This is a genomic window from Williamsia deligens (assembly GCF_024171765.1).
Taxonomy (GTDB): Bacteria; Actinomycetota; Actinomycetes; order Mycobacteriales; family Mycobacteriaceae; genus Williamsia_A; species Williamsia_A deligens.
Genome location: NZ_JAMTCI010000005.1, coordinates 1 through 57,671 on the forward strand (window position 1 = coordinate 1; position 57,671 = coordinate 57,671).

Here is a 57,671-nt window from a genome sequence, read left to right on the forward strand (position 1 = left end):
CGATCTCGGTGGTTGTGGTGGGTGATTGAGCGGTGGGTTAGCCGATGCGGTTGAGTGCGTCGTTGACCGCGTCGGCGGTGATGTCGACGGGTGCGTCTAGTTCCGCGATGCGACGCCACGCGTCGATGGCGTGGCTGGTGAACTCGACGAACGCGGCGGACCGGGCGGCGGACCAGGCGGCGGACCGGGCGGCGGACCGGGCAGCGGACCGGGCAGCGGACGCCTCCCATGCGAACGGCACCTCACCGATCGCCGACTGCCGATGCAGATCGGCGATCCGCTCGATCGCCACCCGACCGTCCGCATCGGCGTACTGCACGACACCCCACTCGGGGTTCGTCAACACCCCCGCGATCCACAGGGCGTGCACCGCGTCCGAAACGCCCGCCGTACCAACCGTGCGCCACCCCAGGTTCAGCACCAGCACCGAATTGTCCGGCGACAGGAACCCGTCTGCGTCGGCGAGGTAGTCGTTGCAGCCCTGCACCAGCGACGCCAGTGGGCGGGCGGAGCACTCGGGGTAGTCGGTGATCTGCGTGTCGCCGTTGATGTAGCTGACGACGTTCATCGCGCAGCCCTTCCCGCTGCCGGGTTGGTGTGACCCCTTCGCAAGACGCAGGGGGTGGGTGATGCGGTCCAGGTCGAGCGTCATGGCGTGTCCTTCGGTTGGGTCTCGATGTGGTGGTGGGTGATGGCCCGCCGCCCCGAACGGGGGACGAGGCGGCGGGCCGTGCCCGGGACACGGGTCTCGGGCGCTCCGCCCCGCGGGCGGCTTCCTCCATCCGCCCGCGGGGGAGAGTCAGGGGCCGAGACGGTCCGCGTGGTCGGCGACGGCAGTGAACGCGGCAGCGATCGCGCGCGCCTCGGCCGCGGTGAAGAGGTAGGTGGTGCGCGCCAGCGCGCGGGTGTTGAAGCGCACCCGGTGAGGGGCCGCAACGTCAGCGACCTCCAGCGAGTTCTGAATCGATTGCGCGGCGGCGAAGTCGAGGGTGTTCACGACACGTCACCGCGGGCGTTAACCGGCCGGACCCACACGCGACGCAGCAACGCGGCCTGCTTCTCGGTGAGGGGAGGCGCGGTCGCGGCCATCTCCCTCGCGATGCGCTGCACCTCGCGGCGGCGCTCGTCGTCGTTCCGGCAGATGGTCATGCGGGCACCTGTTCGGCGGTGGCCGTGGCATTCGGGTTCGCCAGAAGCGCTCGGTAGTCGACGATCTGCAACTGCGCGAGAAGCGCTGAGTAGAACTCAGCGCTGACGCGGCGCGAGTGCCCTGTCTCGATCTTCGTGATGTACGACCGGTCGACGCCCAGAGCGTCCGCCAACTCCGCCGTCTTGCGTCCCCGCGCTTCGCGGATGACGCGGCAGGCGAACCCCTGGATCTCGACAGCGGAGGCGCGCCCCGTTCGTGCTGTGGTCATGTTGTCAAAGATAGTCACAGCTAGTCACACACGTCAACAGGTGTGCCTAGGAACATCTAAAGGTATGGCTAGCTGTGCTTATGCGCGCAACGTTGGTGGTAGAAGCCACGAGTTACACGCGTGTAAGTGACTAGGCCGGACTAGATGTTCCTGGTGATGACTGACAAGCTTTCGACGTGACTAACGCGGAGGACAGCGACGAGCGGTGGCGGGAGCGAGTGGCGACCGCCGTCGTGCGTCGTCGCCTGGAGAAGGGCCTGAGCAAAGAGGCCGCGGCTACCGCGGCTGGCATCAGCTCGATCACGTGGAAGCGCGTGGAGGACGCTCTACCCGTCCGCGACATCAAGCTGCGCAGTGTCGAAGAGGCCCTCGGCTGGCAGCAAGGGACCGTCGAGCGAATCGGTGATGGACTCGCAGATGCGCGTGGCGAGAGCTTGGGCCACGACACCGCCTATCAGTGGCAGGAACGGCTACAAGAGGACGCGTACGACGACGCGATGTCAGACCATGCGGGCGAATCGTCTGACGTGATCCGTGCGCGTGTTGCCAGTTTGGTTGCGGCCACAGTCAAGGCAGCTGGACCTGCCGTCGCGGATGACGCGTTCGTCGACGCCGTCACAGCCCAGGTCCTGCGACACGAAAAGCTCTGGATCGGCAACCGGGTGTCGGACCTACCGTTCGACGCATGCCTTCAGGTTGCCGACTTCGTGCTGAAGTTCGAGTCCGAACCGCGCGATGATGCGGTCGCAGCCCCTGGCGACCGGCAGTCCGACTACGACCTCGCCAACCGAGTGGGACCCGGCAAGTCACAAGGCGCACAGCTGCGCGACGCCCAGGACGCGGACGCGGAAGGCCCACAGGACGACGGGTCCTGATCGAATTACAGTCATGTAATTGCTGGTCACGGGCATTTGGTGTCGGTGGGCACACCTACCGTCGGACCCATGTACCACCCATGGCGCGCGGCCCGCGACCGCGCACATCTCACCATCGCGTTCCGCGGCGACACCGACTGCCGGCGCGGGCGCATCGAGGGCGACACCATCGAGATCGCCGACCGCCAGTTGCAGGCGGAACGGCGCTGCACGCTGACCCACGAGCTGGTGCACGACGAGCGCCGTGTGTTCCCTCGCGATTCAGTGCTCCGTGCACGCGAGGAGGTGACGGTCGAGCGGATCGCGGCCCGCCGCCTGGTCGCGCTCGAGCAACTCGTCGACGTACTGCGGTGGACACGGGACACCGCGGAGGCCGCGGACGAGCTGTGGGTCGACATGCCCATGTTCCTCGCACTGGTGGCATCACTGAGCGACGACGAGCGGGCGTGGATCGACGAGCAGCTCGAGGGGGATGCAGCGTGACCGACGAGGACCGCCGCATTCTGGAGTTCGAGCGGCTGTGGTGGCGGACGCCGGGGGCCAAAGAAAACGCGATCCGAGAACAGTTCGGTTTGTCACCAACGCGGTATTACCAGCGTCTGAACCACCTTCTGTCGACCCACGAAGCATTACAGTTCGACCCAATACAGACAAACCGGCTGCGACGCATCCGCTCTGCACGCCAGGACGCATCAGACAGGACCTCAGTTCAGTGACACAGCCTGATCCCGCGAAGCGCAGCATCTTCGGCCAAGCCCGCGACAACGCGCGCGACAACACCCGTTCGATCAAGACCGTCATGAAGCGTCCCGGGTCTGGGGCGTTCCTTCTGACGGTCGTCTTCCTCCTCGCCACATTCGTCGTCGCAGTTCTCATCCCGATCAGCTACAACGGCGTGGACTGCGGGCCATGGATTGCCAACGACAACAGCTCTGCAGATGTAGTGGACGCCAACCAAAACCTTCGAGCCGCTCAAAACGATTTGGGTTATGCCCTCTCGTCCAGCTCGGATTACTTCCCGTCGTCGTCCCCGAACACCACATACGCAGCAGATGGATGCATCTCCGCACGGCACAACTACACCCCCGCAATCGCGGTGCTCGCCGTATTGACGGTCATCTGCTTCGCGATCGGAGTCCTGAAGCGGTATCAACCGCGTCGCGACGGGCCGTCCGACGCGGCTGCGGCAGGGCAGTAGGCCCTCACTGCACCCATTCGATCGACACGTCGTCGGGCTCGAAGACGCCGGGCCCGACTGCTTTCGTGGGGTTGATCGTGACGGTGGCGACTGCTCGGATGAGCGCGCGGCGGTCCACGAGCGGCATCACGGACCACTGTTCGCGCGCTTGCGGGCCCGCGACCGCGGCGACGATGGGGTGGCGGTGGCCGGCGGATGCGCGACGCTGCGCCGCAGCGATCTGCGGCAACAGTCGGGCCTCAACCCGGGCGAGCGCGGCCGCCGACAGCGACCCGTCCGCCGCCTGGTCGACGAAGGCGTCCAGGCGTTCGCGCAGCGATCGCGCCTCCGCGAGCGCTTCGGTAACCACCGGGTCGGTCGGTGCCACCGCGGCGGGATCGAGTGTCTCGAGGCGAGCGAGGACCACCTCGACGACGAGCTCGTCCACCCACTCCGACCGCCGAGACACACAGCTATGCGCCTCGCACATGTATCGCGGTGTGGGGCGCGACGGTGCGGCGGTGAACCGCATGACGGCACCACATACCCCGCAGCAGGCGATCCCCGTCAGCAGGTGTCGCGCGGTCGGGTCGTTGCACGTCGACCGGGCAGGGTCGGTAAGGATCGCGCGCAGCCGCTCGTGGTGCTCGATGCTGATCAGCGGCTCCCAGTTGCCATCACCCACCACCTGGCCCTGATGCTGGCGCTTCCCGGCGTACGACGGCGACAGCAGCATGACGCGCATCCGCTGCGGCACCCACGGCGCCGGGACGGGGGGCCCCGATCGGTGGGGCCGCGGGATACCGCGGGCGGTGAAGTCGCGGCTGATCGACCACAACGATTCGCCGTCGAACACCCGCCGGATCGCCTCGAGGACCAGTGGCGCGTACTGCGGGTGCGGCTCCCACGTGACGGTCCGGCCGGTGTCGGGGTCACGCTGCACGCGGTAGCCGAACGGAGGGCGTCCCGCAGGTCGGCCGGCGGCGGCGGCCGCCCGCTTCCCGCGGAGTACTCGAGTCCGGATCTGCTCTGCCTCCTTCTCCGCGAGGAGGGCGTCGAGTCCGGTTCCGAACCGGTCGTCGCCGTCGGCGAGGTCGTACAGGCGGCCGGAGTAGCACCAGTGGACGCCCCGCACGGTGCACAGGTCGCGCAGCTGCACGTAGGCGGCGAGGTCGCGCTGCGCGCGCGAGGCCTCCCAAGTGACGAGGACGTCGCCGGCGGTGAGTACCTCGGCGAGCCGTTGGTACGCGGGCCGGTCCTTCCCGGACCAACGCGACGCGCCGATGTCGTTGTCGCACAACACCTCGGCCACATCCCACCCGCGTTGTTCGCAGATGGCGCGGCACTCACGCTCCTGGTCGTCGGTGGAGGTGGACCGGCCGGACTGGTCGTTGGACACCCGGGTGTAGATGATCGCGCGCATGTCACGAGTGTAGGTACCCCTTCTGACAATTGTCTTCGATCATCTGGCCGTTGCCGACGATCATCGCCACGTGGCCGGACCACACAGCCAGGTCGCCCGGGAGCAGCTCGCCCCGGTCGACCCGGAAACCGGCCGTGTCCTGGTCCTGGGCGAGGCGGGGGAGCTCCACCCCGGCCTGGCGGTACGCGTACTGGGTCAGCGCACTGCAGTCGAGTCCCTGGCCCGGGGTGGTGCCGCCCCACGCGTACGGCACGCCGCGTTGCGAGAGTGCGGCGCGGACCGCGGTCGCGGCGCGTTCGTTCGGCGCGTAGGCCACCGACCCGTCGGGCAACGTGATGGGGACGCGCCCGCCGGGATGTGCGCCGTCGTGGGTTCCCGCCGGCGATGTCGTCGCGCCCGCCGTGCCGTGGTCACCCCCGCCGGGACGGTGCTCACCCACGGCCCGGCCTCTCGTGGGGTGCGCGCCGCCAGTCCGTGGCGAGGCGGCGGGACGGCGGAGTCGTCCCGGATCCGGTACGGCGGGGGTGCGGCGCCGCGCCATCGACTGGAGCCGTTGGGTCAGGGCGGTCAGCCTGGCCTGCGCCTGACCGATCACGGTGAGCGCCCGTTGAAGGTGTGCGACACCGATCGACACCAGTGCGGGCAGACCCGCGGGCGTGGTCGCGGCCGGACCGAGCGCGTCGGCCGCCGCGACGAACGAGTCGAGGACTGTCCGCAGGGACCGCGCGGCCTCGGCGACCACCCTGCCCGCCTCGTCGCCGATGTCGGCCACCGCGCGGACGTCGTCGGCCAGTCCACCCACGTGCCGGCGGTGCTCTCCCACGGTGCGCACCGCGGCGTCCGCGCCGCTGGAGTCCCAGATCGCCGGCACCGCGGAGGTCGCGCGGTCGAGGTCGGTGCCGGCGCGGTCCAATGCGTCCGCGGCGCACCGCAACTGTGCGATCGGACCGTCGGCCGGGAGGTGCCCGGTCCCCACGGCGTCGAGCAGGGCGCGCAGGGGCGCGGCCAGCGCGGCCACCGGGCCGATCACGCCGCGGCCCCGGCCGTGCGGAGCGCGTCCGCACCGGACCGGTCCTGCGCGGCATACGCCTGGCGGCTCGCGGCGGTCGCGGCGCCGATCTGCCGTATCGCGCCGGCGGCGTCGGCGACATCGCGGTGCTGCTCGACGGCGGCGGAGAGCAGGGCCGTGACGAACTGGGCCGCGACGAGTCCGAGAGCGACCGCCAGCGCGCCCACCGCCTCCTCACCGCCCGACGGCAGCGACGCCAGCGACTCGCCGACGGTGTCGAGCGCGCGGGCGAGGTGGTCGAGCGCGATCGTCTCGACCGAGACGCCCCCGGAGGCGGGTACCGCGGGCGCGACGGTCTCCGTGACCGGGGTGGGGGAGATGCGGTCGATCACTGAGGGCGACGGGCCGACGGCGGCGGGCGACGGGCCGACGGCGGCGGGCGCGTCGAGCGGGAGCGGGGTGCTGTCCATGTCCGTTGGACGCAGACCGCCCCCGCCGGGTTCCGTCGACCCGGTTCCGTCGACGCGCTCGGCGGCCCCGGAGCCGCCTAGGATCCCTTCGCATGGACGACCTCACTGACGCAGACCGTGAAACCGGGACTCCGGTGACCGGGAGTCCGTCGAGCGGGGGATCGACGCCCGGGGCCCCCGCGATCGACGTCACGGTGGTCGACCACCCCCTCGCCCATGCGCGGCTGACGACACTGCGGGACCGACGGACCGACAACGCCGCCTTCCGCGGCGCGCTCGCCGACCTCACACAGATGCTCGTCTACGAGGCGCTGACGGACGCGCCCGAGGCGGACGTCGACATCGAGACCCCGGTCACCGCGACCACCGGGTCGAGGTTGGCGTCCCCGCCGTTGCTGGTGCCGGTGTTGCGCGCCGGCCTCGGCATGGTGGAGCAGGCCCACGCGATGATCCCCGAGGCGAACGTCGGTTTCGTCGGCATCGCCCGCGACGAGGCCACCCACCAGCCGGTGCCCTACCTCGAGTCGCTGCCCGAGGACCTGTCCCGCACACCGGTCTTCGTGCTCGACCCGATGCTCGCGACCGGCGGCTCGATGGTCCACACGATCGGTTTGCTGGCAGGTCGTGGCGCCCGGGACGTCACCGCGGTGTGCGTGGTGGCCGCGCCCGAGGGCATCGCCGCGCTGGCGCAGTGTTCGCCGCCGGTACGACTGGTGACCGCGGCGGTGGACGACGGACTCAACGACGACGCCTACATCGTCCCCGGCCTCGGTGACGCGGGGGATCGGCAGTTCGGGCCGCGATGACCGACTCCGGCGACGTGTCCCCGGTGATGGGGGAAGGGACGTTCGGTGTGCGGGCGGCCGCGGTGGTGCGGTCGGGCGACGCCGTGCTGACGTGCGCGCACCGCACGCTGTCGCACGAGTTCCTCCCCGGCGGCCGTGTCCGGCTCGCCGAGAGCGCCTTCCACGCCTGTGAACGGGAACTGCTCGAGGAGATCGGGGTCCCGCTGCCCGTCGGGCCGATGCGTCTGATGGTCGAGAACTTCTTCGCGGCGGCGGGTCGGCGGGTGCACGAGTTGCTGTTCTGCTTCGACGTCGACGGGAGCGACCTCGACCTCGAGGACGCCCGGGGGTGGGAGGTCGACCACACGTTCCGCTGGCGGACCCGTGACGACCTGGGCGCGGGGAACTTCGAGCCACACCCCGTGGTGCCGTTCATGTTCGACACCGGACCGGTCGTGCGGACCCTGGTGCTGCGCGACGGTGAGCTCGTCAGCGCCTAACCGCCACGGACGTCGGCGGGGTCCCGCCGTGTGGTCGCCGACCACCGACCGTGGGTCCGGTCGAGCTGGACGGGGTGGTCGAAGCAGGCGCTGACCGTCGACGACGTCAGAGCGCGGTCGACGGGACCCTGTGCGACGCCGCGACCGTCGCGGAGGAGCAACGCATGGGACGTGCTGACAGGCAGGTCCTCGAGATGGTGGGTGACCATGATGCTCGCCAGATCCGGTACCTGGGAACGCAGTTCGTCGATGCCGATCAGCAGCTGCTCGCGGGCCGCGAGATCGAGACCGGTGGCCGGCTCGTCCATCAGCAGCAGCGATGGCCGCCCGATCAGGGCACGGGCGACCAGTGTGCGGCCGCGTTCGCCCTGACTCATGGTGGTCCAGCGCAGGTCCCGGCGCGCACCCATCCCGAGGATGTCGAGCAGTTCGTCGGCGTGGCGGTGTTCGGCGTCGTCGATGACACGCCGTCGGTCGAGTTCGGGGGTGTTGGTGAGTCCGGTGAGGACGACGTCGTGGGCGGTGAGGGGGAGGTCGAGTCGGTGGCGGGGATCGACGTGGCCGATGTGTGTGCGCAGTTCCCGCATGTCGACGCGACCGAGGCGAGCGCCGAGCACGTCGACGGTCCCGTGCGTCGGGTGACCGAACGCGCCGAGGATGTGCAGCAGGGTGGACTTGCCGGCGCCGTTGGGTCCGAGCAGTGCCCAGTGCTCCCCGGGCCGCACGCGGATGGTGATGTCCGAGAGCAGGTACCGGCCGCCCCGGACGACGTCGACACCGTCCGTGGCGACGACGGGGGTGGCCGCGTCGACCGGGCTCACGGCGCGGTCCCGGCGACGAGACTTCTCGCCGCTGATCGGAGACGATCCAGGAGAGCGTCCGCGCGCACGCGGGCGGCGGCCCGGTCGGGGTCGGGTGCCAGCGCGACCTCCAGGTACGCCTTCACCTTCGGCTCGGTGCCCGACGGCCGCACGATGATCCGCAGCCGGGTGTCGTCGTCCCCGGCGGAGATCGACACCGCGTCGGTACGCAGTCCGTCGTCGCGGGTGGCGAAGTCGTCGACCGTGGCGTGATGGTCCAGCAGGGTCTCGGGCGGTGTGGTCCGCAGACGGGTCATCGCCGCCGTGATGGACGACAGGTCCTCCGTGCGGTGGGCCACCTGGCCGGTGAGGTGGACGCCGTGGCGGTCGGTGAGGTCGTCGAGGGCGCCGGCGAGATCGGAACCGGCCAGGAGTCGTCGGTGGACGAGATCGGTGACGGCCACCGCGGTCGCGATGCCGTCCTTGTCCCGTACGGCGTCGGGGTCGACGCAGTGCCCGATGGCCTCCTCGTAGGCATAGAGCAGGCCCCCGCCCGCGCGGACCAGCCACTTGAAACCGGTCAGGGTGCGGGCGAAGCGTGCGCCCCGGTGGGCACACACCTTCTCAACCAGCGACCCGGAGACGATGGTCGACGCGACCAACGGGACGGCGGCGGCACCATGGGTGGAGGCCGGGTCGCGGTCGGCGTCGACACGGTCGGTCAGGAGGTGATCGGCCAGGAGGGCGCCGGTCTCGTCGCCGGTGAGCATGCGCCACCGTCCGTCGACGAGACAGCCCACCGCGCACCGGTCGGCGTCGGGGTCGAGTGCGATGGCCACGTCGGCGCCGCCGGCGCGGGCGAGGTCGAGCAGCATGTCGGCGGCGCCGGGCTCCTCCGGGTTCGGGAACGCGACGGTGGGGAAGTCGGGGTCGGGGTCGAATTGCTCGGCGACGACGGCGATGTCGGTCACCCCTGCAGTCCGCAGCGCCTGCACCGCGATCGCGCCGCCCACGCCGTGCATCGCGGTCAGGGCGACGCGCACCGGCCGTGGCCCGGTCCCGAACCGCTCGACGAGACGTGCGAGGTACGCCTCGACAGCCGCGGCCGCACGCGGGTCGGTGTCGGAGACCGGTGAGACCCGTTGGGCGACAGCGGGGTGGGGATCGCTCGTCATGAGGTGCTCGATCGCCGCGTCGGCGGGAGGGACGAGCTGCGCTCCCCGCGTCAGGTCGTCGCCGCCGAGGTAGACCTTGTACCCGTTGTCGGCGGGCGGGTTGTGCGACGCGGTGACCATGATCCCGGCCGCCGCATGCAGGGCACGGGTGGTGTGGGCGAGGACCGGCGTGGGCACGGTCCCGGTCAGCGCGACGACGTCGAATCCCCACTGCCGCATCACCTCGACGGCCTCCGCGGCGAACTCGGCCGAGCCGTGGCGGGCGTCGCACCCGACCACGACGGTCTCCGTCTCGCCGGGATGCTGCCGCAGCCAGGCGGCGAGTGCCCGCGTGGCACGGCGTACGACGAGCCGGTTCATCCCCGCGGGACCGGCGCGGACCGGTCCCCGCAGGCCGGCGGTGCCGAATCGCAGGGGCGCCGCGAAGCGCTCGGCGAGGGCGTGGTCGTCGAGATCGACGAGTTCCGCCCGCGCCGCCGGATCGGGATCAGCGGCGAGCCACGCGTACACCGAGTCGGCGAGCGTCTCGGCGCCGGTCACAGGGCGCCGATCACACGATCCAACAGACCGCCGAGTGCCGGTGCCGACGCCCGTCCCGCGTCGAGCACCTCGGCGTGATCCAGCGGCGCGCCGGTGATCCCGGCGGCGAGGTTGGTCACCAGCGAGATCCCCAGGACGTCGAGGCCGGCGGCGCGCGCGGCGATCGTCTCGTGCACCGTCGACATCCCGACGAGATCGGCACCGAGGGTCGCGAGCATGCGGATCTCGGCCGGGGTCTCGTAGTGGGGTCCCGGCAGACCGGCGTACACCCCGTCGGTCAGCGACGGCTCCACCGAGCGGGCCACCTCGCGCAGCCGGGGTGAGTAGGCGTCGACCATGTCGACGAAGTGGGCACCACGCAACGGTGAGCGTGCGGTGAGGTTGAGGTGGTCGGAGATCAGCACCGGCTCGCCGACCGCCATGCCGTCGCGGATTCCGCCCGCGGCGTTGGTGAGCACGATGGTGTGCACCCCGGCGGCGGCCGCGGTGCGGACACCGTGCACCACGTACTCCAGTGGATGGCCCTCGTAGGCGTGCGTCCGTCCGAGCAGCACGAGGACGCGTCGACCGCCGACCTCCGTCGACATCACCGTCCCGGCGTGCCCGGCCGCGCGCGGAGCCGTGAAGCCGGGGATGTCGGCCATCGGCATGCTCGCCCGCGCGGTCCCGATGCTCTCGGCGGCCGGTGACCACCCGGACCCGAGCACCACCGCCACGTCGTGCGCAGGGGAGCCGAGACGCTCCGCCAGCACCGCGGCCGCCTGTGCGGCAGCACCCTCCGGATCGAGGGCGGGGTCGACGACGGGACCGGGATCACTCATGGGCCGAGCCTAAAGCCGTTCGGTGTGCGCCGGGTCGACGGCACGACGGGCGACGCCCACCCCCGCGATAAGGTCGTGCGATGCCGTATCTGAACCGCTCCGGAGACCTCTGGGAGCTGTACCTGGGTACCGAGGGACACGACCTCGACCCCGACAACCCCGAGAACCGCTTCGCGTCGTCCTGGCTCACGGCGGTCGAGGACGCGCTCACCGAGGTCGAGTCACAGGCGACCGGCGCGCTGGTGATCACCGCCACGGGCAAGTTCTTCAGCAACGGCCTCGAGCTGGCGGAACTCGCCGATCCGTCGGGACTCGACGCCTACATCGACCGCGTACACGACGTCTACGCCCGCGTGCTGACGCTGCCGGTGGCCACGGTCGCCGCGATCAACGGCCACGCGTTCGGCGCCGGCGCCATGCTCGCGCTGTGTGCCGACCACCGCATCATGCGCACCGAGCGGGGGTTCTGGTCCCTGCCCGAGGTCGCACTGGGCATGCCGTTCCCCGACGGCATGGCCTCCCTGCTCGCCGAGCGACTGCCCGAGAGCACCCGCACCGAGGCGATGACCACCAGCCGTCGCTACGGCGGCGCCGACGCGGCCGCGGCGGGGATCGTCGAGGAGGCCGTCGCGATCGACGGACTGCTCGAGCGTGCCCGCGCGGTGGCGCAGGACCGCGTCGGCGTCGCCGGCGCGAACCTCGCCGGCGTGAAGCGGTCGATGCGCCGCGGCGTTCTCGCCGACCTGGCGCCGACCGCCTCCCGATGACCGGCGCCCCAGGAGGGTCCGGAACAGGAGGGTCCGGCACGGCAAGACCCGGCCCGGACGTCGCCGCGGTCTGGCTCGACGCGCACCGGGACACCATGATCGGTTGGCGCCGTGACCTGCACGCCCATCCCGAGCTGTCGCGGCAGGAGCAGCGCACCACCGACGTGGTGATGGCTCATCTGCAGTCGCTCGGCCTGTCGCCGCAGCGCCTGCCGCTCGGCACCGGCGTGGTCTGTGACCTCGGTCCGTCCGAGCCCCGGATCGCCCTGCGCGCCGACATGGATGCGCTCCCGATCGCCGAGCGCACCGGTCTGCCGTTCTCGTCGACGGTCGACGGGGTGTCCCACTCGTGCGGCCACGACGCGCACACCGCTGTCCTCATGGCCGTCGCGGGCGTGCTCGCCGAGGTCCGCGACCTCCCGGTCGGTGTGCGGCTGGTGTTCCAGGCGGCCGAGGAGGTCATGCCGGGTGGTGCCCTGGACGCGGTCGATGCCGGTGTGACTCAGGGCATCTCGCGGATCTTCGCGCTCCACTGCGATCCGAAGCTCGCCGTCGGTCACGTCGGTCTCCGTGAGGGTGCCATCACCTCCGCGGCCGATCACATCGAGGTGGTGCTCCACTCACCCGGCGGGCACACGTCGCGCCCCCACCTCACCGGCGACCTCGTCCACGCGATGGGCACCGTCATCACCGGCCTCCCCGCCGTGCTGTCCCGGCGTATCGACCCGCGCACCGGGACGGTCATGGTGTGGGGGGCGGCGCACGCGGGGAACGCCCCCAACGCCATCCCGCAGGAGGGCAGGCTGCGGGGGACCGTGCGCACCGGTGACCACGCCACCTGGGCCCTGCTGGAGCCGCTGGTGCACGACGCCGTCGAAGGATTGCTGCGACCGCTGGGTGTCGCCCACGAACTGCACTACCGCCGCGGTGTCCCGCCGGTCGTCAACGACCCCGTCGCCACCGAGATGATCCGCCGGGCCGCGGAGTCCGTGGCGCCCGGGACGGTGGCCGACACACCGCAGTCCGGCGGCGGCGAGGACTTCTCGTGGTATCTCGAGCACGTGCCGGGCGCGATGGCACGTCTGGGCGTGTGGGACGGCGTCGGCGACCCCGTCGACCTCCATCAGCCCAACTTCGACCTCGACGAACGCGCACTCGACGTCGGCGTCCGGACCCTCGTGGGGATCGTCCTGGGCGGCGCCGCGCTCTAGGCGGACGGCTCAGAGGTCGGGATCGGCCGCGCCCGGGCCGGGGCCCACGTTGCGGGCGTCGCGCACCCGAAGAGCGTGCACGTACTCCGCAGGCGCGCCGGCGATCTCGGCCGCCTCGGCCATGACGCCGAGGTACCGGGCGGAGGGGAGTCCGCCCTCGAACGCGTCGAGGACGTAGAGCCACGCGAGGACGGGTCCGCCGTCGGTGTCGACGCGGGCGCGGATCTTGCGGTGGATGCCGAGCTCGGAGCCCTCCCAGGAGTCGAGCAGCGACTCGTCCTCCTCGGTCACGTCGTAGAGGACGACGAAGACCTTCGCCTCCGGATTCGACCGGTCCTCGGTGACGGTCGCGAGAGCGCCCTCCCAGCCGATGTCGCCGCCGCCGAACGTCAGGCGCCAGCCCGTCAGCCATCCCGTGCCGGCCATCGGGGAGTGCGGCGCACGCTCGGACATCTGATCCGGGTGCATGTTCGACCCGTAGGCGGCGTAGATCGGCACGGCGTGAGCCTAGATGGTCGTCGGCGGTCGCGATACGGGGCGGTCGGCGGCGGGAGTCCGGATCGACTAGTTTCGATCACGACGGGGGCAACCCGGGGGCGTGCGAGGACGGAGTGGATCACAGGTGACGGTGAGGTACGCGTGACGAGGATCGTGATCATCGGAGGCGGCCCCGCCGGCTACGAGGCAGCCCTGGCAGGAGCGGCCTACGGGGCCGATGTCACCGTCGTCGACTCCGACGGTGTCGGCGGTGCGTGCGTCCTCTGGGACTGTGTCCCGTCGAAGACCTTCATCGCCTCGACCGGGATCCGCACCGAGGTGCGGCGCGCCGTGGACCTGGGGATCAACCTCCGCCACGACGACGCGTCGGTGTCGCTGCCGCAGATCCACCAGCGTGTCCGCGACCTGGCGTTCGCGCAGTCCGCCGACATCCGGTCACGGCTGGTCAGCGAGGGTGTCAGCATCGTCGCGGGCCGCGGTCGCCTCGCCGACGCGGAGACCGGACTGTCGACCCACAGCGTGATCGTGTCGCCGACCGACGCCCGGGGTCAGGTCATCGCCGACGCCCCGGAGGAGACCCTGCTCGCGGACGTGGTCCTCATCGCCACCGGCGCGTCGCCCCGGGTGCTGCCCTCGGCGCAGCCCGACGGCGAACGCATCCTCACCTGGCGGCAGCTCTACGACCTCGACGACCTGCCCGAGCATCTCGTGGTGATCGGGTCGGGTGTCACCGGCGCGGAGTTCGTCCACGCCTACACCGAGCTCGGTGTGCAGGTGACGTTGGTGTCCAGCCGCGACCGCGTGTTGCCCGGGGAGGACGAGGACGCCGCCCTGGTCCTCGAGGAGGTGCTCGCGGAACGCGGCGTCGAGCTGGTCAAGCACGCCCGCGCGGACGCCGTGAAGCGCGTCTCGGGCCCCGACGGCGAGGGCATCGAGGTGCATCTGTCCGACGGCCGTGTGGTCACCGGTTCGCACGCACTCATGACTGTGGGGTCGGTGCCGAACACGTCGCACCTGGATCTGGACAAGGTCGGCATCGAGTTGTCGCCGGGCGGCTACATCTCCGTCGACCGCGTCTCCCGCACGTCGGCGCCGGGCGTCTACGCAGCCGGCGACTGCACCGGACTGCTGCCGCTGGCCTCGGTCGCGGCCATGCAGGGTCGCATCGCGATGTACCACTCGCTCGGTGAGGGTGTCGCGCCGATCAAGTTGAAGACGGTCGCCTCGGCCATCTTCACGCGGCCCGAGATCGCGACCGTCGGTGTCAGCCAGCAGGCCATCGACGACGGCGAGTACCCGGCGCGCACGGTCATGCTGCCGTTGGCGACCAACCCGCGCGCCAAGATGAGCGGGTTGCGACGCGGCTTCGTGAAGATCTTCTGCCGTCCCGCCACCGGCGTGGTCATCGGCGGTGTGGTCGTCGCGCCCAACGCCTCCGAGCTGATCCTGCCGATCGCGCTGGCCGTGCAGAACAAGCTGCCGGTGAACGATCTCGCGCAGACCTTCTCGGTCTACCCGTCACTCACCGGGTCGGTCACCGAGGCCGCCCGTCAGCTCATCCGGCACGACGACCTCGACTGATCGCAACCGCCCGGCCCAACCGTGACGCGGCGATCCGCAGGTCGTCGGGGCGCAGCGTCGCGTAGCTGACACGCAGGCAGTCCGACAGGTCGCGCTCGACGGCGAACGCCGGTCCGGGGACGAAGGCGACGCCCTCCCGCGCCGCGACGGTCAGGCAGGCGGTCGCGTCCAGACCGGGCACGCGAACCCAGCTGAACATCCCGCCGTCGGGGCGTGTGATCTCGGCATCGTCGGGCAGTTCGGTCCGCAGTGCGCCGACAAGGGCCTCGGCGCGGTCACCGTATGCGCGGCACAGCCCGTCGACGTGGGCGTCGAGCCATGCGGTGTCGTCGAGCAGCGCGGCGGTCACGGACTGGGTCAGCGAGGACCCGCACAGGTCGGCGGACTGTCGCACCCGTTCCACCGTCGCGACCACCTCCGGGGGCGCGAGCAACCAGCCGACACGCAGGGCCGGGGCGAGGATCTTCGACGCCGAGCCGAGAGAGATGACGCGGCCGCCGTGTCGCCGGATCGGGCCGGGATCGGTACCGCGGAAGCGGAGACGGCCGTAGGGGTTGTCGTCGACGACCCAGAAGCCGTAGGTGTCGGCGAGCCGGGCCAGATGCGATCGCCGGTCGTCGTCGGCGGTGACGCCGCCGGGGTTGTGGAAGGTCGCCACCGTGTGGACGACCCGCGGGCGCAGACCGTCGCGACACCACCGCTCGAGCAGTTCGGTGTCGATGCCGCCCGGGGTCAGGGGGAGGCCTCGGATGTCGGCGCGGACGGCCTCGAAGGCCTGTCGGGCACCGACGTAGACGGGATCGTCGACGACGACCACGTCGCCGGGATCGACGAGAGCGGTGGCCAGCAACGACAGGGCCTGCTGCGACCCGTGCGTGACCAGCACGTCGTCCGGCGCGACGCCCTCGTAGGCGGCCACCGCGGTCCGGGCGCCCACCGTCCCCGCGCTCAGCGTGTACTGCAACGTCTCGGGATCGCCGAGCGCGGCGGCGACCTCCCGCGCTATCCGCTCGGCGGGGATGAGTTCGGTGGCGGGGAGCCCGCCGGCGAGGCCGAGGATGTCCGGGCGAGCGGTGACGGCGAGGAGATCGCGGATCGCCGAACTGCGGATGGACCGCGCGGCAGCCGAGGGGACCGGGGTGAGGGGGACGGTGGACGAGGTGTGGGGCATGAGGACTCCCGAGGTGTCGGTGCGGTGATGCTGGTGGTCACCGAGGACAGCGGGGGTCGCCCGTGGGATGGAGCCTAACCGCCGTTCCCACCCAACGAAACTGCGGTCCCATCAAATAGGACAACGTCGTGACCCACTCGGAGCGCCGGGCAGCGCGAGTGTGGCCGTCGGCCGGCTACCGGCGGGTAACATCGGGTGCCTGACCCACCGTCTCGTGTGAGGATCCCCGCGATCATGACCGACCTCCCCTCCACCGCCTCCGCAGCCGGGGACCGCCCCGCCGATCTGACTCCCGGCCAGCGCGACGATGCGTGGCGGCGCCTCACGGAGGAGAAGTTCGACGTCGTCGTCGTGGGCGCGGGGGTCGTCGGGGCGGGCGCAGCGCTCGACGCCGCCACCCGCGGTCTGCGCGTCGCGCTGGTGGAGGCCCGCGACATCGCGTCGGGCACGTCGAGTCGGTCGTCGAAGATGTTCCACGGCGGCCTGCGCTACCTCGAACAGCTGGAGTTCGGGCTCGTCCGCGAGGCCCTGCACGAACGTGAGCTGTCGCTGCGGACGCTCGCGCCCCATCTCGTCAAGCCGCTGCCGTTCCTGTACCCCCTGACCCATCGCGTGTGGGAACGCCCCTACGTCGCCGCCGGACTCTTCCTCTACGACACCCTCGGCGGTGCACGCAGCCTGCCCGGGCAGCACCACGTCACACGCTCAGGTGCGCTGCGCGTGGCACCGGCGTTGAAGCGGTCGGCACTGACCGGGGGCATCCGCTACTACGACACCGTGGTCGACGACGCCCGCCACAGCCTCACGGTCGCCCGCACGGCGGCGAACTACGGTGCAGTGGTACGACTCTCGACGCAGGTCGTCTCGTTCCTGCGCGAGGCCGACCGGGTGAGCGGCGTCCGCGTCCGGGACACCGAGAACGGTGCCGAGACCGAGATCCGCGCGCACTGCGTGATCAACGCGGCCGGCGTGTGGACCGACGAGGTGCAGGCGCTGTCCAAGGAGCGCGGGCGGTTCCGTGTCCGCGCGTCGAAGGGCGTGCACATCGTGGTTCCCCGCGACCGCATCGTCAGCGAGACGGCGATCATCCTGCGCACTCCGAGTTCCGTCCTCTTCGTCATCCCGTGGGAGACCCACTGGATCATCGGCACCACCGACACCGACTGGAACCTCGACCTCGCGCATCCCGCGGCGACCCGCGCCGACATCGACTACATCCTCGAGCGGGTCAACGATGTCCTGAAGACCCCGCTCACCCACGACGACATCGAGGGCGTCTACGCCGGGTTGCGGCCGCTGCTGGCTGGGGAGAGCGACGAGACGTCGAAGCTGTCGCGCGAGCACGCCGTGGCGTCCCCGTCCCCGGGTCTGGTGTCCATCGCCGGCGGGAAGTACACGACGTACCGCGTCATGGCTGCGGACGCCGTCGACGCCTGTGCCGACTTCATCCCCACCCGCGTGGCCGACTCCATCACCGAACGGGTCCCGCTGATCGGCGCGGAGGGCTACTTCGCGCTGGTCAACCAGTGCGATCACCTCGGCGCCCGCTACGGGCTGCACCCGTACCGACTCCGGCGGCTGCTGAACCGCTACGGATCCCTCATCGACGAGGTGCTCGCCCCCGTCGGCGACGACCCCGGTCTGCTGCAGCCGCTGTCGGCGGCACCGCAATACCTCCGCGTCGAGATCGATTACGCGGCCCGGTGCGAGGGTGCGCTGCACCTCGAGGACCTGCTCGCCCGCAGGACCCGCATCTCGATCGAATACGCCCATCGCGGCGTCGACTGCGCGCGCGAGGTCGCCGAGATCGTCGCGCCCATCCTCGGATGGTCCACCGCGACGGTCGATTTCGAGGTCGAGACCTACCGTCGCCGCGTCGAGGCCGAGGTCGAGTCGCAGCGCCACTCCGACGACGCCTCCGCCGACGCCCTGCGCGCGGCGGCGCCGGAATCCCGCCCGGAGATCCTGGAGCCCGTGCCCGTCCCCGAGTGAGCGGCGCCCGTCACCCGGCGACCGGAGCGAGGGGACCGGTGCGTCAGAGGGGCCAGTGGGTGCCGGTGCGGCGTTCGGCGACGTCCCAGAGTGCTGCGGCGAGGTCATGGTTCGACGCCTCGGCGGTCCGGCCCGCGAGCGCCGGCGCGCCCTTCAGACCGAACCGGCCCTCGACGCCGACGAAGCTGCCCGACGGCAGCGGCTCGGTGAGCGCGTACAGGGTCGGTGCGGCGCCCGCGTCGATGTCGTTGGCGAAGAACTTCCCGACGGTGGACACCACCGTGTGCGCGACCTTCGCGATCGGCCCGTCTCCGACGGACGACAGGTTCGACCGCACCCACCCCGGGTGGGTGATCGTCACCGAGACCGGCGACCCGGCCTCCCGCAGGCGCCGGTCGAGCTCGAGACCCCACAGCATGTCGGCCAACTTGGACTGTGCGTAGGCACGCTGGGCGTTCCATCCGCTGCGCAGGTCGAGGTCGTCGAGACGCAGCGAGGTCATGCGGTGCGCGTCGGACCCCACGATGACGACCGCCTGGGTGATCCGGTCCGCGAGGAGGTTGGTCAGGGCGAACGGTCCGAGGAAGTTGGTCCCGATGGTCGCCTCGAAACCGTCCACGGTGTCCCGCCGCGAGACCAGCACCACCCCGGCGTTGTTGACGAGCACGTCGACGGGTTCGGTGACGCGGTCGGCGAAGGCGCGCACCGACGACAGGTCCGCGAGATCGAGCCGGGACACCTCCGTCGAGCCGCCGATCTCGCGGGCACGCTGTGCGCCGCGGTCGGTGTCGCGCACCGCGAGGATCACGTGCGCACCCGCGCGGGCGAGGGCGCGTGCGGTCGCGAACCCGACGCCGTTCGTGGCTCCGGTGACGATGATCCGCTGACCCGTGCGGTCGCCGAGGCGTTCCGGGCTCCAGCGCTGGGCGGGGTGTGCGGGGGACGCAGCAGTCATGGGCTCGAGGGTAACGACAGCCCGGCGGGCGCGGGCTGACAGCGCGGACAGTGGTACAGGACCCGCTCCTCTGTCGTGTCGGGGGTACCCATGAACCCGCGCTCGATCGCGGTGCCGCAGCGCATGCACGGCCGACCGCCGCGCCCGTACACCCAGTACCTGCGCGCACGGGTCTGACCGGTGGTGGTGCGGACACGCGCCCGGTTGGCCAGGAGCAGCCGGCGGCAGAGGTCGACCATGGCGGGCAGGTCGACGTCCCCGGCGGGGGTGTGCGGGTGCACGCCGCGCAGGAAGCAGACCTCGCACCGGTAGACGTTGCCCACCCCGGCCATCAGGTGCTGGTCGAGCAGGGCGAGTCCGATCGGCCGGGCGGGGTCCCGTCCGAGGTTCGCGACAGCGGTCTGCGCATCCCAGGTCGGGCCGAGCAGGTCCGGTCCGAGGTACGCCAGCGCCTCGTCGGGGTGCCGCAGCATCTCGCAGACGCCGAGGTCGAACCCGACGGCCTCGTGCGTGGCGGTGCGCAACACCAGGCGGGCGGTGAACGCGGGCTTCGTCCAGCGGGTGCCGATGGGATGGACCCGCCACACACCCTCCATCTTCATGTGCGAGTGGATCGCCCAGTCGTCACCGACGTCGACGACGACGTGTTTGCCGATCGACCGCGACGCGAGGACGGTGCGTCCGGCGAGGTCGACGGTCGCGTACCGGGGGACGCGGAACTGGCTGGAGGTCAGCGTGTTCCCGGTGAAGGCGCGGCCGATCGCCGTCGCCGCCTGGTACGCGGTGTCACCTTCGGGCACGTCAGCGGGCCATGTGCCGCATACGGATCCCGCGCGGCGTCGCGGTGAAACCGGCCTCGGTGAACACCGTGGCGACGGGGGTGTTGAGGACCCCGTCCCCGTCGACCTTCTCGATCTGCAGGCGTTCGACGCGACCACCGGTCACCGCGGCCGCCAGCGCCGTCGCCGCGGCCGGGAGGTCGTCGTCGCCGAAGGTGAGGATCGTCTTGCCGCCGCGTTCGACGAAGAGCGCAAGTCTGCCGTCCACCAACACCACCAGGGCGCCCGGCTTGCGTCCGGGCCGGTGTCCCTCGGTCTCCGGCCAGGGCAGCGTCGCGCCGTAGGGGTTCGCGGGATCGCACGACGCGAGCACCACACCGCGCGCATCCGGGTCCGACGACGGGCCGTCCGTGACGTCACCGGCGTGTTCCCGCAGCGCGTCGACGGTGGACACCGCGGCGAACTGCGCGCCGCCGAGACCGTCGACGAAGTAGCCGCGGCGCACCTTGCCGCTGTCCTCGAATCCCGACAGCCCGCGGTAGATCCGGGCGAAGCCCCCCTCGATCTCCTCGCTCATCACGGCACCCTTGGTGACGACACCGTGGCGTTCCAGCAGCTGTTCGCAGAGGCCGTGGGTCTGCACGGTGGGGTCGGTGACACGCGCGTCGAAGGCGAACCAGCGGCCGGTCACCGTGGGTGGTGCGGCGCGGGTGACGGCCTGGTTCTCGGCGAGATACCGCGTCGACAGTCGGTGCGCCCGCAGGCGGGGTGGCCGCGCACGTTGCCGGTGTGCGGGTGTCCCACGCGGGCCGCCCGTGCGGCGGCCGATGAGAGCCCGGACGGGGGCGAAGGAGTCGTTGCCGACCCGTCCTGTCCACACCAGGTCCCACAGTGCGCGTTCGAGGTCCTCGTCGGACGGTCGGGGGCTGCCGTCGACCGGTTCCTGCGGTGCGGCGGTCAGCTGACGGAACTGATACGCACCGCCCGCCGCGAGACGGTCGAGGATGCCCTCGTGGACCGCCGTGGCGTCGAGGGCGCCGGGCTCCCCGACGGTCAGCGGTGCGAGATCGGCCGGGTGCAGGGCGATCCATCCGTCGGACGCGCCGAGGGCCCCGTGCCCCGACCACACCACCTCCCCGGACGCGACGAGTTCGTCGAGCATGGCCGGTCGGTAGTCCACCACGCGGGACGGCAGCACGATCGACTCCCAGGACGACGCGGGCATCGGCACCCCCGCCAACTGGTCCACGACAGCTGCGACGCCGTCGACACCGCGCAGCCGCGACCGGTCCGTGCCGGTCACGTGCTGCCAGTCGAGCAGGAACCGCGTGAACGACTCCGTGGGCACCGGGGCGATCTCCGCACGGCTCGCCGCGAGCGACGCTCGACGGATCTGGGAGAGCACCTCGCTGTTGCACCACTGGCGTGTGTCGGCTCCGGCGGTCGGGAGGTCGGTGCGGAAGTCGCCCTCGACCACGCGGCGCTCGGCGGCGAGACGGGCGAGGGTGTCCCGCACCACCGCGGGTGCCAGGCCGAGCGACTCGGTGACCTGCTGCGCCGTGAACGGGCCGTGCGTGCGGGCGAATCGACCGACCAGGTCGCCGACGGGGTCGTCGACGGGCTCGGTGAACGCGGCCGGTACACCCAGCGGCGCGGGGATCCCCAGGGCGTCGCGGAGGCGGGAGGTGTCCTCGACGCCGGCCCACAGCACCCGGCCGCCGTGGTTGACGGTGATGATCCGGCCCGTCACGTGCAGGTGTTCGAGCAGCGGTCGGACGGCGGCCGCGGAACTGCCGTCGCCGGCGGGGTCGGGATCGCGGACCTCGAAGCGGTCGGCGACCTCGGCGTCGGTGAGGGGCCCGAGCCACCGCAGCAGGTCCGCGATGCCCTCGGCGTCGTGCGCGCGGCGGTCGGGGTGGGTGCGTTGCAGTCGCGCCTCGACGTCGGTGATGACCGCCGGGTCCAGCAACTCCCGCAGGTCGATCCGACCGAGGAGTTGCGACAGCAGGGCGGTGTCGAGAGACAATGCCGCAGCGCGCCGTTCGGCGAGCGGGGCGTCGTCCTCGTACATGAACGCGCCTACGTACCCGAACAGCATCGAGGCGGCGAACGGTGACGGGCTGTCGGTGCCGACCTCGACGACGCGGACCTTGCGGCTCGAGATGGAGCGGAGCAGGTCGATGAGGGCGGGGAGGTCGTAGACGTCCTGCAGGCACTCCCGCAGCGTCTCGAGGATGATCGGGAACTGCGGGTGTCGGGACGCGACCTGCAGCAGCTGGGCGCTGCGCTGACGCTGCTGCCACAGCGGTGCCCGCTTGCCCGGGTTCCGCCGGGGCAGCAGCAGCGCGCGCGCCGCGCACTCGCGGAACCGGCTGGCGAACAACGCCGATCCGCCGAGCTCGTCGGTGACGATGTCCTCGATCTCGTCGGCGTCGAGCGTGACGATCGACGCGCCGGGCGGCTCGTCGTCGGTGTCGGGCAGACGGATGATGATGCCGTCGTCGGAGGCGGTGACCGCCCCGTCGACACCGACGCGATCACGCAGACGCGCGCCGATCGCCGACGCCCACGGCGCGTGGACGCGCAGGCCGTAGGGGGAGTGCAGCACCAGACGCCAGTCGCCGAGCTCGTCGCGGAACCGTTCGAGCACCAGGGTCCGGTCTGTGGGGAGGTGTCCGGTCGCGTCGCGCTGCTCGGCGATCAGCGAGACCAGGTTGTCGCGGGCGAAGGCGGTGAGGCCGAGGTGTTCGGTGGACGCGGCAAGGGTGACGGTGTCGCCGCGGGTGATCGCGTCGCCGACCTCACCGATGAACGCCCCGATGGCCTGTCCGAGTTCGCTGGGACGCCCGATGGCGTCACCGATCCAGAACGGCAGCCGTCCCGGTATGCCCGCAGCGGGGGAGACCAGCACACGGTCGTGGGTGATGTCCTCGATGCGCCAGCTCGACGCACCGAGGGCGAACACGTCGCCGACGCGGGACTCGTAGACCATCTCCTCGTCGAGTTCGCCGACGCGCGTGCCCTTCTCGCCGACCATGAACACGCTGAACATGCCGCGGTCCGGGATGGAGCCACCGGAGGTGACGGCGAGACGCTGTGCGCCGGGACGGCCGACGATCGTGCCGGCATCCCGGTCCCAGACGACGCGGGGGCGCAGTTCGGCGAACTCGTCGGAGGGATAGCGCCCGGAGAGCAGGTCGAGGGTCGCCTCGTACACCGACCACGGCAGGGTCGCATACGGCGCGGCGCGGCGGACCGTCTCGAACCACTGGCCGACGTCGAGGTCGTCGACGGCGCTCGCGGCGACGGTGTGCTGCGCCAGGATGTCGAGCGGGTTGGTGGGGACCGCGATCTCCTCGATGAGACCGTCGCGCATCCGGCGCACGGCGACCGTCGCGTGGATCAGGTCCGCGCGGTGCTTGGGGAACACCACGCCCCGGCTGATCTCGCCGACCTGGTGGCCCGCGCGGCCGATGCGCTGCAGACCGCCCGCGACCGACGGCGGTGTCTCGACCTGGACGACGAGATCGACGGCGCCCATGTCGATCCCGAGCTCCAGTGAGCTCGTGGCCACCACACATCGCAGGCGGCCGGCCTTGAGGTCGTCCTCGATGAGGGCCCGCTGCTCCTTGCTCACCGATCCGTGGTGGGCGCGGGCGAGGACGGGCGGTGCGCCCTGACTCGCGCCGCCGCCCATGACGTAGGCGGGTGCTCCCCCGGGGACGGCGTCGTTTCCTGCTGTGCCCGATCCTTCTGCGTCGAGGTCGACCCCGGAGCGCTCGGCGTGGATCTCGTTGAGTCGCGCGGTGAGTCGCTCGGCGAGGCGGCGCGAGTTGGTGAACACGATCGTCGACCGGTTCTTCTCGACGAGGTCGACGATGCCGTTCTCGACGAAGGGCCACAGTGAGCCCGCGGTGGGGGTCAGCTCGTCGTCGAGTTCGTCGACGTCGGGCGGCGGGGGGATGTTGGCCATGTCGGGCACGGGGACGTCGACGGTCAGGTCGAAGGTCTTGTCGGCGGGAGGGTTGACCACCGTGCACGGCGCCGACCCGGCCAGGAACTGGGCCACACGTTCGGGCGGACGCACCGTCGCCGAGAGGCCGATGCGCTGGGCCGGCCGCTCGAGCAGGGCGTCGAGGCGTTCCAGCGATAGCGCGAGATGGGTACCCCGCTTCGTGGCGGCGACAGCGTGGACCTCGTCGACGATGACCGTGTGGACGTCGCGCAGGGTCTCGCGCGCCGACGACGTCAACATGAGGAACAGCGACTCGGGTGTCGTGATGAGGATGTCCGGCGGCGTCCGCAGCAATTGCCGACGCTGGTTGGCCGGGGTGTCACCCGAGCGCACGCCGACGGTGATGTCGGGTGCGGGGACACCGAGCGCCGCGGCCGAGCGCTGCAGACCCGCGAGCGGCGCGCGCAGGTTGCGTTCGACGTCGACCGCGAGCGCCTTGAGAGGAGAGATGTAGAGGACCGAGGTGGTGTGCCCGTCGTGCGGTTCGCGGGCCAGCCGGTCAAGCGCCCAGAGGAACGCCGAGAGCGTCTTGCCCGACCCGGTCGGCGCGACGACGAGGGTGTTCTGACCGTCGGCGATGGACGTCCAGGCGCCCAGCTGCGCGGCGGTGGGTGCACGGAACGCCCCGGTGAACCACTCGCGGGTCGGCGCGCTGAAACGATTCAGCACGTCGAGGGTGGTCGAGCTCATCGGACCATCATCCACGCCGGGTCCGACATCCTTCGACGACGACGGCCGTTCACTCCCGCTGTCACGGTGGCGGCGGGGTCTGTTGCCCGCGTCGAATCCGACATCTAGAGTCCCCCACAGCCGAGGCGGCTGGGGAATCCGGTGGGAATCCGGGACGGTCGCGCCACTGTGAGGCCCGCAGACGTGGGTCGAGTCAGGTTGCCACCGCCGCGGTATCCCATCCGCATCACGTGGGACGCGTCATCCCACGAGAGGAGATCTCCCATGACCATGTCATCCATGGCGACCGCATCACCGGCACGGCGTGCCGGCGCACTCGCCCTCGACACCCCCGACGTCACCCTGATGGAGACGGCGCTCTGGCTCACCGCCACCACGGCGGTCGCCGCGCTGGCCTACTACTTCCTCGGGTACGACCAGGGCGCGGTGTCGGTGTTCGGCGCCGACACCCACGTGCACGAGTTCGTGCACGACGCCCGTCACTTCCTCGGCTTCCCCTGCCACTGAGCGGGGCAGGTCATGGAGAAGAAGTTCATCGGCGCCGGCCTGCTCTCGGGTCTCGTCGCCGGGTTGTTCGCGTTCGTCTTCGCCCGCGTGTTCATCGAGCCGCAGGTGGGCAAGGCCATCGACTACGAGTCCGGCCGCAGCGCGGCCGAGGAGATGCTCGCCGGGGAGCACGGCGCCCACGAGCACGGTGAGGTCTTCACCCGGTCGGTCCAGGAGAACATCGGCGCCGGTGTCGGTTCGGTCGTCTTCGGCCTCGCCATGGGTGCCGTCTTCGCGGTCGTGTTCACGGTGCTCTGGGCCTACGTGGGGCGCCGGTACCCGCTCGTGGACCCGCGCGTCGTCGCGGGGCTGCTCGCCCTCGGCGGGTTCGTTGCGGTGTACCTGGTGCCGTTCGGGAAGTACCCCGCCAACCCGCCCGCCGTCGGCAACGACGACACCATCGGGTCCCGCAGTGGCTCCTACCTCACGATGACCCTCGTGTCGGTCATCGTCGCGATCGCGGCCGTGGTGCTCGCCTTCTGGTTGCTGCCGCGCATCGGTGGGCTCTACGCGCTGATCGTGTCGGCTGCCGGCTATCTCGCGGTGGTCGGCGTGGCGATGGCGCTGCTGCCGGGCTTCGACGAGGTCCCGACCGCGCTGCGCTCGCCGGACGGGGTGATCGTCTTCCCGGGGTTTCCCGGTGACGTCGTCGGCGACTTCCGGTTCCTCTCCCTGGCGAACCAGATGATCCTGTGGACGGTCCTCGGCGTGGTCTTCGCCGTCGTCCTCACCCGGCTGGGTCGCAGGACCGACCCCGTCCCCGCCGACGCCGTGGGATCCGCCGGGGTGGGATCGGCCGGGGTCGACCGCTGAGGCTGACCCTCGTCGCCGCGGGGCGGACCGGTCCGAACCGGGATCTGCGCTTCGGCGGCGAGGGCTCGCCGCTCGACTCCCGCGGTCGGCGGGACGTCACCGCCCTGGACTGCCGGTTCGCCGACGCTGTCGCGGGCCCGGAGCGTTCTGTCGTCGAGACCGCCGCGACACTCGCCGAGCGCGTTGTCGTCGTCGACTCCCTGCGCAGCATCGATCTGGGGTCGTGGACAGGCCGGCGGCCCGAGGAGATCGACATCTCCGACCTCGGCGCCTGGTTCGCCGACCCCCGTGCCACCCCACACGGAGGGGAGTCGGTCGTCGACTTCCTCGGTCGCATCCGTTCCGCACTGCGGACTCTCGCCGGCGGCCCTGTGGTCGTCGTCGCCGCGAAACCGGTCGTCCAGGCGGCTGTCGTCGCGCACCGCGGGCTCGGCGCCGCGGACTTCCTCGGCGTCGACATCACCCCCGCGACCACGTGGGCGGTGGACATTTCCATCGACGGATGACATCGTTGCCGCAGCGGAACTGAAACACAATTCAGTTTCATCACGGATGTGCTGGAGGCGACAGATGTACGAGTGGTCCGACGAGGATCTGATGATCCGCGATGCACTGCGGGGCTTCATCGACAAGGAGGTGCGTCCGCACCTCGACGAGCTCGAGACCGGCGTGCTGCCGCCCTACGACATCGCGCGCAAGCTGTACACCACCTTCGGCGTGGACCAGATGGCCCGCGAGGGTCTGGAGAAGGAACTCGAGTCGGAGGCGACCGGGGAGGCCAAGCCCGGTGCGGTCAGCGGCGGGATGGGCGACAGCACCTTCATGCTGCTCAACACCGAGCTCGCGGGCGTCAGCCTCGGCATCATCGCGTCGTTGGGCGTCTGCCAGTTGACCGTCGGCACCATCCGCTCGAAGGGCACGCTGGCGCAGAAGAAGCGCTGGCTCCCGGAGCTCGTGACCCTGGAGAAGATCGGCGCCTGGGCCATCACCGAGCCCGATTCGGGATCCGACGCGCTCGGCGGCATGAAGACGACGGTCAAGCGTGACGGCGACGACTACATCCTCAAGGGCCAGAAGACGTTCATCACCAACGGTCCCTACGCCGACACCATCGTCGTCTTCGCCAAGCTCGACGAGGGCGACGGGACGCCGATCCGTGACCGCAAGGTCCTGTCGTTCGTGCTCGACAAGGGCATGGAGGGCCTGACGCAGGGCAAGCCGTTCAAGAAGATGGGCATGATGAGCTCGCCCACCGGTGAGCTGTTCTTCGACAACGTGCGCGTCTCGCCGGACCGCCTGCTCGGCGAGACCGAGGACACCGGCGCGGACACCCGCGGCGGCGAGGGCGCCAAGGCCGGCTTCACCATGGAGCGCGTCGGGATCGCGGCGCTGTCGCTCGGGATCATCAACGAATGTCTGCGGCTCTCGGTCGACTACGCGCGCAACCGCACCCTGTGGGGCAAGAACATCGGGCAGTTCCAGCTGATCCAGCTCAAGCTCGCCGAGATGGAGATCGCGCGGATCAACGTGCAGAACATGATCTTCAGCGCGCTCGAGCGCGGCAAGGACCGCAAGTCGATCTCCCTGGCCGAGGCGTCGGCGATGAAGCTGTACTCGTCGAAGGCCGCCACCGACGTCGCGATGGAGGCGGTGCAGCTGTTCGGCGGCAACGGCTACATGGCCGAGTACCGCGTCGAGCAGCTCGCCCGTGACGCCAAGTCGCTCATGATCTACGCCGGCAGCAACGAGATCCAGGTGACCCACGTGGCGAAGGGTCTGCTCGCGGGTTGACCCACCCGACCACGACGACGGCGCCCGGCCCCCCCGAGAGGGGACCGGGCGCCGTTTGTCGTTCGTCGAGCGTGCATCAGATACACGCGATCGTGCACTCGATCCCGTGGGCCGCACGGTCGACGCGATCTACGGCACGGTCGGCGGGATCTGGTGCACGCTCGGCGGGAAGTTTGTGCACGGTCGGCGGGTTGCGGTGGGAGCCGCTCAGGCGCCGATGGCGCGCCCGATCTGCGGCCAGGACCGGTGCAGCTGGTCCTGCCAGTAGAGCCAGGAGTGCGTGCCCTGGGGCGGGAAGTCGCCCGTGAACGGGATCTTCAGCGCGTTCAGACGGTCGGCCAGCTGATGGGTGCACTGGTTGACCGCGGCCTCGATCGGCCCACCGAGGATGATCTGCTGGTCGAGGCTGGTGCCGGGCTGGATCGACTGCGGGTTGTCGTACTTCCCGGGCAGACCCGACGAGCTGGAGATCCACAGGCTCATACCGCGCAGGCGCGCCGCGTTGATGATGGCGTCGTGGTCGCGCCACCCCGGGCCGTTGTAGGGGCCCCACATGTTCTCGGGGTTCGCGCCCCCGCGCGACGAGACGACCAGGCGCACATAGGTCTGACCGGCGGGACCTGCGGTCGACGCGCAGCCGCTGTAGGCACCGACGGCCTTGTACACGCCGGGGTGCTCGATCCCGAGGTTCAGCACGGACGTCCCCGAGGACGAGATGCCGGCGACGGCGTTCTTGCCGGACCCGTTCAGGGCCTTGTCGACGATGGGCGGCAGCTCGGTGCCGAGGAACGTCGACCACTTGTTGCGGCCGAGCACCGGGTCGTCGCGCTGCCAGTCCGTGTAATAGGTGAACGCACCGGAGTTGGGGGTCACCACCGTGACGTCCTTGTCGGCGAAGAACTGCACGACGTCGGTCTGGCGCTGCCACGTCGCGGCGTCCTCACCGCCGCCGGCGCCGTTGAGGAGGTAGAAGACGGGCCGGGGCTTGCTGCGGTCGCGCGGGAGGATCACCGACAACGGGACGTCGCGGTTCATCGCGGCCGAGTGCACGGTGATGTCGAGTCGTCGGGCGTCGACGCGCGTGACATTCACCAGCTCGGAGCCGTCGGCGGACCGGGCGCCGGGTGCGGGCAGTCCGGGATCGGCGCTCGCGACCGCGGTCGGGGTCAGTACGCCGGCCAGGAGTGCGCCGGCGACGAGGGCCACCCGCGCGGTGCGCCGTCGGCGCGTACGCCCGCCGGAGGGGGTGATGGAAGTGAGCACTGTCGTCCCTAACTGTCGCGAAAACCGCCCCCGCGGCACCGGTGTCGTGAGCACACCGGTTCCGATCGACCCGGCGAAACTCTACTCGACCACGGTCAGCCCGAGCGCGCCGTCGGCGAAACGTCCGACGGCGGCGGTCGCCGCTGCGAGAGCGTCGTGGGCACCCTCGACCGTGGTGACGCCCGTGACCATTCGTGCGGTGGTCGTCGACGGGTCCGGCAGCAGGACGACGAGGGCGATCAGCTCGCCGGTCGTCGGCACGCACACGGCCCACGTGAGACGTGTTCCGTCGTGCCATCCCTGGGCTGCGCGGACGACCGCGGCCTGCGGTGTGTCGCCGTCGAGGACATCGGGGTCGGTGAGAGCCGCGAGCGCGGGGACGTCGGTGACCCGCTCGTCGTCGCGGAGCGCGCGCAGATACCAGGCACCCGCGTTGATCTCGACCGGGTCCATCCCCGACGGGTCCGCGGTGTCGTGTGCACCGCGGTCGGGGCTCACTTCAGTTCGAGCAGGACGGTGCCCTGGGTGACAGCAGAACCGGGCTCCACCGACAGCCCGGTGACGACGCCGTCCTTGTGGGCGGTCACGGGGTTCTCCATCTTCATCGCCTCGAGGACGACGACGAGCTCGCCGGCGCTGACCTCCTGGCCCTCGGTGACGGCGACCTTGACGACCGTGCCCTGCATCGGCGCAGCGATCGCGTCGCCGGAGACGGCCACGTTGCCGCCCTTGGTGCGGGTCCGCGACTTCGGCTTCTTGCGCTGCGCGCCGGCGTGTCCGCCACCGCCACCGTTGGTGCTCGCCAACGCCAGGTCACCCGGCAGCGACACCTCGACGCGACGCCCGCCGACCTCGACGACGACGGTCTGCCGCGGGGCGGCGTCGTCCTCCTCGATGGGCTGCGCGCCGGTGTAGGGCTCGATCGGGTTGTCCCAGTCGGTCTCGATCCACTTGGTGTAGACCTCGAAGCCGTTCTCGTCGCCGATGAACGCCGGGTTCGACACGATGTGGCGGTGGAACGGCAGGACGGTGGCGAGGCCCTCGACCTCGAACTCGGCCAGCGCGCGGCGTGACCGCTCGAGTGCCTGCTCGCGGTTCTCGCCGGTGACGATGAGCTTGGCGAGCATCGAGTCGAACTGGCCGCCGATGACGTCGCCGGCGCGGACACCGGAGTCGACGCGGACGCCGGGGCCCGTGGGCTCCTTGTAGACGGTCACCGGGCCGGGGGCGGGCAGGAAGTTGCGGCCCGCGTCCTCGCCGTTGATGCGGAACTCGAAGGAGTGTCCGCGCGGGGTGGGGTCCTCGGTGATCTCCAGCGGCAGGCCCGCGGCGATGCGGAACTGCTGGCGCACGAGGTCCAGACCGGAGGTCTCCTCGGTGACGGGGTGTTCCACCTGCAGGCGTGTGTTCACCTCGAGGAACGAGACGAGACCGTCGTTGCCGACGAGGAACTCGACCGTGCCGGCGCCGTAGTACCCGGCCTCACGACAGATCGCCTTGGCCGAGGAGTGGATCTTCTCGCGCTGCTCGGTGGTGAGGAACGGCGCGGGGGCCTCCTCGACGAGCTTCTGGAACCGACGCTGCAGCGAGCAGTCACGGGTTCCGGCGACGACGACGTTGCCGTGCTGGTCGGCGATGACCTGTGCCTCGACGTGGCGCGCCTTGTCGAGGTAGCGCTCGACGAAGCACTCGCCGCGACCGAAGGCGGCGACGGCCTCGCGGGTCGCGGACTCGAACAGCTCGGGGATCTCCTCGAGGGTGTACGCGACCTTCATGCCGCGGCCTCCGCCACCGAACGCTGCCTTGATCGCGACGGGGACACCGTGTTCCTTCGCGAACGCGACGACCTCGTCGGCGTTGGCGGCGGGATCCTTGGTGCCGGGGGCCATCGGGGCGTTCGCCTTGAGGGCGATGTGCCGCGCGGTGACCTTGTCGCCGAGGTCGCGGATCGACTGCGGGGACGGGCCGATCCAGGTGATCCCGGCGTCGATGACGGCCTGGGCGAACTCGGCGTTCTCCGACAGGAAGCCGTAGCCGGGGTGGATCGCGTCGGCGCCGGACTTCTCCGCGGCGTCGATGATCTTCGGGATGTTCAGGTACGACTCGCCCGAGGTCTGACCGCCGAGGGCGAACGCCTCGTCGGCGAGCTGGACGAAGAGGGCGTCGGCGTCGGGCTCTGCGTAGACGGCCACGCTCGTGAGACCGGCGTCGCGAGCGGCGCGGATGACGCGCACAGCGATCTCACCGCGGTTCGCGACGAGAACTTTCGTGATCACCGAGCTGGCGTGACTGGGCACTTCGTCTCCTGTGGGTGGACGGGCAGGGCTGCAGGATGCGATCCCGAGAGGCACCCTAACGCACCGAGCAATCGATCGGTCGCGCAGTCCGGTGCGCCCCGAGTGAGGCGTGGGTCACTGCGCGGCGAACGTGCTGCGGTCGCCCACGGCACGGACGACATCGCTGAATCGCACGAGGAATCCACTGACCGCGGAGTGCATGGGACCCCTCGCCGGGAAGCGCGCGGAGATCCGGACACCCGACGGTGTCCGGTTGACCCAGATGTAGACCTCGTCGGGGGAGTAGTTGTGACTCCGCAGGACCCGCGCACCGCCGGCGTCGGCCGCGGCGGCGTCCGGGGCGTGGCGCGTGTCGATGAAGGAGACGACGAAGGTCGGGGCGTCGCCGTAGCCGAGCAGTTCGGTGACCCGCAGGAACGGGACGTCCGCGGCGACGCGTGTGCGACGCAGTGCGGCGGTGGCCCGCTGCACCACCGACGCGAAGGACCTGGTGCCGGCGGAGTCGATCGCGACCGGTGTGGTCGAGACGAACCATCCGAGTGCGCCCAGCCATCTGCCCTCGGTCCGCGTGTGGCGCGGTGTGATGCAACAGAACACGTCGCCACCTCCGCACTCCCGGTAGGAGACGGCCAGTGCGGCGAGGATGCCGGCGAACAGCGATCCCCCCGTCGCGGCACACACCGCCGTGAACCGGTTCGCCGCGTCGTCGTCGAGGAGTTCCAACGTCACCGACGACTGCGGCGGGCCCTGGTCGGTCCCGTCGGTCTCGGCGGAGGGGGCCGCGCCGGCGGCCTCGGCGGTGGTCACGTCACCCGTCTCGGACGCGGGCGCGACGAGGTCGAAGCGTGGCATCGTCCGGTCGTGGGCGTCGAGGAACTCGGCCCAGGCCGTGACGGCCGGGTGGTCGACGTCGGCGTCGTCGGCGACTCTGCGCTCGTGGGCACTGAAGTCGACGTAGCTGCCGACCTCGGGCAACTGCGGCTCCCGGCGCTCACGCGCCGCGTGGTACAGCTCCGACAGCTCGTGCTGGGCGAGGATCAGCGAGTAGCCGTCGAGCAGGGAGTGGTCGCCGGCGAACAGCAGCGTGAACGTCCGTTCCCGCGCCACCGTGGCGAAGAGGTACGCCGGCCACTGCAGCGGCGCCGTCGCCCGGTCGAAGGAGCCGGCGAGCTGATCGAGGAGCGGGCCGGATTCGGCGTACCAGCCGACGCGACCCATCTTCAGCCGGACCGACCCGGGCGGGGTCGTGAGTCGTTGCAGGCCCGAGTGTTTGACGACCACGTGGCTGCGCAGGACCTCGTGGCGGTCGATCCACCGGGTGAGGGCGGACCGGATCGCCGGGACCGACATCGGCTCGTCGAATTCGATCGCGAGGCCGAGCCAGGACTCCCGGCCGCCCTCGCGCTTGGTCCGCCACCGGTGTTCGAGCGACGAACGCAGGTGCAGCTCGTGGTTGTGCGAGGTCGAGCGGGGGTCGTTCTCCCAGTGCGCGAACCCGCCGACCGTGCTCGGCGACCACTCGACGAGGCCCCCGGGCTCGACCGGCTGGTCCATCATCTGGATGAACTTCATCGGCGGCCGCGCACCTACGCGCGCGCCCGGGTGATCTGGGCCTTCACCCGGGCCAGCATCCCCGCCATGCCCCGCAACCGCAGTGGACTCACCACCGACGCCAGCCCGAGGTCGGTGTAGAAACCCGGCGGCACGTCGAGGATCTCCTGCGCCGACGCACCGTCGAGACCCTGGTGCAGGATCGACGCGAACCCGCGTGTCGTGGGGGCCTCGGGCGGCGCACTGAAGTGCAGCCGTACCGCGTCCGGGTCGGTCGCGTCCACCGCGAGGAACACCGGCGACTGACACTCCGGGACCGGTTCCATCGCCTCGGTCCGCAGGTCGTCGGGCAGATCCGGCAGATCGTTCGCGAACTCCAGGAGCATCGTCACCCTGTCGGACTCGGACAGGGCGGCGAAGTCCTCGACGATCTCGGCCAGCGCGGACGGGAGCGTCACGGTGTCCCCGGAGCGTCACCCGTGGCGATGGGCGCCCGCACGGCGTTGCCCCACTCCGTCCACGAGCCGTCGTAGTTGCGGACCCGGGTGAACCCGAGCAGGTGGGTGAGCACGAACCACGTGTGCGAGGAGCGCTCACCGATGCGGCAGTAGGCGATGGTCGGGGTGTCCGGGGCGAGATCGCCGTAGATCTCCTCGAGCTCGGGGCGGCTCCGGAAGCGACCGTCCGGCGCGGCCGACTTGGCCCACGGGATCGACAGCGCCGTCGGGATGTGCCCGCCGCGCAGCGCGCCTTCCTGCGGGTAGTCCGGCATGTGCGTGCGCTCGCCGGTGTACTCCTGCGGCGAGCGCACGTCGACGAGGGGCTCGGTGCCGATGGCGTCACGGACCTCGTCGGCGAACGCGCGGATCAGGCTGTCGTCCCGCTCGACCACCGGGTAGTCCGACCGGGGGAGGTCGGGGACGTCGAACGACGTCTCGCGGTCCTCGGCGAACCACGCCTGACGTCCACCGTCGAGCAGGCGCACGTCGGGATGGCCGAACAGGGTGAAGACCCACAGCGCGTAGGCCGCCCACCAGTTGCTCTTGTCGCCGTAGACGACGATCGTGTCGTCGCGGTGGATCCCCTTGCTGCGCATCAGCTCTGCGAACGCCTCACCGTCGATGTAGTCGCGCGTGACGGGGTCGTTCAGATGCAGGTGCCAGTCGATCTTCTGCGCGGTCGGGATGTGTCCGATGTCGTAGAGGAGGACGTCCTCGTCGGACTCGACGACCTTCAGGCCCGGCGCCCCGATGTTGGCGCTGAGCCACTCGGTGCTCACGAGACGTTCGGGGTGCGCGTACGCGGAGAAGGCGGGATTCGGGTCGGTGGGGACGGTCACTGCGGCTCCGTGGGTCGGGTGCTCTTCGATGCTCCGCCGGGCGCTCGCGGCCTCGGGCGGGGTGGCCCCCGACGCCGGACCTCGAGCCCGGCGACGGCGACGTGGTCAGCCTAGTGCGCGCGGCAACGCGGTGGTCGTGATGCGCGCCGCGACGGCCACGACCGTGTCGAGGAAGTCCCCGACCACCCGATGCGCAGTGGGGGTGTCGGGGAAGCGGGTGCGCAGGGCCAACCCCGCGTCGGTCCGGGAGATCCACACCTGGACGTCGTCGGCGCGGGTGATGTTCGAGATGTGGTGGGCGCCGTCGTCGGTGCTGCCCGCCCCCGGGAGTCTGCGGTAGTCGACGAACGACACCATGAACACGTCGGAGCGGACGAAGGTCAGGCCGCCGATCGCGGCCACGACGGCGGGGACCGGGATCGCACCGAGGCGCACGGCCGCCCGGAGGTCGTCGCCGGTCGCCGAGACGGTCGCGCACAGCTCCTCCCGGGGTGTCACGGTGATCGGTGCGTTGGTCGTGAACCACCCCACCGCGCGGTCCCAGAGAGGCGACCGTCGGGTGTGCATCGGGAACAGCAGCGACAGGTCGTCGGCGAGACCCGCCTGTCTCGCCGCGTGCGCCATCGCCGCGAGGATGCCCGCGAACGTGGATGCGCCCAGGGACCGGCAGGCCGCGTCGAGGCGGTCGGCCGCGGGTGCGTCGGCGAGGGTTCGCAGGTCGACGGCCTGTGGGGCGCTGTGCCCGGGGAGCAGGCCGAGGTCGGCGGGGAACGAGGGTGGCATGTTGTCGTGGCGTGCGAAGAACGTCCGCCAGCCGTCCATCGCGGGGTGGCCGGCGTGGTCGCGGTCGTCGCGCGCCTCGGCTGCGCAGTGGCGCAGGAAACTGCCCACCGGTCCGAGACGGTCGGCCACGTCGGACTCCGGTGACCGCCGGAACCCGTCGTAGAGCAGACGCAGGTCGTCGACGACGACGGCGATGGACCACGCGTCGACGTGGGCGTGGTCGAACGCGCACACGATGGTCGACGTGTCGTGGCCGTCGATGGCCGCGAACAGGTGGTCGGGATCGCCCAACGGGGCGCAGGAGTCGCTGAGCACCGCGCGCAGGGCGAGGTGGGCCTCCTCAGGGGTGCTCGTCTCGATCGGGGCGTCGGCGACGAGGCGCATCCGCGACCTGTCGTGGATGCGCCGGACGACCCGCGGCGGTGCGTTCTCGTCGTTCGACGGTGCGTCCTCGTCATTCGACTGTGCCCCCTCGTCCGACGACGGCTCGACGGTGAACCCGCAGCGCAAGCTGTCATGGCGGTCCACCAGAGCCGCGAACGCCCGTGCGAGTGCGTCGTGGTCCAGCGCACCGTCGACGTCGAACGCGGCCGCGAGGAACACCGTCTCGTCGCCGGGTCGCGCCCGGGCGGACTCCAGGTGGAAACGCTGGTTGAAGGACGGAGGGATGTCCGAGACGATCACCCGCGCATCGGAGAGGTCCATCCGCCACCGTGTCAGCGGTCCGGGCCGCGGCCGGAACCGGTCAACGGTGGTGACCCGCACCCGACGCCACCTCCTGCATCCGCGTGTGATCGGGTGCCCGCGTGATCACCCGGTCGCCGGTGGCCGCGATCTCGGCGAAGATCGCCCGCAGACGGCGATGATGGTGCGCGAGCCGTTCCTGGGCGACCGGGGTGTCGGGCGTCTGGGTCCCGAGGTACATGCCGTGCTCGTCTCGATTGACCCACACCGAGGCGTTCGCCGTCCGCCCCTCGCCGGTCGTCTGGATCCCGCGGTCGTACGTCGGTGTCCCCGCGTGCGGGGACCTGCGGAAGTCCAGATAGGACAACAGCTGTGGGGTGACCATCGCCTCCGCGGGATCGGCACCCGCGGCGATCAGTGCGGCCATCACCGTGGGCACGGGGACGTGGGACGCGTCGGTCGCCTCCACACCCGCCCTCTGCGCCCTCGGCACCAGGTCGGTGAACCTTCGAGCTTCCGCGACCGGGAACGCCACGGGCGCGAAACGACAGAACCATCCCTGGGCCAGGTGGACGTCGGCGAGGTCGCGGTCGGCGAGGGCCGTGATGCCGAACCATGAGGGGTCGCCGGTCAGTTCGTGGTCCGCGGTGGCGATCGCCGCGACGACGCCCGCGGTCACGCCACCGCCGGCTGCGGAACAGATCTGCGCGAAGCGTTGCGCCCCGTCGGCGTCGAGGACGTCGAACCGGATGCTGCGCACCGGTGCGGTCTCACCGGGTGCCAGACCGAGATCGACCGCGCTGTGGGGCATCCGGAGTCCGTGGGCGCGCAGCGTCGTCATCCAGTGGTGCAGGGCCGCCGACCCCTCGCCGTAGGCGGCGGCCCTGATCCGTTCCTGCCGCGCGTACTCCACCGCGGAACCCACCGGCGCCGTCGTGAACGGTCCGGGGGGCGTGCCGTCGCGCTCGGCGACATACAGATCGGCGATCTCGGCCAGCGCCATCGCCTGCGACACCCCGTCGGTGAGTGCGTGGTCACAGAACCAGAACAGGGTCGTGCTCCTGTCGCGGACGATCGCGCCGAGTTCGAACCCCGGCCACCGCAGGGCACTCGCGCGCTGCCCGAACTCGGTGTCGACGAACTCGTGCAGGCGACGTGCACCGATGTGGTCGTCGCGGCGAGGACCGCCGCGGACCCACCCGTGGTCGTCGAGGACGGCGAGGTCGGCTGTGGTGAAGGCGACGTGGTCGGCGTCGACGACGTGGCGCGTGACGTCCGCCCCGGACACGGAGAACCAGCTCCGCAGGCCGTCGTGCCGGATGACGAAGCGGCGCAGGGCCTCCGCGATGGCACGCGGGTCGAATCCGCCGTCGACCTCGGTGGCCGCGGCGAGGTAGACCGAGTGTCGCCGACCGGCGCGGGCGGTCGCGGCCGTGCCGTGCAGATGCCCCTCCTGCAGCGTGGACGGGGGCACGGGATGCGCCGGGGTGGCGTCGGCGGCCGCGGTCGCGGGCGGTGTGGGACGCACGGTCACGATGCGACCGGGAGCCGGGTTCCAGTGCGCGATGGCGTCGATCATCATCGGCGGGCACCTTCGGTGTCGGGTCCCGCGGACACCCGTGTGTCGGCCCGTCGGCCGGCCGGGTCGCGCTCGATCGGATCGCGGTCGTCGACGCCCAGTTCACGACCCATGTCCGCGACCACCTCCCGCAGTGCGTGGAGGTGACGATGGACGGAGTCGGCTGCGACGGCGGTGCTCGGGAAGCGGGCGGACAGCGAGATCCCCTTCGGGGACCGCACGATCCAGAGATAGACCTCGTCGTCGGAGACCGAGGCGCCACGCAGGGTGCGTGCACCCCACCGCGTCCACTCCTGCGCCCCCGGTATCCGTCGGGTGTCGACATAGGAGACGACGAAACGCGGGGTCGCCCGCGACCCGTTGATCTCCGCCACGCACGGATAGGGGTGGGGTGCGAGGGGCCGTCGTCGGCCGATCTCGGCGGCGGCCAGCGCGAGTCGCTCGTCCACGGTCGTCGCGGCCCCGAGGTCGACGGTGATGGGGACCATGCCGACAAACCACCCGACGGAGTGGGCGTACCGCGGATCGGTGCGGGTGTGCAGCGGCATCACGAAGCGGGTGGTCGAGTTACCGGTGCAGCGGTGCGTCGCGGTCGCCAACGCTGCCAGCACCACGGTCTGCATGGTGTGGCCGCGTGCACGGGCGGCGGCGTTGATGCGGTCCGCCTGATCGGCCGTCATCACCCACGACGACACCCCGCTCTGGCGGCGGGCCGGTGCCGAGGCGGTGGTCCCCAACGGCAGCGGGAACGCCGGGAACTGCTCGGCCTCGCCGTCCTGCAGGAACTCCCGCCATGCCACGACGGCGTGGTGGTCGCGGTGCAGGCGCGTCCCCGCGAGGTGGTCGGCGACGCTGAAGTCGACGTGGCTCGCGACCGGAGCGGTGTCGATCCGCTCCCCCTGGTGGGCCCGGCGGTAGAGCTCCTGGATCTCGCCGATCGCGAGGAGCATCGAGTAGGCGTCCATGACCGAGTGGTCGGCGGCGAACACCAGCAGGAACCGGTCGTCGGGCCGTGGTGTGTCGGCCAGCGGCGCGTGTTCGACGGTGGGCTCGCTGATGGTGGCGGCCACGCAGTGCGGCCACGTCCACGGCGACAACCGGTCGAACAGCGAGACGAGGTGTTCATGGACGCGCGTACCGGTTCGCAGGCTGCCGACGATCGAGGGCGCCACCTCGACGTCGTCGTCGAGGACCACCCGCACGGGGTGTCCGCCGTCGCCGGTCACGGTGGTGCGGAAGACCTCGTGCCGACGCATCCATGCGGTCAGCGCGACACCCACCGCCGCAGCGTCATAGGGGAGCGGCACCTCGAAGACGGCCCCCAGCCAGGAGCCCGGCGGCCCGGGCGTGTCGCGATCGGATCGAGGTCCGAACACGTCGACGCCGCGCCGGCAGTAGTCGGCGTGCAGGGGGCTGAGCGGCCGGTCGTCGACGGTCCACGCGGGGTCGTGGCCCGCGGCGCGGGGTGTCCACTCGGTGAGCACGCCGCCGGTCAGCGGGTAGTCGGTGAGTTCGGTGAATTCCACAGGTGCGGTCTCCATCTCGGCGTGGGCCGACGAAGCGCGGACGGTGCTGCCCGGTGTGCGGAGGTACTCGGTGTGCCGGGAATGCTACGGGCGAACCGGACGTGCCGTTCGCCTGAGTAAGGGGTGTCGATCATCACGTGACGGCGGTCCTGCGCGTCGCCGGTAACCGGTGTAAGCCGAGTGAGGAAGAAGTGAACAGCATTGAGCGACAACGTCATCGAGGATGATCGCTCGAGAGCGGTTCGGGGTACGTCGCCAGCCGACACGATGCGGCGACCGTCGGTGTGACGGCGGTGTTACCGACAGTGGGCAACGGCACAGAACTGGCCGTGTGTGGCGCGAGATACGCCCTGTGTCAGGGCATCCCGCGGTCGGCGCCGGGGTGCAGCAGCGTGGCCAGCGAGAACCGTCCGGTACGCGCGTCCCACCCTCGGATCAGCAGCAGGCGGACGGCGTGCACGACGACGACCCAGGGGACGTAGAGCACCGACGCACCGATCCCGAGCCACAGCCGTCGGTGCAGGAACATGGTCCGCGGCAGGCACATCATGTAGCGAGCGAACGACGCGAGGCCGGTCTGCATCCGCCGCGGGGAGACCCCCACGGTGAGGTGGGGGAGGAAGGCGTTGCGGCCACCGGTCTCGGTGACACACAAGCCCATGTCGACGTCCTCGAAGACGTCGCGGCGCATGGCGACACGATCGCGGATGGCCAGCCACGTGGAGCGGCGCAGCGTCATGTTGGACCCGTAGAGCACCGCGACGGAGCGGACGTCGTCGCTGGTCGCGCTGCGTCGCGCGACGAACGGGACCCAGCGCCCCACCCTGTCCTTGAGCCGGGCCACGCCGTCGCCGTAGGGGAGGCCGTAGGCCTCGCCCCGTCCGCACAGCGCCGCCCACCGATGTGCGGCGTCCTCGCGCAGGAAGTGGACGATGTCGGCCGCCCACCGCTCACCGACCATCGTGTCGGCGTCGATGCGGGCGATCGCGTCACCGGTGGCGGCGTCGAGACCGGTGTTGCGCGCGTACACGAGTCCCTGGCGGGGTTCGGGGATGAGCCGGACCTCCGGGTGTGCCCGGGCGCGGTCGGCGACGATCCGGGCGGTGTCGTCGGTCGAGTTGTTGTCGACCACGACGATCTCGTGGATGTGGTCGCGCTGCGCGAGGAGTCGGTCGAGGCACTCGCCGATCACCTCGGCCTCGTCGTAGCAGGGGATGACGACGGAGAGCGTGGTCATGGGGCGCCGATCTCTCGGGGACGCGAGGCATGTCTCCGCCGAAGTGGCTGGACGACAGTGCAACCGAGATTAGGTGCCCGCGATGCGTTCGGCGCGTCGAGCGGCTCCGGACGTGGGGTTCGTCACGCGGTGGGGCGGCGCGACAGCGCTCTCGACGACCTCGGCGGCGGCGGTGACCGCCTCGGCGGGTGTCACCATCTCCGCGGCGACGGTCTCTGCGCGAGCGCGCATCCCGGCGGTGAGGACACGAGCGAGAGCACCGCCGAGGCCGTCGGGTGTGATCGACGGGAGGCGCAGTGCGGTGCCGACGCCCGCTCGCGACACCGCGCGCCCCCACAGGGGCTGGTCGGCGCCCAGCCAGCACACGACGGCCGGGACGCCGGCGCGCAGGGTCGCCGCGGTGGTGCCCGCACCGCCGTGATGGACCGCCGCCGCGCAGAGGGGCAGCACCGCCGCGTGGTCGACAGAGTCGACGACCCGGACGCGATCGTCCGCGTCGACGTCACGGTCGACGCCGGAGAACATCCCGCCCCATCCGGACGCGATGAGGACACGGTGTCCGCGGGTGGCCGCGAGTACCGCCGACCGCACCGCCGGGGGGTCGGCGACCGACATGCTCCCGAACCCGACGTAGACCGGCGGGGGTCCCGCCCGCAACCACGTGGCGAGGTCAGCTATGTCCGTGCCCTGCGTCAGCGAACGGCCGGTGTCCGGCGGGACGGCGAGGAACCCGACCATCGGACGGCCCGCACCCCAGTCCCGCGCGAGACCGGGGAACAGGACGGGGTCGTAGGCCTGCACGGCCGGCAGGCCCCGGGCGTCGATGCGGCGGCCCGCGGGGGTGCGGGCGGGCCGGAGTCCGAGGGCGGCCCGCACGCTGTTCTCGTCTCGTCGCGAGGTCGTCCACAGTGCCTGCTCGAGGAGGTGCCAGGTGGCAGCGGTCGCCCATCCGGGGAGCTCGCGGTCGCGCGGTGCGACGACACCCACGCGACGATTCGGCCGCAGCGGGCAGAGGTGGACGGGTAGGTAGCCGATGCCGCGGGCCTCCGCGACGGCGAGCGCCCGCTCCTGTCCGACGCTGCCGCCGACCAGCAGGTCGGCGCCGTCGCAAGCGTCGCGGAGATCCTGCGTGGCCTGCAGGGCACCCGCTCTCGTCACCGCGCGCACGGCGCGCAGGCGTCGGACGGGGTCGCGTGACCGCAGCTCGTCGGTCACGGTGGCGGAGCCGAGGAGCTCGGCGGTGTCGGTTCCGTAGGGGACGGCCTGGACTCCGGCCGACTCGGCGAAGTCCACGAGGTTCGGGGGGACGGCCATCGTGACGTCGTGCCCGCGGCGGGTCAGTTCGAGGGACAGCGCGAGCCCGGGTTGGACGTCTCCGCGACTGCCGGCGAACGCCGCGACGAGGCGCACCGCGGCGTCAGACCGACGAGGGCGACAGTCCCGCGGGGACCGGCACGGCAGCGTGGGCCCGGGCGACGACGCCGTCGATCACGGAGGTGATGGTCGCGCGCGCCACCGCGGTGTCGGGGAATCGTGCACGCACGCTGACGCCGTCCTCGTCACGCCAGAACCACAGCTGCAGGTCGTCGGCGCGACCGTCGCTCGAGATGTGTCGGGCGTGCAGGGACGCCAGGTGGTCGAAGCGGCGGTAGTCCAGGTAGGACACCATGAACACGTCGTGACGCGGTTTGCGGAGCAGATGCCCGAAGGTGCTGTAGACGGTGCTGAGGTCGACGCCCGCGAGCGGCAGGGCGTCCGCGACGGCCGTCGTGGCGGCACGCAACACGTCGTCGGGGTCCGTCGTGTCCGGGGGGCCGGAGTCGATCACGACAGGGGCGTTCGCGACGCACCACCCCACCGACCGGCCCGATGTGTCCCCGCCCCGCGTGTGGATCGGGAGGATCACCGGAAGGCGTTCCGGGCCACCGTGGTCGCGGGTCGCGGCGGCGAGTCCCGCGAGCAGGGTGGGGTAGGTGCGCACCCGACGTTCTGTCCCCGACACCGTCAGTGCATCGGCGAGGGCCCGCGGCAGGACCCGTGCGACGTGGATGCGCGCCGGCGCGAACTCGCCGTGGTCGACCCCGAGGTCCAGGGGATAGTCGGGCACGGTGTGTCCGGTGTCGGCGAGGAAATCGGCCCAGCCGAGGACCCGGGGGTCGTCGGGTCCGGGTTCCGGCCGAGATGCGGTGTCGCGGAGGTGGTCCAGGAAACTGCCCGCCGCGACCAGGGGGTCACCGCGATAGGCGGCGACGACGTCCTCGGCGATGACCGCGAGGGAGTGCGCGTCGACGTAGCAGTGGTCGAATGCGCAGACCACGGTGACGGTGTCCCCGACCTCCAGGGCGGCCAGGACATGCGATGCGGGCCGCGCCGCGCTGCAATCGCCCACCGCTGCACCGAGTTCGGCGCGGAAACCCTCCTCGTCGACCTCGACCGGAGGTCCGACCGGGGTGAAGGTGACGGCGCCGCGTGGGTGCAACCGCCGGTGCGCGGTGCCGTCCGGGTCGGTGACGAAGTGCGAGCGCAGGACCTCGTGGTGGTCGACGACAGCGCCGAACGCGGCGGCGAGACGGTCGCCGTCGATCGTCGCGGTGGGGATCTCGGCGGTGACCGCGAGCCATCCCGACCCCCCGGAACGGACCGCGTCGAGATGGAAGCGCTCGTTCTCCGACGGCCCGACCGGATGGGGGGCCGCCGGTCCCCGCACATCCGCGGTCCACCGGTGCAGCCGGCCCCCGGGTACACGCAGGTTCGCCAGTGTCGTCAGCAGCACGGGCTCACCGTACCTGTGCCCCAACGTGTTCTGACGATCGCATCACGTCGGAACCGGCCGCGTAGGCGGACAGGACGTCGACCAGGTGGCCGTGCAGCGCCGTCAGCGAACGGCGGGCCACGGCGTTGTCGGGTACGTGGGAGAGCAGCCGCAGACCGTCGCTGTTGCGGTTGATCCACAGGTTCGCGTTGCGGGTGCGACCCACGCCGGGCATCACCCGGCCGGCCACGATCTCCGGTGCGTCGGGATCGGCGAGGCGTCGGAAGTCGAGGTACGACACCATCTGTGGGCTCGACGCGTCCGGGATGAAGTCCCCGGACGCGGCCAGCACGGCGAGCACACCGTGCACCGGACGGTCGATGTGGTCGCGGGCGTGTCGGAGATCGGCTGCGGCGGCACGGACCAGATCGTCGGTGTCGGCGACGTCGGACGCGTCGATCGCGACCGGTGCGAAGGTGCACATCCACCCCTGCGTCCCCGGCTCGGCCGGATCGCGGGTGGAGAGCACCGTCGACGTGAAGTACCGCGGTTCGCCGGTGACCTCCCGCTGGGCGATGGCGAGCCCTGCGAACAGGGCGGCCGCCAGCGACCCGCCCGCTGCGCGGGCACGGGCCTCGCAGGCCCCTGTCGCCTCGGCGTCGAGCAGGGGCTCGTCGATCGCCACGGCGGGGACCGGCTCGGAACCGGTGAGCCCCAGGTCCAGCGCGGTGCGGGGGACGGTGCGACCGTGCGCGGCGAGGATCTCGCGCCACCGCTCCACGAGCGGGTCGTCCGCGGTGACGGCGGCGGCACGGCGCATCTCGTCGGCGACGTGGCGGAGATGACTGCCGGCGGCGCGGAGGGTCGGCGTCGTCCCCGCGACCTCGGAGCGGTACCGCACCACGATCTCCTGCAGCGCCTCGATCGCGGCCGAGCCGTCCGTGTGCGAGTGGTCGAACGAGATGTGCAGGGCGACCGTGGCACCGGCGTCGACGGCTCCCACGCTCCATCCCGGGATGCGGTCGTGTACGGCGTCACGGGCGATGTGGTGGTGCAGGGTCTCGACGAGCTCGTCGTGGTCGGCGGGAGGACCGTCGCGGTGCGCGTCGAACGCCACCGCGTCCGCGGGGGCCATGAAGCGCGTGACGGTGCCGTCGTCGGCGACGACGAAGTGGCTGCGCAGTTCGTCGTGTGCCGCGACGAACGCCGCCAGGGCGCGACCCATCGCCGCCTCGTCGAGCGGACCGGGGAACTCGGTGGTCACGGTGACGACGGCGCGATGCGGATGTCCCGCCCGGCGTTTCGCGTGCGCGGCGAGGAGATGGTCGCGTTGCAGGAACGACGGCCCGACGTCCGACGGTGTGCTCCGCGCGCGGGCCGCCGCCTCGTCGCGCATCGTCCACCACACCAGATCCCCGGTCGGTGGACTCCAGTCGGTGAGCGCCCCCGCGATCACTGTGAACCGGGTCGGATCACGAAGTGCCGCCCGCCGCCCCGGACTCGCCCGCGGTGACGGTGGACCCGGCCCGGGACGCGTCGAAGGTGGTGTCGCCGTGTGCGGCGACCTCGAGGAGGACCTCCTCGAAGGCGCGCAGGAAACGGTGGACCCTGGTCGCGGCGGGGGACGAGGTCGGGTACCGCGCGGAGAGGTTGGTCCCGGTCCCGATGCGGTTGATCCAGAAGTAGACCTCGTCCGCCGAGCGGGTCGCGCTGCGCAGGACGCGGGCATCCATCGCGTCCCACGAGTCGGCACCCTCGGCCCCCCGCAGGTCGATGTAGGAGACCACGAACTGCGGCGGCGTCCGGTGACCGATCAGCTCGGCGATGGGGTGGAACGGGACCGTGCCCAGCTCCTTGTGCTCCCGCGACGACGCTGCGACGGCCCCGATCGCCTCACCGAACGTCGAGGCGTCTCCCGTGCGCAGGTGGGTGGGGACGAGCCCGACGAACCAGCCCGCGGCCTCACCCCACTGGAGCTCGGTCCTCGTGTGGACGGGACTGATGAACCGCAGGTCGGCGGTGCCGGTGGTGCGGTGGTTGGCGATGCACAGCGCGGTGTGGACGCCGGCCTGCATGTTCGACCCCAGCGCCTTGCACGCGCGGTTGAACGCCTCGGTCTGTTCCGGGTCGAGCAGCCAGCGGGACAGGCTGCCCTGATACGGGGCCTCGACGGCGTCCGCCGAGGAGTCCTCGAGCCGGCCCTGCGGCGGACGCGGGAACGCGGGCATCGGATCGGGCTGGCAGTCGGAGTCCGGACGTGGCGCCAGGAACTCCTCCCATCGCGCGACCTCGGCGGTCTCGCGGTCGAGTCGGGACCCGTGGGCGCGCTCGGCGTGGGAGAAGTCGAGGTAGCTGCCGAAGGTGCCCAGGGAGTCGTCGTGACCGTGCAGCGACGACTCGTACAGCCGCGTCAACTCCTTGATGGCGAACACCTGCGTGTAGGCGTCCATCACCGTGTGGTCCGCGCCGAAGACGATCAGGAACGAGTCGGGGTCGTCGTCGGGCTCGACCGTCATCACGAGGCAGTGCGGCCACCGCAACGGGTTGATCCGCGTGTTGAACACGTGGTCGACCCGGAGGTACACACGCGTGCTGCTCGAGGGCTCGGGATCGCGGCGGTCGACGATGTCGACCTTGTCGGCGGCGATGATCCGGCGACCGAACTCGTCCTCGTCCCGACCGACGGCCACCCCCGCCTCGGCGTGGTGCACGAGCGCGGACCGGAAGGCCTCGTGCCGGGCGAACCAGCGCCGCAGGGTCGTCGCCAGCGCGTCACGGTCCAGGCGGTGGCCGATCCGGAACGCGGTGCCGATCCACTCGCTGTGCCACGTGTCGCCGGCCTCGGCGGCCCGCCGGGCGTGCTCGAGGTGGGCGTAGGACAGTCGGCGCTCGTCGGACTTCCAGTCGGCGTCGTCGGCGGTGGGCGTCCACTCCGTCACGACGCCGGACGGGAGCGGGTAGTCGGCGAGTTCGGTGTACTCCATCGTCGATCTCCTGACTGTCTTGAGAAATCGTGTGGCCGACGACCCGCGACGCGCGAGGGACTCGGGCGGTTCACGGGCGCGGACGGGCGGCGGGTTCGTTGGGGTGCAGCGCACCGGCGCGTCGACGAGCCGTCTCACCTACAGGGCGGACGACTCACCATCCGCCGACCGGAGAAGGCGTGGATGGGCACTCGTCCACGCGTCGACGGTAACGCGAATCGGCCGGGATTTCGCGTCGGGATCCGGTTTTTACCAGAGCAAATCATCGGTGTGCAGATTGTCGCGATGGTTCGCGGCGCCATGTGCTGCGACGATTCCCCGTCCGATCGCGCGACGGCGCGGATCGGTCCGGAGAAATCGTCGCGCATGATCATCCGATTCCGAGACCGCGTGCGACCGTCGGCCAACTGCGGTGCAACTGGTCCTGCCAGTAGGGCCAGGAATGCGATCCGCGTGGTTCGAAGTCGAATGTCGCCGGGATGCGCTTGGCCGCGAGCGTCTCGGCGAGACGGTGCGTGCAGAAGTTCGCGCCCGCCTCGATGCCGCCGCCGACGATCGCCCTGTCGGCCGGGTTGGAGTTGCCGGGGTAGTTCGGCGCCTCGTACGGCCCGGGCAGACCCGAGCCGACCGACACGTAGACCGAGGTCCCGCGGAGCCCGTTCGCCCGCAGCAGCACGTCGTGTGCAGCCCACGCGGGATCGGACGGCGGTCCCCACATGTTGTCCGCGTTGCCGCCGAACGCCGCGACGATCGTCCGCGGGACGCCCTGCGAGACGATGTCGGAGGTCGAGTAGCAGCCGCTGAACGACGCCACCGACTTGAAGTAGCCCGGGTTGCGGGCGGCGAGTGTGAGCGCCGAGCCGGCTCCCATCGAGAGTCCGCCGATACCGCGGATCCCGTTGCCGGAGAATCGGTTCTGCAGCAACGGCGGGAGCTCGCGGGTGAGGAACGTCTCCCACTTGTACCGGCCGAGCTTGGGGTCGTCGCGCTGCCAGTCCGTGTAGAAGCTGCCGTTGCCGGCCAGGGGCAGCGCGACGGTCACGTTCTTGTCGCGGTAGAAGCTCGACGCGTCGGTCTTCCGCAGCCACATGCTGTTGGTCGGGTCCTCCTCGCCCAGGCCGCTGAGCATGGTCAGCGTCGGGCGGGGTCCGCGATCGACCGAGGGGACGAGGACCTGCACCTTGATCGTCTTCGCCATCGCCGTCGAGTAGACGTACACGCCGTACTGCGTGGGTCCCTCGGTCTCGATCTTCTCGATCGTCGGCGCGCTCGGCGTCGCTGTCGCCACCGCGACGACGGGGGTGCAGGCGACGGCCGCGGTGGCGAGTGCGGTGGCCGTGATCAGTCGTCGAGTCGACGAGGTGAACACGGGAAGAAATCCGCGTGACATGCGAATTCCGGCAGAGAAGGGCATCGAGGTCCTTTACGAGTGGAGTCGGCGGTCAGTCTCGCACAGCACAGGGGTGTCGGCGATCCCAGTGGGTGTTTGTCATTACCTGTTCGGGAAATCGACAAGAATCGACGCGGCATTGTGGGCCGCGTCCACATCGGAGACAATTTGACGTGCGAAAGATGCCGCAGTCATCGTGCATTCGTCCGACAACGCGCGGGTGACGGCCGCGTCGAGTCGACCCCGGTCCCGGATCGAGCGCACCGGGAGCGTCGCCCCGAGTCGTCGATCGGTCACCACGCGTCCCCACATCGGCTGGTCGGCGCTGAACGCGGCGATCACCATCGGCGTGCCCGCCCGTAGGCACGCCGCCGTCGTCCCCGCACCGCCGTGGTGCACCGCGGCACGGCATCGGGGCAGGACGGTCGAGTGGTCGACGGTCTCGACGACCCGGACCCCGGACCCGCTGTCGGCCGTCGCCGCCCGGGCCGCGTCGAGATTGGGCCCGGCGGTGATCAGGACCCGGGCCCGGCGCCCGGTGATGCCGGCGACGAGTCGGCGGTAGGAGTCCTCCGGATCGGGCAGCGGCATGCTCCCGAAGCCGACGAGGACCGGCGGGTCACCGTCGTCGATCCACGTGGACGTCTCGACGTCGGTGGTGGTCGCCGCGGGCGGGTCGACCCCGAGGAAGCCGGTGAGCGGTCGACGCGGCCCCCACTCCTGCGCCAACTCGGGGAACAACGCGGGCTCGTACGCCTGGATCTCGGGGGTCCCGTCCCGTGCGAGACGCCCGCCGAGCGGCCCGCCCGCCGGTGACATGCCCAACCGACGTCGTAGGGCGTCGTCGGCACCGCGGGCGGAGGAGTACCAGAAGAAGAGGTCCACCGCGGTCCACAGGGCGCCGGTGAGACGTCCCGCCGGGATCGCCTGGACCGGGCCGAGGGGGACCCGTACCGACCGGTTGGGTCGGATCGGGCAGTAGTGCACCGGGACGAACCGGGCGCCGTGGTGCTCCGCGACGGTGGCCCCGCGCTCCTGCCCGAGCAGGCCGGTCACCACCAGGTCGGCGCCGTCGGCGAGGGTCAGCAGGGCGTCGTCCATCGCCGTGGCCCCGAACTCGGTGACCTGACGGATCGCCGCGGCCCGGGTACGAGGGTTGCGCGACTTGAGGTCTCGCGCGATCAGGGGGGACGCCAGCAGCTCCGCGGTGTCGGGGGCGAACTCGTGCGCCTCGATCCCGAACGACCGGACGAGGCCGAGCAGGTTGACCGGGACCCCGAGGACGACGTCGTGCCCACGGTCGACGAGGGCGCGCGTGAGGGCGATCTGCGGCTGGATGTCGCCGCGGCTGCCGTTGGCGGCGATGGTGATCCTCACGCGGTCACCACGGGCGGGCCTGCAGGGACCAGCGCCGCAGTTCGGCGGTCACCACCGACTCGAGGACGTCGGGACCGAGGGCGTCGGGGTCGAGGCCGACCACCGACAACGTGGTCGTCCCCGCAGCGTCGTTGACCCAGGCGGCGAGACCGCCACGCAGGGACCGGAGTCGGGCCGTCGTGATCGACTGCGTCGTCGCCCGGGTCACCACGGCGTCGGCCCGTGCGGGGTCGCCGAAGCCGGCGACCGCGGGATCGACGCGCCCCAGGCTCGAGGCCAGGGCGAGCGGCGTGGTGGCCCCCGCGCTCAGCAGGGCCACGGCCCGGTCGCCGAGTGCCTGCACGAGCGGCTGCAGCCGCACGAAGGCGGTCGGTCGGGTGGTTTTGCTGCCGTAGGCCTCCCTCGCGAGTGCACGGATCGGGGCGAGGTCGCCGTCGAGGGCATGGACCGCCGGTACGTCCAGCGACAGGCCGGTCGTCGCGTTGGCGCGGTCGTCGTCGGGCTCTCGGGTCGACATCGGGACGGACACGCGGACCACGTCGTCGGCGCCCGCACGGCCGGCCGCGACGACGATGCCCACGACGACCGCGATGAACAGTGCGTTCGACGACCCACCGGATCGAGCGGCGGCCGCCTCCCACTCGGCGGTCTCCACGCTCAGCACGCAGAGCGGTGCGATCCGGGCACCGCCCTCGGGCGCGGTGGGCGGCAGTGCCGGAGAGGTCGCCGCGGTCACCACGGGGCCGGCGTCCGGTGCGGCGGGCCCGGAGCCGACCCGGACCCGGTCCCGGGCGATCGCGGCGACCGACCCGGCGATGGTGGCGGCCCGGCCGATGACCTCACGTGCCTGGTCGAGGGGGGTCGGCGGAGTCGGGTCGAACTCCGTGCCGTCACCGGAGAGCGCCTCGGCGAAGGCCGTCAGCGCGCTGATCCCGTCACCGACCGCGTGGGACAGGCACAGCGACACCAGGGCACCGCCGGTGTGCAGCGGCGCTGCGCGGACCTCCCAGACGGGCCCGGAGCGCAGGTCGAAGGGGCGTGAGGCGGCCGCATCGATCCACGCGATCACCTCGCCGGCGGCGACGGCATGCGACGAGACGACCAGGCCGCCGGAATCGGACCCACCTGCGACCCAGTGGTCGCGCACCAGCGGGATCCGACTGCGGCGCAGGAGGCGCGCGAGGCGTCCGTGGGCCAGCCCGTCGGCGAAGCGGGTGAGTTCCGCCTCCGACGGCATGGCGGTCAGGCGCCACACCATCTGGTTCACCACGGGGACGTCCAGCGCGGTGTCCATCCGGATGAACAGGTCGTCGTCGACGGTGGTCCGCAGGAGGGGTCCTCGTGTCGTCACGCCGGCGTCCTCACGATCGGTGGGTCAGAGCTTCCTCAGGTAGATGCGCACCGTCAACGGGGCGAGCACCGCGATGAGCACGAACGACCCCAGCAGCGACCAGCCCAGGTGCTGGTCCACCCGTCCCTCGTTGGCGAGCAGGCGCACCGCGGAGATCAACTGCGACAACGGGTTGATCGTGGTGACGGTCTGCATCCACGAGGGCATCGTGTCAGGCGGCACGAAGGCGTTCGACATGAACCCGAGGACGGTCAGGATCAGCGCCGAGAAGCCCTGCACGGCGGACGCCTTCGACAGCACCACGCCCATCAGGGCGAAGAGCCAGCTCAGGGCGAACGCCGAGAAGATGACCAGGACGATCGCGGTGAGGGTGCCCCACACGCTGCCGGGCCGGTACCCCATCAGCAGTCCGACCGTCAGGGTCAGGCACGCTGCGATCAGGTAGCGGAGGTTGGCCGCGACCAGGGACCCCGAGAGCGGGGCGATGCGTGCGATCGGCAACGAGACGAACCGGTCGAACACACCCTTGTCCATGTCCTCACGCAACTGGATCCCGACGACCACGGTCGAGGTGGTGACGACGTTGACGAGCACGCCGGGGATGAGGATCGGCAGGTACGACGTGACACCGCCGGCGATGACTCCGCCGAAGATGCTGGCGAACATGACCGTGAAGACGACCGGGACGATGGTCACGTCGACCAGGAGCTGCGGGTTGTGCTTGAACTTCAGCAGCCCGCGCCGCGCCATCGTCAACGTGTCGCGCACGGTCTTGGCCGGCGTGATGTGGTCGACCACCGAGGCCATCGGGATGGAGGAGAACGCCGGGGCGTCGGGGACCGGACGGGTGGTCTCCTCCGCGGTGGTCACGCGGGCCTCCGGTCGTCGGTGAGGGCGAGGAACACGTCGTCGAGAGAGGGGGTGTGCACCCCGAACTCACCCACGGTGATCCGCCCCGCGGTGAGCGCCGCGATGACCTCCGCGGCCCGTGCGGAGTCGGGGACGGGCCCGGTGAGCTGCCCGGTCCTGACGTCGACGTCGATCGGTGCGCGCAGCAGCGATCGCATGACGGCCGCGGCGTCGTCGGCCTGTCGGGGATCGATCAGACGGATCGACAGCGAGAAGTCGCCCACCGACCGCTTGAGGGACTCCGGGGTGCCCCGCCCCACCACCCGACCGTGATCGATGACGACGAGCTGGTCGGCCAGTGCGTCCGCCTCGTCGAGGTACTGCGTGGTGAGGACGACGGTGGTCCCCGAGGCCACCACCGACCGCACGATCTCCCACAGCTGGGTGCGCGTGCGTGGGTCCAGTCCGGTCGTCGGCTCGTCCAGGAACAGAAGGGCGGGTCGTCGGATCATGCTCGCCGCGAGGTCGAGTCGTCGCCGCATGCCGCCGGAGTACGACCCGATCGCGCGCCCGCCGGCCTCGGTGAGACCGAACTGGTCCACGAGTTCGCGGGAGCGCTGCCGTGCCTGCGCGCCGCGCAGTCCCAGCAGACGGCCGAATATCTCCAGGTTCTCCAGCCCGGTCAGGTCCTCGTCGACCGACGCGTACTGCCCGGTCAGCGCGATGAGGCTGCGCACCGCGGTGGCGTCGGCGACCACGTCGCGGCCCAGGACGGTGACGCGTCCGGCGGTCGGTCGCAGCAGCGTCGCCAGCATCCGGACGGTGGTGGTCTTGCCGGCCCCGTTCGGTCCGAGGAGTCCGCACACCGTGCCCGCGGGCACCGAGAAGTCGACCTCGTCGACGACGCGACGACCGCTGTACTCCTTGGTCAGGCCCGCGACGTCGACCGCCGCGGATGCGGTGGCCCCGCTCGTGGCGCGCGGCGAGTCCTCCCGGCGTGGGTGCAGCGGCGGGGTCCATCCGATGTCGCGGATGTCGCGGGCATCCACGGTGTCCCCGGCGTGGGGCGCACCCGTGGTGGCGTCGTCGGGTTCGGGACGGGCGTGACGCCCGCCCCGCGGCATCGTCGGGACACGGTCCGCGGACTCGGCGTCTCGCGAGAGTGTTGTCATCGGCTGGTTCCCCCTGGGCCGTGGAGTCTCGGGCACAGGCTAACGGTCGAGGTCGCCCGGCCGTGTCACAGGCGACGTCGGTCACACCCCACCGCACTGGACGACGGGGCCCACCACGACCGGTCGGATGTGTCCGGCGCCATATCCGCTCGTCCGGCGGGCCGCGCGGTGCGCCACTAGTGTCCTGCGAATGGCGCAGCGAGCGAACGCAGTTCGGCTCGACGGACCCGATCTGACCTACTGGTTCGTCGAGCGCGCGCTGGGGTGGTCGGTCGTCCTGCAGCTCGTGTGGGTGTTCCCGGACCGCCTCTGCGCCGACACCGTCGACGGCGTCGCCGCACGCCTGCACGGGAGCGGTCTGCACCGTCGGGTCGTGCCCGCGGTGGTGCCGGGCGCGCGTCCGCGCTGGACGCGGTCGACCGAGACGATCGCCGCGGTCCACGACGACGACCCGATCGACCTCGACGACGTCGCCGCGTGGGCGGACCGGGAGTTGTACGGCGTGGATCTCGACGCCGTCGCCGGCCGCTCCTGGCGGGTGCGAGCGGTCCCGATCGACTCCGGCGGCCACGCTCTGTCGCTGTGCACCCTGCACCTGGTGACCGACGGGCAGGGTTTCGTCCGGGCGGCCGCCGAGGCGTTCGCGTCGGCGCCGGGAGCCTCGGTGACCACCGCCGAGAACGGTTCTGCGACAGCGGCGCCGACGACGGGCCTCGCAGACCTGGTCGGGGACACCCGGGATCTCCTCCGGCAGGTGGCGGCCGCCGCGACCGGCGTCGCACGCGTCGTCGCGTCGACCGCGCCCGTACCGGGCCGCGGACCGCGGGAGGCGCCGCGTGACCCGAGGACGCCGAGAACGCCACTGGCGCAGCGGGCCCCGCAGGCGCGGCCCCGGTGGGTGATCGCGTCGGTGCCGACCGTGGACTGGGACGCCGCCGCCTCCCGGCACGACGGCACCGACAACACCCTGTTCGTGGCGGTGATCGCCGGTGCGTTGCGTCGTGCCGGGGCGATCCCGGCCGGCGAACCGGTCAAGGTGGGCATCCCCGTCAGCCGCCGTGGTGCCGACGACGATCGCGCCAATGCCACGGCGGGGGTCTCGGTGATGCTCGACGACACCGTCGGCGGGGGCCGGTCCCTCGCCGGTGTCCGCGCCGCCTGCCGGGCGGCCTACACCGCACTCGACGGGGGGCGACGTGACCCGACCGCCCACCTCACACCTCTCGTCACACTCCTGCCGCCGGCGGTGACCGTGCGGGCCGTCACCGCGGGGTCGGGGATGCCCGACGCGATGACCTCCAACATCGGCGCCTGGGACGACGACGTCCTGCGACTGGGCACGTCCACCGCCGAGCGGATGGTCTTCCGCGGGGACGCCCAGCACGTCCTCCCGGACCGTCCGCACCGGTTCGGTGACGGGCTGCAGTCGTGGATCGTGCGAGCGGGTGACCACACGACCCTGTCGGTGGCGGCGTTCGACGAGACCGCCGTCCCCGACGCGGACACGCTGCGATCGGTTCTCGCCGACGAGTTCGCCGCATGGGGACTCCCGCACCGGTTCTGGTGACGGGCCGCGGGATGACCGAGGTGCAGGAGGGTCCGATGACGGCACGGGTGACCGGACCCGACGAGACGTTCATGACGGTCGAGGCGGTGGCCGGCGTCGAGACACCGATCCAGATGGGATGGGTGTTCGCGCACGACCCGGGAGAGGCGGCCGTCGACGTCGTGCACGCGCGGCTCGCCGCCGGCCCGGTCAACCGGGCCGTGCGACGCACCCGGGTGCCGTTCGCGCGGCACCGCTGGGTCCCTTGCGACCATGTCGACGTCGCCCGCCACGACCGTGAGCCCGTCGCCGCCGGTGCCGTCTCGCAGTGGTTCACCGACCACCTCGAGTCGACACCGGTGCGCCCCACGGCCGGTCGGAGCTGGCATGTCGCGAGCGCCCCGACCACCGACGGTGGGCGTGTGGTGTCGGTGCTCGCCTCCCACGTGGTGTGTGACGGATCGGGTCTGCGCGCTGCGGTCCTGGGGACGACCCCGGCCGCCGCCGCCGATCCGCCGACCACCCGCGTCGTCGACGAGCTCCTCGACGATCTCCGTGACGCCGTCGCGCAGGTGCGCTCGGCGCTGCGGTCGATACTGGTGATGCTGCGACTGACCGTCGCGGGGGGCCGGCGGGACCGGTCCGATGCAGACAACGGCGCGCCGGCCGTCGTCGATGTCGGTCCGACGCACCGCAGGACCGTCCCGACCCCGGTGGCGGCGAACGGCGTTCCGGAGGAACCGCCGGTCCGGCACGTCCTGGTGACGCTGGACTCGGCCCAGGTGGCCGCACGCGCCGCGGACCGGGGTGGGACACCGAACAGCCTCTTCTGCGCCCTGCTCGGAGGCGTGGCGCAGCGTGCGCACATCCCGGAGTCCGACACGACCGCCATCTGCATCGCCGTCGATCGGCGCGAGGGGGACCACGACGGCAGGGCGAACGCCTCGGGCGGGGTGTGGATCCGGGTCCGCGGCGCGCTCGACGGACCCGTCGACCTGTCGGGGATCCGTGCACGGACCAAGAGCGCGCTCACCACCTACTCCGCGCACGGGGCCGATGCGTCGGCCGACAACGTCCAGCCGATCGTGCGGCTGCTGCCCGCGCGCCTGGTGCTGCTGCTGATGCGACTGATCCCGTCGCCGCACACCACGGTCTCCAACCTCGGGGACGTCGGCGAGGACCTGCTGCGGATGGGGGAGCAGCGGGCGCACGTGCAGTTCACCCGCGCTGCGGTGCGGGGTCTCGGGGCCGATGCCCGTCGACGGCTGTGCCGTCCGGGGTTGCTGGCGTGGCTGACCGTGCACGGGGAGCACGCGACCCTCGCGGTGTGTGGCGTCGACCCGGACCGCTTCGGTGGGGACGGGGTGCTGCGATCGCTCGTCGTCGACGAACTCGACGCCTGGGGGCTGTCCCATGCGGTGGTCTGAGGGCCGACTCGGGGTGACGGACGAGTCGTACCTCCTCCTGGAGTCGACGCTCGGGGTCGTCGCGCCGATGCAGGTCGTCTGGGTGTTCCCGTCAGACCCCGGGATCGATGCGGTGTCCGCCGCGCACGCCCGGTTGATCGGTGGGCCGCTGGACCGCGTGGTGCGGCCGCCGCGCGTCCACGGCGCCCGCCCACGATGGGCCCGCCCGACGGGTGTCGCACGGCTGCGGATCGACCCCGACACCGTCGACGACACCGTCGACGACACCGACACCGACACCGACGCCGTCCGCCGGTGGGCGGCGGGCCATCTCGGCGACGCCCCGATCGCGGCCGCGGCCGTCCCGGGGGGTCGCTGCTGGGAGATGGCCACCGTGGGAACGCGGTCGGGGGGCCGGGTGGTGTCGGTGGTCGCGTCCCACGTGGTCGCCGACGGCCGTCGGTTCGTGGAGACGCTGGCGTCCGCGCTGGCGGGGTGCGACCCGGACCCGACGGATGTCCCGGCGACGGTGTCGTCGTCCCGTGAGGTTGCCCACGACGTCGTCGACGCCATCGCGGCGACGGGGGACGCCGCGCGATCGCTGCGGCGGCTCGTGGCGGCGTCGCGCGCCCGTCCCCCGGGACCGACGGGCTCATCCCGACCCGCGCCGTCCGCGCCCCCCGACTCGCCTCCACCGGTCGGCGACTGCACGCCCGAGCATCGCGTGCTGTCGGTGCCGCGCACCAGGTGGGACGACGCGGCACGCCGACGCGGGGGCACCTCGACGACCCTGCTCGTCGCCCTGGCCGCGGACCTCGCCCGACAGGCCGGTCTGCTCGAACTGCGATCGGGACCGTCTGTGCCGCTGCGGGTCTCGGTCGCCGTGGACCGGCGCGATCCCGGTGACGCGCACTCGGCCAATGCCGCGGGCGGTGTGTCCGTGCGCCTCGATCAGCCCGTCGATCCCGCCGACGGGCTGGCCGGGATCCGTGCGGCGGTGCGGACCGCCGTGGCGGAGCCTGTCGAGGACGACGCCGTCGCGAGACTCGCCCGGTTGCTCCCACGGGGTGTGCTCGGTCGCGTGATCGCGTCGATCCCCGGACCGCATGTGTCCGTGTCCCATCTCGGCGAGGCCCCTGTCGGTCTGCGCGCCTGCGGGGGAGTGGGCGCCGAGGAGATCGTCGTCCGCGCGGCGACCCGGACGGTCGCGGCGCGTCTCGCCCGGGGGATGCTGCCGGGGATCGCCGTCTGGGCGGTGGGACACGGGGATCGCGTCGCCGTCGCCGTGTGCGGCGCCGACCCCGTGTTCGGGTCCGGTGCGGTGGATCTCGACGAACTGATGGACCGGGTGGCGAAGCGGTGGGGTGTGGACGACCCCGGCGTGGTCGCCTAGGACCAGAGGTCGGTGACCGACACACCGACCTCGGCGAGAAGGGTGCGGATCACCGACAGACCGATGCCGATGACCGCGGAGTGATCGCCGTCGATCCCGTCGATCAACCACCCGCCGAACCCGTCGAGGGTGAAGGCGCCCGCCACCTCCAGCGGCTCACCGGTGGCGACGTAGGCGGCGACGGTGGCGTCGTCCACGTCGGCGAACCGCACGGTGGTCGAGGTCGATGCCTCCGCTGACGCGGTGACCACCCCCTCCGACACCCGCAGGACGCTGTGTCCGGTGAGCAGTCGCGCGCTGTGCCCGCGCACCCGGTGCCACTGGGCGATCGCGGCCGACGGCGTGTGGGGCTTTCCGGTGAGCGCTTTGTCGTGGAACAGCATGGAGTCGCACCCGATCACCACGGCGTCGGCGGCGACGGTGGGGTCGTCGAGGACCAGACGTCCCGCCACGGCGTCGGCTTTCGCCCGCGCGAGGGTGGTGACGACGGTCTCGGGCGGCGCGTCGGGACCGAGCGCCGCGGCCACGCGATCCTCGTCGACGTCCGAGACGCGGACGATCGGGTCGACGCCGGCGTCCCGGAGGACCCGTCGACGGGCCGGGGACGCCGAGCCGAGGACGACCTGCACCGCGCGGGTCAGTGCGAGAAGTGCACGTTGAGGAACGCCGTCGGTGCCGGCGACCACGACGGGCGCAGCCTCTGCTCCGGCGAGCCCCACAGGTCGCGTCTCTGTTCGCCGCCGCCGTGCGAGGGTGCGCTCCCGGCAGCCGACAGAACCGCGGTGAGCACCGCGATGTCGACGTCGTCGGGATTGCCCCGGATGATGCTGAAGGCCGGTCGCACGGTGGCCCCCTCGCCGGGGTCGCCGTCGGCCGGGGTCGCCTCGCCGGTCTCGGCCGTCGTGTCGTCGCTCACCATGTCTCCCGTCGTGCGGTGGTCGGGGTGTCGCACCCCGGTCGGCGTGGTCGGCTCGGTCAGAGCGGGATGTTGCCGTGCTTCTTGGGCGGCATCGACACCATCTTGCGCTCCAGCAACCGCAGCGCCGTGGCGATCTGACCGCGTGTGTGCGACGGCGGGATGACCGCGTCGACGTACCCGCGCTCGGCCGCGATGTACGGGTTCACCAGGGTGTCCTCGTACTCCTGCTGCAGCTGCAGGCGCAGGGCGTCGACGTCCTCGCCCTTCGCCGCGGCGTCCTTGAGCTGCGAGCGGTAGACGAACCCGACGGCGCCGGACGCGCCCATGACGGCGATCTGCGCGGTGGGCCACGCGAGGTTGACGTCGGCGCCCATGTGCTTGGACCCCATGACGTCGTACGCGCCGCCATAGGCCTTACGGGTGATGACCGTGATCTTTCCGACGGTGGCCTCGCCGTAGGCGTAGAGCAGT

At 71.6% G+C, this 57,671-nt stretch carries 54 protein-coding genes and 1 riboswitch (1 of these 55 running past the window's edge); of the genes, 17 read left to right on the forward strand and 37 right to left on the reverse strand.

The genetic code is table 11. From position 1 onward, the window contains the following. Positions 1–37: 37 nt before the first annotated feature. The 4 genes from LX14_RS19590 to LX14_RS19605 all read right to left on the reverse strand — a co-directional run bounded on the left by LX14_RS19590 (position 38) and on the right by LX14_RS19605 (position 1,418). Complete coding sequence (locus LX14_RS19590) at positions 38–652, reverse strand: hypothetical protein (protein ID WP_253649066.1); 615 nt, start codon at positions 650–652, stop codon at positions 38–40. Between the two features lie 147 nt (positions 653–799). Then, entirely contained in the window at positions 800–997 is a 198-nt protein-coding gene (locus LX14_RS19595; protein WP_253649067.1) for a hypothetical protein, read from the reverse strand. After that, complete coding sequence (locus tag LX14_RS19600) at positions 994–1,149, reverse strand: hypothetical protein (protein ID WP_253649068.1); 156 nt, start codon at positions 1,147–1,149, stop codon at positions 994–996. The genes LX14_RS19595 and LX14_RS19600 overlap by 4 nt, the downstream gene beginning before the upstream one ends. After that, the gene (locus LX14_RS19605) at positions 1,146–1,418 is read right to left on the reverse strand and encodes a helix-turn-helix domain-containing protein (protein WP_253649069.1); all 273 of its coding nucleotides are present in this window, start codon (positions 1,416–1,418) and stop codon (positions 1,146–1,148) included. Before LX14_RS19605 ends, LX14_RS19600 begins: the two co-directional genes overlap by 4 nt. Before the next feature lie 218 nt (positions 1,419–1,636). Here LX14_RS19605 and LX14_RS19610 point away from each other — a divergent pair, with 218 nt between their 5' ends. The 4 genes from LX14_RS19610 to LX14_RS19625 all read left to right on the forward strand — a co-directional run bounded on the left by LX14_RS19610 (position 1,637) and on the right by LX14_RS19625 (position 3,491). Further along, positions 1,637–2,293 (forward strand): hypothetical protein, encoded by a 657-nt coding sequence (locus tag LX14_RS19610; protein WP_253649070.1) that lies wholly within the window; start codon positions 1,637–1,639, stop codon positions 2,291–2,293. A gap of 69 nt (positions 2,294–2,362) precedes the next feature. Next, a complete protein-coding gene (locus LX14_RS19615) occupies positions 2,363–2,776 on the forward strand; it encodes a hypothetical protein (RefSeq protein WP_253649071.1) in 414 nt (137 codons plus the stop codon). Continuing rightward, complete coding sequence (locus tag LX14_RS19620) at positions 2,773–3,009, forward strand: DUF3263 domain-containing protein (RefSeq protein ID WP_253649072.1); 237 nt, start codon at positions 2,773–2,775, stop codon at positions 3,007–3,009. The genes LX14_RS19615 and LX14_RS19620 overlap by 4 nt, the downstream gene beginning before the upstream one ends. After that, on the forward strand, positions 3,006–3,491 hold the full coding sequence (locus tag LX14_RS19625) for a hypothetical protein (protein WP_253649073.1): 486 nt from the start codon (positions 3,006–3,008) through the stop codon (positions 3,489–3,491). The genes LX14_RS19620 and LX14_RS19625 overlap by 4 nt, the downstream gene beginning before the upstream one ends. Before the next feature lie 4 nt (positions 3,492–3,495). Here LX14_RS19625 and LX14_RS19630 read toward each other — a convergent pair whose 3' ends face one another. Genes LX14_RS19630 through LX14_RS19640 form a run of 3 tightly spaced genes read right to left on the reverse strand, consistent with a single transcriptional unit; the run spans position 3,496 to position 6,372 of the window. Then, positions 3,496–4,893, reverse strand: coding sequence for a recombinase family protein (locus tag LX14_RS19630; protein WP_253649074.1), 1,398 nt, complete (start codon positions 4,891–4,893; stop codon positions 3,496–3,498). 1 nt (position 4,894) lies between these two features. After that, the gene (locus LX14_RS21030; RefSeq protein WP_253649075.1) at positions 4,895–5,923 is read right to left on the reverse strand and encodes a C40 family peptidase; all 1,029 of its coding nucleotides are present in this window, start codon (positions 5,921–5,923) and stop codon (positions 4,895–4,897) included. Further along, the gene (locus LX14_RS19640) at positions 5,920–6,372 is read right to left on the reverse strand and encodes a type VII secretion target (RefSeq protein WP_253649076.1); all 453 of its coding nucleotides are present in this window, start codon (positions 6,370–6,372) and stop codon (positions 5,920–5,922) included. The genes LX14_RS21030 and LX14_RS19640 overlap by 4 nt, the downstream gene beginning before the upstream one ends. 182 nt (positions 6,373–6,554) lie before the next feature. On the opposite strand from LX14_RS19640, the gene upp reads away from it, so the two are divergent. After that, on the forward strand, positions 6,555–7,178 hold the full coding sequence (gene upp / locus LX14_RS19645; RefSeq protein ID WP_253649189.1) for a uracil phosphoribosyltransferase: 624 nt from the start codon (positions 6,555–6,557) through the stop codon (positions 7,176–7,178). Next, positions 7,175–7,657, forward strand: a complete 483-nt coding sequence (locus tag LX14_RS19650) for an NUDIX domain-containing protein (protein ID WP_253649077.1) — start codon at positions 7,175–7,177, stop codon at positions 7,655–7,657. The genes upp and LX14_RS19650 overlap by 4 nt, the downstream gene beginning before the upstream one ends. Here the strand turns inward: LX14_RS19650 and LX14_RS19655 are convergent. From LX14_RS19655 to LX14_RS19665, 3 genes are read right to left on the reverse strand one after another with little or no spacing between them, the layout of a single operon-like run. After that, a complete protein-coding gene (locus LX14_RS19655) occupies positions 7,654–8,478 on the reverse strand; it encodes an ABC transporter ATP-binding protein (protein WP_253649078.1) in 825 nt (274 codons plus the stop codon). The two genes, LX14_RS19650 and LX14_RS19655, sit on opposite strands and share 4 nt — an antisense overlap. After that, positions 8,475–10,172, reverse strand: coding sequence for a phospho-sugar mutase (locus LX14_RS19660; RefSeq protein WP_253649079.1), 1,698 nt, complete (start codon positions 10,170–10,172; stop codon positions 8,475–8,477). The genes LX14_RS19655 and LX14_RS19660 overlap by 4 nt, the downstream gene beginning before the upstream one ends. Next, on the reverse strand, positions 10,169–10,993 hold the full coding sequence (locus LX14_RS19665; protein WP_253649080.1) for a purine-nucleoside phosphorylase: 825 nt from the start codon (positions 10,991–10,993) through the stop codon (positions 10,169–10,171). Before LX14_RS19665 ends, LX14_RS19660 begins: the two co-directional genes overlap by 4 nt. A gap of 80 nt (positions 10,994–11,073) precedes the next feature. Between LX14_RS19665 and LX14_RS19670 the strand changes: the two genes are divergently transcribed. Both LX14_RS19670 and LX14_RS19675 read left to right on the forward strand, forming a co-directional pair. Then, positions 11,074–11,760 carry an enoyl-CoA hydratase/isomerase family protein gene (locus tag LX14_RS19670; protein WP_253649081.1) on the forward strand — a complete coding sequence of 229 codons (687 nt, stop codon included), beginning with the start codon at positions 11,074–11,076 and terminating at the stop codon, positions 11,758–11,760. Then, the gene (locus tag LX14_RS19675) at positions 11,757–12,971 is read left to right on the forward strand and encodes an amidohydrolase (protein ID WP_372505470.1); all 1,215 of its coding nucleotides are present in this window, start codon (positions 11,757–11,759) and stop codon (positions 12,969–12,971) included. Before LX14_RS19670 ends, LX14_RS19675 begins: the two co-directional genes overlap by 4 nt. Before the next feature lie 9 nt (positions 12,972–12,980). Here LX14_RS19675 and LX14_RS19680 read toward each other — a convergent pair whose 3' ends face one another. Next, on the reverse strand, positions 12,981–13,469 hold the full coding sequence (locus tag LX14_RS19680; protein ID WP_253649082.1) for a gamma-glutamylcyclotransferase family protein: 489 nt from the start codon (positions 13,467–13,469) through the stop codon (positions 12,981–12,983). Between the two features lie 141 nt (positions 13,470–13,610). On the opposite strand from LX14_RS19680, the gene LX14_RS19685 reads away from it, so the two are divergent. Beyond that, a complete protein-coding gene (locus tag LX14_RS19685; protein ID WP_253649083.1) occupies positions 13,611–15,050 on the forward strand; it encodes an NAD(P)H-quinone dehydrogenase in 1,440 nt (479 codons plus the stop codon). Here the strand turns inward: LX14_RS19685 and LX14_RS19690 are convergent. Further along, entirely contained in the window at positions 15,025–16,221 is a 1,197-nt protein-coding gene (locus tag LX14_RS19690) for an aminotransferase-like domain-containing protein (protein ID WP_253649084.1), read from the reverse strand. The genes LX14_RS19685 and LX14_RS19690 overlap by 26 nt on opposite strands. Before the next feature lie 234 nt (positions 16,222–16,455). Between LX14_RS19690 and glpD the strand changes: the two genes are divergently transcribed. Then, on the forward strand, positions 16,456–18,213 hold the full coding sequence (gene glpD, locus LX14_RS19695; RefSeq protein ID WP_253649085.1) for a glycerol-3-phosphate dehydrogenase: 1,758 nt from the start codon (positions 16,456–16,458) through the stop codon (positions 18,211–18,213). 43 nt (positions 18,214–18,256) lie between these two features. Here the strand turns inward: glpD and LX14_RS19700 are convergent, their stop codons facing one another. The 3 genes from LX14_RS19700 to LX14_RS19710 are packed head-to-tail and all read right to left on the reverse strand — an operon-like array spanning position 18,257 to position 24,652. After that, positions 18,257–19,168 carry an SDR family NAD(P)-dependent oxidoreductase gene (locus LX14_RS19700; protein WP_253649086.1) on the reverse strand — a complete coding sequence of 304 codons (912 nt, stop codon included), beginning with the start codon at positions 19,166–19,168 and terminating at the stop codon, positions 18,257–18,259. Then, positions 19,165–19,968: a DNA-formamidopyrimidine glycosylase family protein gene (locus LX14_RS19705; protein ID WP_253649087.1), complete on the reverse strand. Its 804-nt coding sequence runs from the start codon at positions 19,966–19,968 to the stop codon at positions 19,165–19,167. The genes LX14_RS19700 and LX14_RS19705 overlap by 4 nt, the downstream gene beginning before the upstream one ends. 1 nt (position 19,969) lies before the next feature. Beyond that, positions 19,970–24,652: an ATP-dependent helicase gene (locus LX14_RS19710; protein ID WP_253649088.1), complete on the reverse strand. Its 4,683-nt coding sequence runs from the start codon at positions 24,650–24,652 to the stop codon at positions 19,970–19,972. 132 nt (positions 24,653–24,784) lie between these two features. Continuing rightward, positions 24,785–24,855: riboswitch (cobalamin riboswitch) on the forward strand. A 67-nt stretch (positions 24,856–24,922) separates the two neighbouring features. Here LX14_RS19710 and LX14_RS19715 point away from each other — a divergent pair. The 4 genes from LX14_RS19715 (at position 24,923) to LX14_RS19730 (ending at position 27,802) form a co-directional block, all read left to right on the forward strand. Beyond that, on the forward strand, positions 24,923–25,159 hold the full coding sequence (locus LX14_RS19715; RefSeq protein WP_253649191.1) for a CbtB domain-containing protein: 237 nt from the start codon (positions 24,923–24,925) through the stop codon (positions 25,157–25,159). Between the two features lie 12 nt (positions 25,160–25,171). Further along, the gene (locus LX14_RS19720; protein ID WP_253649089.1) at positions 25,172–26,011 is read left to right on the forward strand and encodes a CbtA family protein; all 840 of its coding nucleotides are present in this window, start codon (positions 25,172–25,174) and stop codon (positions 26,009–26,011) included. A gap of 2 nt (positions 26,012–26,013) precedes the next feature. Then, positions 26,014–26,517 carry a histidine phosphatase family protein gene (locus LX14_RS19725; protein ID WP_301283991.1) on the forward strand — a complete coding sequence of 168 codons (504 nt, stop codon included), beginning with the start codon at positions 26,014–26,016 and terminating at the stop codon, positions 26,515–26,517. Between the two features lie 64 nt (positions 26,518–26,581). After that, positions 26,582–27,802 (forward strand): acyl-CoA dehydrogenase family protein, encoded by a 1,221-nt coding sequence (locus LX14_RS19730; RefSeq protein ID WP_253649090.1) that lies wholly within the window; start codon positions 26,582–26,584, stop codon positions 27,800–27,802. A 207-nt stretch (positions 27,803–28,009) separates the two neighbouring features. Here LX14_RS19730 and LX14_RS19735 read toward each other — a convergent pair whose 3' ends face one another. The 19 genes from LX14_RS19735 to LX14_RS19825 all read right to left on the reverse strand — a co-directional run bounded on the left by LX14_RS19735 (position 28,010) and on the right by LX14_RS19825 (position 51,936). After that, positions 28,010–29,065 carry an alpha/beta hydrolase gene (locus tag LX14_RS19735; protein ID WP_372505471.1) on the reverse strand — a complete coding sequence of 352 codons (1,056 nt, stop codon included), beginning with the start codon at positions 29,063–29,065 and terminating at the stop codon, positions 28,010–28,012. An 81-nt stretch (positions 29,066–29,146) separates the two neighbouring features. Further along, a complete protein-coding gene (locus tag LX14_RS19740; protein ID WP_253649194.1) occupies positions 29,147–29,518 on the reverse strand; it encodes a GNAT family N-acetyltransferase in 372 nt (123 codons plus the stop codon). A 41-nt stretch (positions 29,519–29,559) separates the two neighbouring features. Further along, entirely contained in the window at positions 29,560–31,362 is a 1,803-nt protein-coding gene (locus LX14_RS19745) for an acetyl/propionyl/methylcrotonyl-CoA carboxylase subunit alpha (RefSeq protein ID WP_253649091.1), read from the reverse strand. A gap of 114 nt (positions 31,363–31,476) precedes the next feature. Further along, the gene (locus LX14_RS19750) at positions 31,477–32,934 is read right to left on the reverse strand and encodes a condensation domain-containing protein (RefSeq protein ID WP_253649092.1); all 1,458 of its coding nucleotides are present in this window, start codon (positions 32,932–32,934) and stop codon (positions 31,477–31,479) included. A 14-nt stretch (positions 32,935–32,948) separates the two neighbouring features. Continuing rightward, complete coding sequence (locus LX14_RS19755; RefSeq protein ID WP_253649093.1) at positions 32,949–33,371, reverse strand: SufE family protein; 423 nt, start codon at positions 33,369–33,371, stop codon at positions 32,949–32,951. After that, positions 33,368–34,252 carry a sulfurtransferase gene (locus LX14_RS19760; protein ID WP_253649094.1) on the reverse strand — a complete coding sequence of 295 codons (885 nt, stop codon included), beginning with the start codon at positions 34,250–34,252 and terminating at the stop codon, positions 33,368–33,370. Before LX14_RS19760 ends, LX14_RS19755 begins: the two co-directional genes overlap by 4 nt. A 105-nt stretch (positions 34,253–34,357) precedes the next feature. Continuing rightward, the gene (locus LX14_RS19765) at positions 34,358–35,740 is read right to left on the reverse strand and encodes a condensation domain-containing protein (protein WP_253649095.1); all 1,383 of its coding nucleotides are present in this window, start codon (positions 35,738–35,740) and stop codon (positions 34,358–34,360) included. Positions 35,741–35,780: 40 nt separating this feature from the next. Continuing rightward, complete coding sequence (locus tag LX14_RS19770) at positions 35,781–37,301, reverse strand: condensation domain-containing protein (protein ID WP_253649096.1); 1,521 nt, start codon at positions 37,299–37,301, stop codon at positions 35,781–35,783. Then, positions 37,298–38,824 (reverse strand): condensation domain-containing protein, encoded by a 1,527-nt coding sequence (locus tag LX14_RS19775; protein ID WP_253649097.1) that lies wholly within the window; start codon positions 38,822–38,824, stop codon positions 37,298–37,300. The genes LX14_RS19770 and LX14_RS19775 overlap by 4 nt, the downstream gene beginning before the upstream one ends. A 355-nt stretch (positions 38,825–39,179) precedes the next feature. After that, positions 39,180–40,061: a glycosyltransferase family 2 protein gene (locus tag LX14_RS19780; RefSeq protein ID WP_253649098.1), complete on the reverse strand. Its 882-nt coding sequence runs from the start codon at positions 40,059–40,061 to the stop codon at positions 39,180–39,182. A gap of 69 nt (positions 40,062–40,130) precedes the next feature. Then, a complete protein-coding gene (locus LX14_RS19785; protein ID WP_253649099.1) occupies positions 40,131–41,471 on the reverse strand; it encodes a glycosyltransferase in 1,341 nt (446 codons plus the stop codon). 7 nt (positions 41,472–41,478) lie between these two features. Then, a complete protein-coding gene (locus LX14_RS19790; RefSeq protein ID WP_253649100.1) occupies positions 41,479–42,834 on the reverse strand; it encodes a condensation domain-containing protein in 1,356 nt (451 codons plus the stop codon). Between the two features lie 4 nt (positions 42,835–42,838). Continuing rightward, the gene (locus LX14_RS19795; protein WP_253649101.1) at positions 42,839–44,269 is read right to left on the reverse strand and encodes an acyltransferase; all 1,431 of its coding nucleotides are present in this window, start codon (positions 44,267–44,269) and stop codon (positions 42,839–42,841) included. Positions 44,270–44,285: 16 nt separating this feature from the next. Beyond that, positions 44,286–45,797, reverse strand: coding sequence for a condensation domain-containing protein (locus LX14_RS19800; RefSeq protein WP_253649102.1), 1,512 nt, complete (start codon positions 45,795–45,797; stop codon positions 44,286–44,288). Positions 45,798–46,167: 370 nt separating this feature from the next. After that, positions 46,168–47,166 (reverse strand): alpha/beta hydrolase, encoded by a 999-nt coding sequence (locus LX14_RS19805; protein WP_372505472.1) that lies wholly within the window; start codon positions 47,164–47,166, stop codon positions 46,168–46,170. 123 nt (positions 47,167–47,289) lie between these two features. Continuing rightward, the gene (locus LX14_RS19810) at positions 47,290–48,564 is read right to left on the reverse strand and encodes a glycosyltransferase (protein WP_253649103.1); all 1,275 of its coding nucleotides are present in this window, start codon (positions 48,562–48,564) and stop codon (positions 47,290–47,292) included. Positions 48,565–48,568: 4 nt separating this feature from the next. After that, positions 48,569–49,915, reverse strand: coding sequence for a condensation domain-containing protein (locus tag LX14_RS19815; protein WP_253649104.1), 1,347 nt, complete (start codon positions 49,913–49,915; stop codon positions 48,569–48,571). A 24-nt stretch (positions 49,916–49,939) separates the two neighbouring features. After that, positions 49,940–50,722: an ABC transporter permease gene (locus tag LX14_RS19820; RefSeq protein ID WP_253649196.1), complete on the reverse strand. Its 783-nt coding sequence runs from the start codon at positions 50,720–50,722 to the stop codon at positions 49,940–49,942. Between the two features lie 59 nt (positions 50,723–50,781). Beyond that, a complete protein-coding gene (locus LX14_RS19825) occupies positions 50,782–51,936 on the reverse strand; it encodes an ATP-binding cassette domain-containing protein (RefSeq protein ID WP_253649105.1) in 1,155 nt (384 codons plus the stop codon). A gap of 190 nt (positions 51,937–52,126) precedes the next feature. On the opposite strand from LX14_RS19825, the gene LX14_RS19830 reads away from it, so the two are divergent. The 3 genes from LX14_RS19830 to LX14_RS19840 are packed head-to-tail and all read left to right on the forward strand — an operon-like array spanning position 52,127 to position 56,281. After that, a complete protein-coding gene (locus LX14_RS19830) occupies positions 52,127–53,503 on the forward strand; it encodes a hypothetical protein (RefSeq protein WP_253649106.1) in 1,377 nt (458 codons plus the stop codon). Then, positions 53,476–54,909 carry a hypothetical protein gene (locus LX14_RS19835; RefSeq protein ID WP_253649107.1) on the forward strand — a complete coding sequence of 478 codons (1,434 nt, stop codon included), beginning with the start codon at positions 53,476–53,478 and terminating at the stop codon, positions 54,907–54,909. The genes LX14_RS19830 and LX14_RS19835 overlap by 28 nt, the downstream gene beginning before the upstream one ends. Positions 54,910–54,922: 13 nt before the next feature. After that, positions 54,923–56,281, forward strand: a complete 1,359-nt coding sequence (locus LX14_RS19840) for a hypothetical protein (RefSeq protein WP_253649108.1) — start codon at positions 54,923–54,925, stop codon at positions 56,279–56,281. On the opposite strand, the gene LX14_RS19845 is transcribed toward LX14_RS19840, so the two are convergent. The 3 genes in view from LX14_RS19845 to LX14_RS19855 are tightly spaced (at most 59 nt apart) and all read right to left on the reverse strand, a layout consistent with a single transcriptional unit that may run on beyond the window. Beyond that, a complete protein-coding gene (locus tag LX14_RS19845; RefSeq protein WP_253649197.1) occupies positions 56,278–56,910 on the reverse strand; it encodes a Maf family protein in 633 nt (210 codons plus the stop codon). The genes LX14_RS19840 and LX14_RS19845 overlap by 4 nt on opposite strands. 8 nt (positions 56,911–56,918) lie before the next feature. After that, on the reverse strand, positions 56,919–57,197 hold the full coding sequence (locus tag LX14_RS19850; protein ID WP_253649109.1) for an acyl-CoA carboxylase subunit epsilon: 279 nt from the start codon (positions 57,195–57,197) through the stop codon (positions 56,919–56,921). Between the two features lie 59 nt (positions 57,198–57,256). Continuing rightward, positions 57,257–57,671, reverse strand: the 3' end of a protein-coding gene (locus LX14_RS19855; protein ID WP_253649110.1) for an acyl-CoA carboxylase subunit beta. It continues 1,211 nt past the right edge of the window; 415 of the gene's 1,626 nt are visible here — the last part of the coding sequence; its start codon lies off the right edge, out of view; its stop codon occupies positions 57,257–57,259.

Coding starts and splice junctions, on each gene's coding strand:
- LX14_RS19590 (WP_253649066.1), bottom strand. CDS start 652: ATGACGCTCGACCTGGACCGCATCACCCACCCCCTGCGTCTTGCGAAG.
- LX14_RS19600 (WP_253649068.1), bottom strand. CDS start 1,149: ATGACCATCTGCCGGAACGACGACGAGCGCCGCCGCGAGGTGCAGCGC.
- LX14_RS19605 (WP_253649069.1), bottom strand. CDS start 1,418: ATGACCACAGCACGAACGGGGCGCGCCTCCGCTGTCGAGATCCAGGGG.
- LX14_RS19615 (WP_253649071.1), top strand. CDS start 2,363: ATGTACCACCCATGGCGCGCGGCCCGCGACCGCGCACATCTCACCATC.
- LX14_RS19630 (WP_253649074.1), bottom strand. CDS start 4,893: ATGCGCGCGATCATCTACACCCGGGTGTCCAACGACCAGTCCGGCCGG.
- LX14_RS19640 (WP_253649076.1), bottom strand. CDS start 6,372: ATGGACAGCACCCCGCTCCCGCTCGACGCGCCCGCCGCCGTCGGCCCG.
- LX14_RS19650 (WP_253649077.1), top strand. CDS start 7,175: ATGACCGACTCCGGCGACGTGTCCCCGGTGATGGGGGAAGGGACGTTC.
- LX14_RS19665 (WP_253649080.1), bottom strand. CDS start 10,993: ATGAGTGATCCCGGTCCCGTCGTCGACCCCGCCCTCGATCCGGAGGGT.
- LX14_RS19670 (WP_253649081.1), top strand. CDS start 11,074: ATGCCGTATCTGAACCGCTCCGGAGACCTCTGGGAGCTGTACCTGGGT.
- LX14_RS19675 (WP_372505470.1), top strand. CDS start 11,757: ATGACCGGCGCCCCAGGAGGGTCCGGAACAGGAGGGTCCGGCACGGCA.
- LX14_RS19690 (WP_253649084.1), bottom strand. CDS start 16,221: ATGCCCCACACCTCGTCCACCGTCCCCCTCACCCCGGTCCCCTCGGCT.
- glpD (WP_253649085.1), top strand. CDS start 16,456: ATGACCGACCTCCCCTCCACCGCCTCCGCAGCCGGGGACCGCCCCGCC.
- LX14_RS19700 (WP_253649086.1), bottom strand. CDS start 19,168: ATGACTGCTGCGTCCCCCGCACACCCCGCCCAGCGCTGGAGCCCGGAA.
- LX14_RS19710 (WP_253649088.1), bottom strand. CDS start 24,652: ATGAGCTCGACCACCCTCGACGTGCTGAATCGTTTCAGCGCGCCGACC.
- LX14_RS19715 (WP_253649191.1), top strand. CDS start 24,923: ATGTCATCCATGGCGACCGCATCACCGGCACGGCGTGCCGGCGCACTC.
- LX14_RS19720 (WP_253649089.1), top strand. CDS start 25,172: ATGGAGAAGAAGTTCATCGGCGCCGGCCTGCTCTCGGGTCTCGTCGCC.
- LX14_RS19730 (WP_253649090.1), top strand. CDS start 26,582: ATGTACGAGTGGTCCGACGAGGATCTGATGATCCGCGATGCACTGCGG.
- LX14_RS19740 (WP_253649194.1), bottom strand. CDS start 29,518: ATGGACCCGGTCGAGATCAACGCGGGTGCCTGGTATCTGCGCGCGCTC.
- LX14_RS19750 (WP_253649092.1), bottom strand. CDS start 32,934: ATGAAGTTCATCCAGATGATGGACCAGCCGGTCGAGCCCGGGGGCCTC.
- LX14_RS19765 (WP_253649095.1), bottom strand. CDS start 35,740: ATGGACCTCTCCGATGCGCGGGTGATCGTCTCGGACATCCCTCCGTCC.
- LX14_RS19770 (WP_253649096.1), bottom strand. CDS start 37,301: ATGATGATCGACGCCATCGCGCACTGGAACCCGGCTCCCGGTCGCATC.
- LX14_RS19780 (WP_253649098.1), bottom strand. CDS start 40,061: ATGACCACGCTCTCCGTCGTCATCCCCTGCTACGACGAGGCCGAGGTG.
- LX14_RS19800 (WP_253649102.1), bottom strand. CDS start 45,797: ATGGAGTACACCGAACTCGCCGACTACCCGCTCCCGTCCGGCGTCGTG.
- LX14_RS19820 (WP_253649196.1), bottom strand. CDS start 50,722: ATGGCCTCGGTGGTCGACCACATCACGCCGGCCAAGACCGTGCGCGAC.
- LX14_RS19825 (WP_253649105.1), bottom strand. CDS start 51,936: ATGACAACACTCTCGCGAGACGCCGAGTCCGCGGACCGTGTCCCGACG.
- LX14_RS19830 (WP_253649106.1), top strand. CDS start 52,127: ATGGCGCAGCGAGCGAACGCAGTTCGGCTCGACGGACCCGATCTGACC.
- LX14_RS19835 (WP_253649107.1), top strand. CDS start 53,476: ATGGGGACTCCCGCACCGGTTCTGGTGACGGGCCGCGGGATGACCGAG.